Below are 55,682 nucleotides of genomic sequence, written 5' to 3'. Positions count from 1 at the left end.
CGACGCGCCGCAGCGCCGCGTCCGACGCCCCGCCCAGCAGCACCGGCGGGCCGGGCTGCTGCATCGGACGGAGGCCGATCAGGGAGTCCGGGATGTCCCAGCGCTCGCTCTGGTGCCCGGCGGGGTCCGCGGTCCACAGCGTCCGCAGCACCTTGACCAGCTCGGCCAGCCGCGCGCCGCGGTGCTCCCACGGCACGCCGGCTGCGGTGTACTCGTCACGAAGCCAGCTGAGCCCGAGGCCGACGTCGAGCCTGCCGCCGGACAGCAGATCCAGCGACGTCAGGGAGCGCGCCAGCAGCACCGGCGAGTAGAGCGGGCCGTTGAGGGTGCTCGACCCCAGCCGCGCGGTGTCCGTCGAGTTCGCCGCGATGGTGAGCGCCAGCAGCGGATCGACGAAGCGGACGAACTCCGGCGGGTACGGCCGTTCGGGTGTTCCGGACGGGTAATAGGTCTTGGGGGAGACCGGGGTCAGGACCCGGTCGCCGACCCACAGCGAGGCGAAGCCGATGCGCTCCGCCTCGGTGGCGAAGCCGGCGATGGCGGAGGGGTCGGCGAGCTTGCCGTACTGCGGCAAAGCGAGCCCAAGTCGTAAAGCAGTCACCGAGTCTCCTGTGTTGGATTGCCGCGACTTCGTCGCGGCGGCGAGATCGCCGGGGAGCCGATTTCTTCCCTCCCGATTCGCTCGGCCTGGGGGCCGAGCGAATCGCTCAGTCCAGAAATCGGCGCGATCTCGCGGTTCTGGTTGGGTTGTGGGGTAAAGAAGATCATCTTGGGGTGGGGTGGTCTTGGTTGTCTGGTGGGGGAAACGCGGGGGCGAATCGGTGATTTCGTTTGTTTGGCAGGGAATCCGGGGTGGTCGCGACGAGGGGTGGTCCGGCGGGTGGGTGAGGCCTGCCGTCGGCTTCGCGATTAATCGGATTTTGGTGCACGGGCTTATGTTGGCACGATCGGGTGATCTTCGCCGCGTGTTCCGGGGGGTGCTGTCAGTGGGGCTGGAGGGGGTGCCTCCGGGGGCCTCGGGGGCGTCGAGGGGGCTGGGTTGCAAGGCAACATCCGCCTTGCCGTAGACTTCGGAACTCGGAACGCACTACGGTCATCCCCGCCGGATGGTGGGGACGATGGAATGCGTCCTCCGGAGCCAGGGTGACCGGGCTCCACAGGGGTGTAGCTCAATTGGCAGAGCAGCGGTCTCCAAAACCGCAGGTTGCAGGTTCAAGTCCTGTCACCCCTGCGTATGGGAACTGGTGGAGCGGAGGAGTGGTCGTGAGCGACAGCGACGCCAGCGGCGAGCACGAGCAGGACGATTCGGGCAAGCAGTCCGGAGTCGAATCCCGCCCGGTGTCCGCCGCGGCTCGGCGCGAACGCCGCGCTTCCGCCCGACCGGCAGGCAAGTCCGAGGCACGGCCGGGCTCGACCCGTCCGTCCGGCAAGGCGGGCGACAAGGTCGCGAAGCCCGCCGACGCCAAGGGCACGCCGACCCCTAAGCGGGACCGGAAGGCGAAGAAGGCCTCGGTGTTCGCCCGGTTCACGCGGTTCATCCGCGAGGTCTGGGCCGAACTGCGCAAGGTCATCTGGCCCAACCGCAAGCAGATGGTCACCTACACCGCGGTCGTGCTGGTGTTCGTGGTGTTCATGGTGGCCCTCGTGAGCGGCCTCGATCTCGGCTTCAAGGAGCTGGTCGGGCTGGTCTTCGGCTGACGCCCGAAGGGCGCGCCACCGCGCTGGCCGGGCCCCGGTCCGGCCCGGCAAGCGATCAACTGAGAGGACGGAACGTGACCTCCGACAACGGCACCGAAGCCGGTCGCGACCTGACCGAGCTTTCCGACGAGCAGGTGCAGACGGCACCCGGCGACGAGGAGTCCGCCGAGTCCGTCGAGGTGCCCGTCGCCGAGGACGAGGTCGCCGCCGCCACCGACGAGTCCGACGTCTCCGAGGAATCGGACGACGACGTGACCGAGCCCGCCCCCGAGGCGGACGACCCGGTCGCCGCGCTGCGCGCCGAGCTCAAGGCCGCGCCGGGCGAGTGGTACGTCGTGCACTCGTACGCCGGTTACGAGAACAAGGTCAAGACCAACCTCGAGACGCGTACCCAGACCCTGGACGTCGAGGACTACATCTTCCAGATCGAGGTTCCGACCGAAGAGGTCACCGAGATCAAGAACGGCCAGCGCAAGCAGGTGCAGCGCAAGGTGCTGCCCGGCTACATCCTGGTCCGGATGGACCTCAACGACCAGTCGTGGAGCGCGGTCCGCAACACCCCGGGCGTCACCGGGTTCGTCGGAGCCACCTCGCGGCCGTCGCCGCTGACCGTGGACGAGGTGCTGAAGTTCCTCGCCCCGCAGGTCGAGAAGGAAGCCCCGGCCAAGGCAGCCAAGGGCGGCGAGTCCGCCTCGGCCGCCACGTCCGGCGGGACCACTGTCGAGGTCGACTTCGAGGTCGGCGAGTCGGTCACCGTCATGGACGGCCCGTTCGCCACGCTGCCCGCCACGATCTCCGAGGTCAACGTCGACGGGCAGAAGCTGAAGGTCCTGGTGTCGATCTTCGGCCGGGAGACCCCGGTCGAGCTCTCGTTCAGCCAGGTCTCCAAGATCTGACGGCCGGGCCATCCCGGTCGGCAGTCCCCGCGTACTGGCAGGTGTGCGGGGGACTCACGTCAGTAAGAAGGACACAAGGTAATGCCACCCAAGAAGAAGAAGCTTGCGGCGATCATCAAGCTGCAGATCAAGGCGGGTGCGGCCAACCCCGCGCCGCCGGTCGGCCCGGCGCTGGGTCAGCACGGCGTCAACATCATGGAGTTCTGCAAGGCCTACAACGCCGCGACCGAGTCGCAGCGCGGGGACGTCGTCCCGGTCGAGATCTCCGTGTACGAAGACCGGTCGTTCGACTTCAAGCTGAAGACGCCGCCGGCCGCCAAGCTGCTGCTCAAGGCCGCGGGCGTGGAGAAGGGCTCCGGCGAGCCGCACAAGACCAAGGTCGCCAAGGTCACCTGGGACCAGGTCCGCGAGATCGCGAAGACCAAGGAGACCGACCTCAACGCGCACGACATCGACCAGGCCGCGAAGATCATCGCCGGCACCGCCCGCTCGATGGGCATCACGGTCGAGTAATGCCGCCGCGACGGAGTCGCGGCAGTTGAGCACGAGTGGGAGAGCCGAGTGCTGGCTCTGCAAAACCACACTGATCCACTGACTTGCTAAGGACAGAAGCATGACCAAGCACAGCAAGGCCTACCGCCAGGCCAGCGAGCTGATCGACAAGGCGCGTCTCTACGCGCCGCTCGAGGCCGTGAAGCTGGCGAAGGAGACCTCCAAGACGAAGATGGACGCGACCGTCGAGGTCGCGATGCGTCTCGGGGTCGACCCGCGCAAGGCCGACCAGATGGTCCGCGGCACCGTGAACCTGCCGCACGGCACCGGTAAGACCGCCCGCGTCATCGTTTTCGCCGTCGGCGACAAGGCCGCTGAGGCCGAAGCCGCCGGCGCGGACGCGGTCGGCACCGACGAACTGATCGAGCGCATCCAGGGTGGCTGGCTCGACTTCGACGCCGCGATCGCGACGCCGGACCAGATGGCCAAGGTGGGCCGCATCGCCCGCATCCTCGGCCCGCGCGGCCTCATGCCGAACCCGAAGACCGGCACGGTGACCCCCGCGGTCGAGAAGGCCGTGAAGGACATCAAGGGCGGCAAGATCAACTTCCGCGTCGACAAGCAGGCCAACCTGCACCTGGTGATCGGCAAGGCGTCGTTCGACACCGAGAAGCTGGTGGAGAACTACGCGGCCGCGCTGGACGAGATCCTGCGCGCCAAGCCGTCGTCGGCCAAGGGCCGCTACGTCAAGAAGATCACCTTCACCACCACGATGGGCCCGGGCATCCCGGTCGACCCGGCGCGGACCCGCAATCTCCTCACCGAGGACGCGGCGGTCTGAGTCGCACATCACGCGAAAGGGTGGTCACGCTTCGTGCGTGACCACCCTTTTTTCGTGTCTCATGGACATATGCCAACGACGTTCCTCGCCCCCGACGGGCTCCAGCTGAGCTACACGGTCTGGGAGGGCGACGGACGGCACCGGCGTCCCGTCGTGCTGCACCACGGTTTCGCCGCCGATTCCCAGGTCAACTGGGTCAACCCCGGGGTCGTGGACGCGCTGGTCAAGGCGGGCTTCACGGTGATCGCGCTGGACGCGCGCGGGCACGGCGAGTCGGAGAAGCCGCACGATCCGGCGGCCTACGGCGAGGACATCATGGCCGCGGACCTGACCGCGCTGTTCGACGAACTCGGCCTGGAAGAGGTCTGCCTGGCGGGCTATTCGATGGGCGCGATCGTCTCGCTGCTGGTGGCTACGCGTGACCGGCGGGTCCGCTGCCTCGCGGTCGGCGGAGTCGGGGCGGGGATCGTGGACTTCGGCGGAGTGGACGCCCGGGTGGTCAACCGGAGCCAGATCGCGGCGGGACTGCTGGCCGAAGACCGCTCAGAGGTGCCCTCGGCGGCGCGCCCGTTCCGCCGGCTGGCCCGCCGGGCGGGCGCGGACGTCGAAGCGCTGGCCGCGGTGATGCACGCGACCCCCCACGGCCCGATGCGGCTGACGAACCTCTCGGCGGCGACGCTGATCCTGGCCGGGGAGTCGGACGAGCTGGCGACGCAGCCGGAACGCCTCGCGGCGGGAATCGCGGGCGCGCGGCTGGTGCGGGTTCCGGGGAACCACATGGAAGCGGTGGCACACCCGGCTTTCGCGGCGTCGTTGGTGGATTTCTTCGCGTACTCGGACACGGGGGAGACCCGGTTGCCGATCAGCTCGCCTGCCTGACGGTCAGCCTGGGGTAGAGGTCGCCGTCGGCGGCGCGCATTTGTCCGGTCCGCGTTGGTGCCCGACGATCAGCCACTGTCCTTTTTCGACCTGCTTGACGGTGAAGTCCCCGAGCGGCGGACCGCCGGTGATGGGGAAGTCGCACGACCTGACCGTCACGTCCTCGCCCGGCGGCCAGCCGGAACGCTTCGAGATCGACTCGGCGTAGGCGTCGATCGAACCGGGCGCGCGGTCGAGCCGGTCGTGCAGGCCTTGGACCGCGTTGGCGCAGTCGGTGAAGCCGAGATCGGTCGCGAACTTCAGCTGCGTGGCCTGGTCGAAGAGGCCGCAGACGTGGTCGACCATGCTCTTCTGTCCGGGACCGTGCTGCGCGATGCCGTCGTAGACGCGGCGGACCGATTCGTACGGCGAGGCGGTCGTGAGGATCTGGTTCGTGTGATAGGTCCCGCCGCCCTCGGCGGCGATCTGGGCTGAGGTTTTGCCGTCGTTGCTGGGGAAGATCTGGTGGTATCCCCAGTTGATCAGGATGCCCAGGATGACCAGGGCGATCACCCAGCCCAGGATTTTCCCGCCGAGCCGCTTCACCCAGCGCGGCACCGGGCGGCGGTTGCGCGGCGGTTCCTCGTACGCGGTCAGCGCGCCCGGCTGGTTCGGCGGCGCTGGCGGGTGACCACCGGCGAGCGGCTGCGGCTGACGGTTGCCCGCCGGGACCAGGCCCGCATCCGGTTGCGGAGCCGGTTCGGTGCCCTGCTGGGACTGGGTGAACCGCAGATACTCCTGGAATCGCTGGAATTCCTGGAACTGCCGCAGTTGCTCGGGATCCAGCTGCGGCTCGCCCGAACCGCTCGGCTGCGGGAGATTCGGCGCGGCAGGCTGCGGCTCGCTCGCGGCTGGCTGGGCGGGCGTCCGCGGCGCGACCTCGGCCCCGCCAGGCTGCGGAAGCGCGGGCGGCTGCGCCGAGGATCCGCCCGGACCGTCTTCCGGCTTTCCGTGATCACGCTGTTCCGCCACGTCACCAATGATGCCCGCTCCGCCGCGATTTCCCGAGACTGCCCCGGTTCTCGCAGCTCAGCCAGGGGGTGCCCGCGAGCGTCCGGGACCCCTCCCGTATGCTGGTCGACGGTTCTACCAAAGACCGCTGGTTTTCTCCGGATTCCCGGGGAACGAAGGTTCCGCAGTACGGCGGACGGCCTGCGCAGGAGGAACGAGGCTTTTACCCCGGTCGCGAGACCGGGCAACGCCCCGCGTCTGCTGCGCGTGGGCGTTTTTGTCGTTCAGGGGCGCCTCCACCCACGCCAGTGGTGACACTAGCCAAGAGAGGAGGCGACCATGGCGAAGCCCGACAAGGTGGCGGCCGTCGCCGAGATCGCGGAGAGCTTCCGCAGCAGCTCGGCCACCGTCGTTACCCAGTACACCGGCCTCTCCGTGACTCAGCTGTCCCAGCTGCGCCGCGCTCTCGGCACCAGTGCCAAGTACCGGGTCGCGAAGAACACCCTCGTCAAGCGTGCCGCTGAGGACGCTGGTCTCGAGGGCGTCGAGGACCTGTTCGTCGGCCCGACCGCGATCGCCTTCGTGCAGGGCGAGGCAGTCGACGCCGCGAAGGCACTTCGCGACTTCGCGAAGGACAACAACGCGCTTGTCATCAAGGGCGGCTACATGGACGGCCGCGCGCTGTCCGTGGACGAGATCTCCAAGATCGCTGATCTCGACAGCCGTGAGGTGCTGCTCTCCAAGGCGGCGGGCGCGTTCAAGGCGAAGCTTTCCCAGGCCGCGGCGCTGTTCCAGGCGCCGGCGTCCCAGGTTGCCCGCCTGGCTGCCGCGCTGGAGGAGAAGCAGCGCAACGCCACCGGTACCGAAGCAGCCGAAGCACCCGCCGAGAGCTGAACCACCCCACCCCGAACGTTTTAGTTCGTTTTTCTGAGAGGAAGCCATCATGGCGAAGCTGAGCACCGCCGAGCTGATCGACGCCTTCAAGGAGCTGACCCTCCTCGAGCTGTCGGACTTCGTGAAGGAGTTCGAAGAGGTCTTCGACGTCACCGCCGCCGCCCCGGCCGCCGTTGTCGCGGCCGCCCCGGGCGCCGCCCCGGCCGAGGCCGCCGCGGAGCAGGACGAGTTCGACGTCATCCTCGACTCGGCCGGCGACAAGAAGATCCAGGTCATCAAGGTCGTCCGCGAGGTCGTCTCCGGTCTGGGCCTGAAGGAGGCCAAGGAGCTGGTCGAGGCCGCTCCGAAGGCGCTCCTGGAGAAGGTCGACAAGGAGGCCGCCGAGGCCGCCAAGGAGAAGCTCGAGGCCGCTGGCGCCAAGATCTCCATCAAGTGATCCCGGGCGCGTGAGCGCCTGCACCACTTCGAAAGGGGCGGACACCCGACACGGGTGCCCGCCCCTTTTGCTGTCCGCGCCAAAAAGACGCACAGTCGTCGAACCGGATTGCGAGTGCCCTCGTTCAGGCGAACAAACCGTTCACCCGACGGGTCCGGGTCACCCCCTGTTTGCCGGGTTTCCGCCGGTTAACCCGTCAGGGTGAGTGCTGGTCGGCCATCTGGATCTGCGCCCGAACGTGACGTGCACTACCGTGCTGCCAGCGGTCGCCGTACTGGATCCCCGTCGCGTGAGGTGTGCACGGGGGCTGGCCAGAGAACAAAACTGGTGAGTAACCTGTTCGCGCTCAGCTCGTTGCACCTGGTTGAAGCGGAGTTCGCCGCGCGAGCTCCGCCGCCGCCAGCGGTGACGGGGCGGCGGTGCGCGACGACGCGGAACAGCTCCTGGAGGTGCGATGGGTGCCGAGGTGGTCATCGAAGGTCTGACGAAGTCCTTCGGAAAGCAGACCATCTGGCGGGACGTGACGCTGACCCTGCCTCCCGGCGAGGTCTCGGCGATGCTCGGCCCGTCCGGAACCGGCAAGTCCGTGTTCCTGAAGTCGATGATCGGCCTGCTCAAGCCGGACCGCGGACGGTGCGTCATCAACGGCGTCGACATCGTCACCTGCTCCGAGCACAAGCTGTACGAGATCCGGAAGCTCTTCGGCGTCCTGTTCCAGGACGGCGCGCTGTTCGGCTCGATGAACCTCTTCGACAACGTGGCCTTCCCGCTGCGGGAGCACACGAAGAAGTCCGAGACCGAGATCCGCCGGATCGTCCTCGACAAGCTGGAGATCACCGGTCTGGCCGGTGCGGACAAGAAGCTCCCCGGCGAGATCTCCGGCGGTATGCGCAAGCGCGCCGGCCTCGCCCGCGCCCTCGTGCTCGACCCGGAGATCATCCTGGTCGACGAGCCGGACTCGGGCCTCGACCCGGTCCGCACGACCTACATCTCGCAGCTCTTCCTGGACGTCAACGCCCAGATCGACGCGACGTTCCTGATCGTGTCGCACAACATCAACCTCGCCCGCACGGTGCCGGACAACCTCGGCATGCTGTTCCGCAAGGAACTCGTCATGTTCGGCCCGCGCGAGGTGCTGCTGACCAGCGACGAACCGGTGGTCGAGCAGTTCCTCAACGGCCGCAAGCTCGGTCCGATCGGCATGTCCGAGGAGAAGGACAGCGCCCAGATGGCCCGCGAGCAGGCCGAGGCCGAGGCGGGCCACGGCGACGTGCTCAACGAGGACGTGCGCGGCGTCGTGCCGCAGATGCAGGTCAGCCCGGGCGTGCCGGAGCGCGGCGGGGCCAAGCGCCGGATGGACCGCGTCATGCGGATCCTGCACACGCTCCCGGCGGCGGCGCAGGAGGGGATCATCGAATCCCTCACCCCCGAGCAGCAGCGGTATTACAACGTGCGGCCCAACCCTGGCGCGTTCCATCACCAGGCGGGGCCCGAAGAGACTCAGCAGCTGCCTCCGGTCAGCGCACCGGGTCCGGTGCCGAACCAGCACCAGGGACAGCTTCCCGCCGACCAGGTCGCGCGCATTCCGGGCGCGGACCGCCGGTCGCCCCGGCACGGGCAGGGTGGCGCGTGACCACCACCTCGGCCAAGATCCCCGGCTACGGAATGCTGCGGGAGACCGGGAACCTGTTCGCGCTCGGCCTCGACATCATCCGCGGCATTTTCCAGCGCCCGTTCCAGTTCCGCGAGTTCATCCAGCAGGCCTGGTTCGTCGCGAGCGTGACGATCCTGCCGACCGCGCTCGTCGCGATCCCGTTCGGCGCGGTCATCTCGCTGCAGTTCGGCGCGCTCGCCCGCCAGCTCGGCGCGCAGTCCTACACCGGTGCCGGGTCGGTGCTGGCGACCGTGCAGCAGGCCAGCCCGCTGGTCACCGCGCTGCTGGTGGCCGGCGCGGGCGGCAGCGCGGTCTGCGCTGATATCGGCGCGCGGACCATCCGCGAGGAGATCGACGCGATGGAGGTGCTGGGCGTCTCCGCGGTCCAGCGCCTGATCGTGCCCCGCACGCTCGCCATGATGCTCGTCGCGCTTCTGCTCAACGGCATGGTCAGCGTCATCGGCGTGCTCGGCGGCTACTTCTTCAACGTCGTGCTCCAGGGCGGCACCCCGGGCGCGTACCTGTCCAGCTTCTCCGCGCTCGCGCAGCTGCCCGACCTCTGGGTCGGCGAGATCAAGGCGCTGATCTTCGGCTTCATCGCCGCGGTCGTGGCGGCTTATCGCGGCCTGCACCCGAGCGGCGGCCCGAAGGGCGTCGGCGACGCGGTGAACCAGTCGGTGGTCATCACGTTCCTGCTGCTGTTCGTGGTGAACTTCGTGATCACGCTGATCTACCTGCAGCTCGTGCCCGGAAAGCTGGACTGACCATGACGTTCCTCTCGGGGGCGAAGCGGATCGCCAACCGCCCGCTGGAGACCCTGGACACGCTCGGCGACCAGATGTCGTTCTACGGCCGGGCTCTGCTGTGGACGCCGCGCACGCTGCGCCGCTACACCAAGGAAGTGCTGCGGCTGCTGGCCGAGGTGAGCTTCGGCTCCGGCTCGCTCGCGGTCATCGGCGGCACGGTCGGCGTGATGGTCGGCCTGACGCTGTTCACCGGTGTCCTCGTCGGCCTCCAGGGCTACTCGGCGCTGAACTCGATCGGCACCTCGGCCTTCACCGGCTTCCTCACCGCGTTCTTCAACACCCGCGAGATCGCGCCGCTGGTGGCGGGGCTGGCGCTGTCGGCGACGGTCGGCGCGGGCTTCACCGCGCAGCTCGGCGCGATGCGGATCTCCGAGGAGATCGACGCGCTCGAGGTCATGGGCGTGCCGAGCCTTCCGTACCTGGTGACGACGCGGATCATCGCCGGGTTCGTGGCCGTGATCCCGCTGTACGTGATCGGCTTGCTGAGCTCGTACCTCGCCTCGCGACTGGTCGTTATCTATATCTACGGACAATCCGCGGGTACCTACGACCATTACTTCGACCTGTTCCTACCACCGCAAGACGTGCTCTATTCGTTCATCAAGGTGCTGATCTTCAGCGTTTTGATCATTCTTTCGCACTGCTACTTCGGGTACCGGGCCACCGGCGGCCCGGCCGGGGTGGGCGTGGCCGTCGGCCGCGCGGTGCGGCTTTCCATCGTCACGGTTTCGGTCGTGAATTTCTTTATCGGTTTCGCGATTTGGGGAACCGACGTCACGGTGAGGATTGCGGGATGACCACACTACGGCGCAGGTTGCTCGGCCTGCTGCTGGTGGCGGTGCTCGTCGGCGGGATCGCGCTCAGCATCGCGCTGTACGACAAGGCGTTCAGCAAGTTCGTCACCGTGAAGCTCGACGCGGGCCACATCGGCAACCAGCTGCTCAAGCAGTCGGACGTGAAGGTCCGCGGTTTGATCGTCGGTTCGGTGCAGGACATCAAGGCCACCGAGAACGGCGCGGAACTGACACTGGCGATGGATCCGGAGTCGGTGAAGCTGATTCCGGAGAACGTGTCCGCGCGATTCCTTCCCAAGACGTTGTTCGGCGAACGCTATGTGTCGCTGCAGATTCCGCGGGACCCTTCGAGCAAGACGCTTTCCCAGGGCGACGTGATCACCCAGGACCGCACTTCCGGCGCGGTCGAACTGGACCAGGCGCTCGAACACCTGATGCCGGTGCTGCAGGCGGTGCAGCCGCAGAAGCTCTCCAGCACGCTCACCGCGATCTCGACCGCGCTGCAGGGCCGCGGCAAACCGCTCGGCGAGACGCTTTCGCAGCTCGGCCAGTACATCGGCGACCTGAACCCGCACGAGCCGGAACTGCAGCACAACCTGCAGGCGCTCGCGGAGTTCTCCGGCCACCTGAGCAACGCGACGCCGGATCTGGTGCAGAGCCTGGACAACCTGAGCACGACCACCCGCACCGTGGTGGCCGAGCAGGGGAACCTGTCGAGCCTGTACGGCAACCTCACCACGGCGTCGCAGGACCTGCAGTCGTTCCTGGAGGCGAACTCGCAGAACCTCATCAGCCTCGCCAGCACCGCGCGGCCGACCGCCGAACTGCTCGCCAAGTACTCGCCGGAATACCCGTGCGTGATGAAGCAGATGGCGAAGGTCGTCCCGGCCGCGGACGCGGCGCTGGGCAAGTACAACGGCAAACCCGGTCTGAACGCCACCATCGAGATCGTGGTGAACCGCGGGCCGTACAAGCCGGGCGAGGAGCCGAGGTTCGAGGACAAGCGCGGTCCGCGCTGCTACGACCTCAACCCCGCGCCGGACCCGTTCCCGCAGCAGCCGCCGGACGGTCCGTTCAAGGACGGCACCAAACAGGGCGCGGCTCCGAAGACCGTCGGCGAGGGCCTCAACCCGGCCAACTTCAAGGGAGACGCTGTGGGCATCAACGGCGGCGGGGCCGCCGGAGGCAACCCGGTCAACACCGCGGCTGAGAACAACTTCCTCGCCGCTCTGGTCAGCCCGGAGATGGGGATGTCGCAAAGCCAGTTCCCCGGCTGGGGTTCGCTGCTCGTCGGCCCGCTCTACCGGGGCACGGAGGTGACGGTCAAGTGAGGGGACTCGCCGCACCGCTGATCAAGCTGTCGATCTTCGTGGTCGTCACGGTCCTGTTCACGACCGTGCTCGGCATCAGCATCGCGAACATCAACACCACCAGCACCAGCGCCTACTCCGCGCGGTTCACCGACGCCACGCTCCTGCTGCCGAACGACGACGTGCGCATCGCGGGCGTCCGCGTCGGCCAGGTCAAGGACGTGAAGATCGTCGACAAGCGCCAGGCGCAGGTGGACTTCGAGGTCGACTCGGGACGCAAGCTTCCGGCGGGCGTCACCGCGCAGATCAAGTTCCGCAACCTGGTCGGCCAGCGCTACGTCTCGCTCGGCGAGGGAGACGACACGAGCGGCGCGACGCTCAAGCCGGGCGATTCCATCCCGCTCGAGCGCACCACGCCCGCGCTGGACCTGACCGAGCTGTTCAACGGCTTCAAGCCGCTGTTCACCGCGCTGAACCCGGCCGACGTGAACAAGCTGTCCTACGAGGTCATCCAGGTCCTGCAGGGCGAGGGCGGCACGGTGCAGAGCCTGCTGTCGCACACCGCCTCGCTGGCCACCACGATCGCGAACAAGGACCAGGTGATCGGCGAGGTCATCGACAACCTCAACTCGGTCCTCGACACGGTCAACCAGCACACCCCGCAGCTCAACGACCTGATCGTGAAGCTGCAGCAGCTGGTGTCCGGCCTCGCCGCGGACCGCAAGCCGATCGGCGACGCGATCGACGGGCTGGGCAACCTGGCCACCACGACCGCCGGGCTGCTGACCGACGCGCGGGCTCCGCTGAAGGACGACATCGCGGCGCTGGGCAAGCTCACCACGAACCTGAACCAGAACGAACCGCTCGTCGAGCACTTCATCCAGTTCATGCCGAAGAAGGTCAGCGCGCTCACCCGCACCGCCGACTACGGCTCGTGGTTCAACTTCTACGCGTGCGAGATGACGGGAACGGTCGGCGCGCCGCCGCTGCTGCCGAACACGAACTTCACGCTCTTGCCGACGAACCGGGACAGGTGCAAGGGATGAAGTCCTTCCAGAAACGCAACCCGATCCCGATCGCGCTGGTCGGCATCGCGGTCATGGCGCTCGGCCTCGTCGCCGCGATGAACTCCGAGGACCTGCCGGTGATCGGCGGCGGCACCACCTACAGCGCGGACTTCTCCGAAGCGGCCGGGCTGCAGAAGGACAACGACGTGCGGATCGCCGGCGTGAAGGTCGGCAAGGTGTCCGATATCAAGCTGGACGGCGCGTCGGTCAAGGTGTCGTTCAAGGTCAAGGACGCCTGGATGGGCGACAAGACCACGGCGGCGATCAAGATCAAGACGCTGCTCGGCCAGAAGTACCTCGCGCTCGACCCGCAGGGCAACGGCAACCTCGACCCCGGTTCCCCGATCCCGCGCGACCGCACGATGTCGCCGTACGACGTGCTCGACGCGTTCCGCGGCCTGTCGCAGACGGTCGACGCGATCGACACGAACCAGCTGTCGAAGAGCTTCGAGGCGATCACCCAGACGTTCTCGAACACCCCGCAGGACGTGAAGGGCGCGCTGTCCGGGCTGTCGAAGCTGTCGGACACGATCGCCAAGCGCGATTCGCAGCTGGCGAACCTGCTGGCCAACACGCGCCAGGTGTCGCAGACGCTGGTCGACCGCGACGCCGAGGTGCAGAAGCTGATCACCGACGGCAACCAGCTGCTGGATGAGATCGGCAAGCGCGAGCAGGCGATCAAGACGCTGCTGGAGGGGTCGAAGCAGCTGTCGACGCAGTTGCAGGGCCTGGTCGACGACAACGACGGCCAGCTGAACCCGGTGCTCACCCAGCTCGACCAGCTCACGTCGATGCTGCAGCGCAACCAGGACTCGCTGGCGCAGGGGATCCAGAAGTTCGCCCCGTTCATCCGGGTCTTCAACAACACGATCGGCACCGGGCACTGGTTCGACAACTACATCTGCGGCCTGGTGCTTCCCTCGGTCGGCCCGCTCAATCCGGAGGGGTGCAACTCCAAATGACCGACACCCGCTTCGGCCAGTCGCTCACCCGCGGCTTCACGATCGCGATCGTGCTCGCGCTCGTGGTCGCGGGCGCGCTCTGGTGGACCCTCAAGGACGCCGGCCGCAACCACCTGACCGCGTACTTCGCCGGCGCCGTCGGCCTCTACGAGGGCAACAGCGTCCGGATGCTCGGCGTGGACATGGGCACGGTGACCAAGATCCAGCCGATGGGCAACCAGGTCCGGGTCGAGCTCGAATACGACCGCTCGGTCGCGGTGCCCGCCGACGCGAAGGCGCTGATCGTGTCGCCGTCGCTGGTCAGCGACCGCTACATCCAGCTCGCCCCGGCCTACACCGGCGGCCCGCGGATCTCCGACGGCGCGACGATCGGCCTCGAGCGCACCGAGGTGCCGCTGGAGGTCGACCAGCTCGCCGCCAGCCTCGCCAAGGTCAGCGAGACGCTGGGACCCAACGGGGCCAACAAGAACGGCTCGCTCTCGGACCTGCTGAACACCGCGGCGAACAACCTCGACGGCAACGGCAAGGCGCTGCACGACACGATCACCAAGCTCGGGCAGGCCTCCGGCACGCTGGCGGGCAACAAGGACGACCTCTTCCAGACGGTGCAGAACCTCGGCAAATTCTCCCAGTCGCTCGCCAACAGCGACGGCCAGGTGCGCCAGTTCGAGAGCCAGCTCGCCGACGTGAGCGGATTCCTGGCCGGGGAGAAGGACAATCTCGCCCAGACCGTGCAGCAGCTCGGCACCACGCTGCAGTCGGTGCAGGGCTTCATCGAACGCAACCGCGGCCGGTTGAAGTCCAATGTGGACAAACTGGCCAGCGTGACCAAGGTGCTGGTGGACCAGCGCAGCTCGCTCGCCGAGATCCTCGACGTCGCGCCGGTCGCGCTGTCCAACATCGTCGGCGTCTACAACGGCTCGTCCGGCACGCTCGACGCGCGGCCGAACCTCAACGAGCTGACCCAGCCGCCGCTGGTGATGATCTGCAGCCTGCTCAAGCAGACCTCGGTGACCAAGCAGCTGCTCGGCAACGCCTGCGACGGCATCGCGAAGGTGGTCGACGGCGTGGTTCCGCTGCCGTCCACCGCGCAGGTGCTCCAGGCGATGCAGAACGGCCAGCTGCCGCCGCTGCCGCTCCCGCTGCAGGGCCAGGTCTACGGGACGCAGGGGAGCTGACGTGAAGCGACTGACGAAGTTCGCCGCGGGCGGGGCGCTCACCACGGTGACCGCGCTCGTGCTGAGCGGCTGCGCGTTCAACGGCGTCTACGACGTCCCGCTTCCCGGCGGGGCCGACCTCGGCAGCCACCCGTACACGCTGAAGATCCAGTTCAAGGACGTGCTCGACCTCGTCCCGCAGTCCGGGGTGAAGGTCAACGAGGTGCCGGTCGGGCAGGTCAAGGAGATCGGGCTGACGCCGGACGGCTGGCATGCCGAGGTGACCGTCGAGGTCAACGGCGACGTCAAGCTGCCCGCCAACGCGATGGCCAACGTGAAGCAGTCGAGCCTGCTCGGCGAGAAGTACGTGGAGCTGGCCTCGCCCGGCGGCACCGAGGCGACCGGGCAGCTGGCGAACGGGGCGACCATCCCGCTCGCGCGCACCGGCCGCGACGTCCAGGTCGAGGAGGTGCTCGGCGCGCTGTCCCTGCTGCTCAACGGCGGCGGCGTGGAGCAGCTCAACACGATCACCAAGGAGCTCAACAACGCCACCGCCGGCCGCGAGCCGGACATCAAGGCGCTGCTGTCCAACGCGAACGAGCTGGTCACCAACCTCGACAACCAGTCGGCCAACATCACCCGCGCGCTCGACGGGCTGAACCGGCTGTCCATGACCCTGCGGGACCAGAAGGACAAGCTGGTCGGCGCCGTCGACAACCTCGGGCCCGGGCTCGGGGTGCTGGAGCAGCAGCGCGGCCAGCTGGTGACCATGCTGAACGCGCTCAACAACCTCTCCGGCGTCGCGACCGACACGGTGAACAAGAGCAAGGCGGACCTGGTGGCCGACCTGAAGGCGCTCACGCCGACGCTGCAGAAGCTCGGCGAGGCGGGCAGCGATCTGCCGAAGGCGCTGGAGATCCTGCTGACCTATCCGTTCACCGACCAGGCCTACAACGACGTCAAGGGCGACTACTTCAACCTGTTCGCGAAGGTCGACCTGAACCTGAAGAACGTCATCGACAACCTCGGCCGCAGCAGGCAGAACGGGCTGAACGGCTTGCTCCCGGTTCCCGGGCTGACCGGCGGCGTCGAGGGCACGCCGTCGAACCAGCCGCCGCCGCTGTCGTTCCCGGGCAGCCAGCCCGCGCCGCAGCAGCAGGCTCCGTCCTCGACCGGCGGCCAGGGCGGCGGGCAGCCGTCGCAAGGCGGGTTGTCCGGCCTGTTCGGGGTGCTTTCCGGAGGTGCTGGCTGATGTTGCTGCGCAGGACGAAAATCCAGCTGGTGCTGTTCGCGATCATCTCGGTCGTGGCCATCGTGTACGCGCTGATCCGCTTCGCCGGCCTCGGCACCGTGTTCGGCAGCAGCGGGTACACGGTGAAGCTGCAGCTCAACGAATCCGGCGGGATCTTCACGAACGCCGAGGTGACCTACCGCGGCTTCAACGTCGGCCGGGTCGGGCAGCTGCGGCTGACCCAGACCGGGCTCGAAGCCGACCTGAACATCGACCCGTCGGCCCCGCGCGTGCCGTCCGACCTCGACGCGGTGATCGCCAACCGGTCCGCGGTCGGCGAGCAATACGTCGACCTGCGGCCGAAGAACGACCAGGGCCCCTACCTCGCGGGCGGTTCGGTGATCCCGGCCGCGCGCACGAGCACCCCGGTCAGCACCGACCGGCTGCTCGGCGACCTCGACTCGCTGTCTGCCTCGGTGCCCACCGACGCGCTGCGCAAGGTCGTCGACGAGTCCTACGACGCCTTCCGCGGCACCGGCGGCGACCTGCAGAAACTGATGGACACCGCGCGCAGCTTCACCACCACCGCGCAGCAGTACCTGCCGCAGACCGTGCAGCTGCTGCAGGCCGGCGGCAAGGTGCTGGACACGCAGAACGACGAGGCGTCGAACTTCGCGTCCTTCTCCAAGAGCCTCAACCAGCTCAGCGGGACGCTCAAGAACTCCGACGGCGACCTGCGCAAGCTGATCGGCGTCACCCCGCAGGTGGCGACTCAGATCAGCCAGGTGGTCAAGGAGACCGGGCCCGGCCTCGGCGCGCTGACCGCGAACCTGCTGACGACGGCCAACCTGACCGTGACCCGGCTGGACGGCCTCGAACAGGGCCTGGTGACCTATCCGGCGCTGGCGGCCGCCGCGCCGTCGGTGGCCCCCGGCGACGGGACCGCGCACCTCGGCCTGGTGCTGAACCTGTTCAACCCGCCGTCGTGCACGAAGGGCTATCTGCCCTACAGCCAGTACCGGCCCGGTTCGGACACCTCGTACCGGCCGGAGGCCGACAAGGCCTACTGTGCTGAGCCGAAGGGCAGTCCGATCAACGTCCGGGGCTCTCAGAACGCGCCGTACAACGGCGTGCCGGTGCAGCCCTCGCAGCAGGACATCGCGGCCAACCAGAACCGGCCCGCGCAGCAGCTGCAGGAGCAGCGCGACGCGCAGGTGCCGGGCGTGGTCGGCAGTCCCGGGGTGTCCCTGAACAGCATGGGCTCCCTGCTGGGGCTCGGCTGACCGGGATTTGATGACTGTTACCTACTCTGGAGTGTTATGAGTGCCGAGCACGCGGTCGCCGAGGAAGAGGTGACCGCTGATACGCCCGAACCGGCTTCGGCCGGTGCGGCGCAGGAAAAGTGGACGCTTCCCGGATCGCCGCGCGTCTGGCTGCTCGGGTCCGGGGCGTTCGCCCTCGCCGCGCTGGTGGTGGCGATCGTGTTCGGGATCATGTGGCTGGTCGCGGAGATGGACGGCGACCGGGATCTGGCTTCGGCGCGCGACGACGTGCTCAAGGACGGTTCCGCCGCGGTGCTGGCCTACACCCAGGTCGACTACCAGCATCTCGACGACTACTTCGCCAAGCAGAAGGACGTCTCCAGCGACGACATGGCGAAGCAGATCGCGCAGGCCCAGCCGAACTACTCGAAGGCGCTGACCGACCAGAAGGTCAAGGTCACCACCACGATCCAGGACATCGCGGTCGAGGAGCTCAACGACCACGACGGCAAGGCCAGCTTCCTGGCCGCGATCAGCACGGACACCTCGGCAGGCGGCAAGAACGCCACCAAGGCGCTGCGGCTCGAGGTCCAGATGACCCGGGTCGACGGCAAGTGGAAGCTGTCCGGGATCGACCAAGTGCCGCTCGTCGCCGCCGGCCAGTAGCTTCACCCGCAGATCGGAGTTCCGCAGTGCCCCCCTCCCGTCGCCAGCCACCGCGCAGCAGCAGCACGCCACCGGCCCGCAGGCCGAAGGTCGCCGGGCTGCGCAAGCCGTCGGACCCGGCGGCGCCGGCGGCTTCGCCCAAGCCGCGCCCCCGGCCGCGGCCGCTTCCCGACGCGGATCCGGCCGAGGTGACCCAGGAGCTGCGGATTCCCCGCGGCGGGCTGGTGCGCCCGGCCGAGACTGAGCCCGAGACTGAGCCTGCGGTCGAGGAAGACGTCGTTGAAGCCGCTGAGCCGGAAGCCGAGGTTTCCGGGCCCAGCAAGGACGCTCCGGCCGAAGAGGTCGACGCGCTCACCGGCGAAACGGTCGACGAAGAAGACACGGAAGACGCTGAACCGGCCCGGCCGAGCCCGCGGAGGAAGACGCGGGACACCGGTTCGGCGAAGCCCTCGGACGTCGAGGAAGCCGAGGCCAAGGCACGGGCCGACGACGACGCTGAGATCCCAGCTCAGCGGTCCGTCGTCAGCCGCAATACCGTGCGGGTCGCGCTGCTGCTGGTGGTCGGCCTCGCGCTGGTCGCCGCGGCGGTCATCTTCCAGGTCAAGGGCTCCGACGCGGCCGATTCGACGAGCAACCGCGCGGTGCTCGACGTGGCGAAGACCGCGCAGGTGAAGGACCAGGTCTCGAAGTCGATCGAGACGCTGTTCTCCTACGACTTCAACAACATCAAGAAGACCGAGGACGCGGCCAACCAGCTGCTCGCGACCGACCAGGTCAAGACGAGCTACAACGCGCTGATGGGCCAGGTCAAGAAGCTCGCGCCGCAGCAGAAGGTGGTCGTGACCTGCAAGGTCACCCGCAGCGCGGTGATCCGGCTGAACGGCGATCTCGCCAGGGTGATGCTGTTCATCGACCAGACGTCGACGCGCGCGGACACCAAGCAGACCGCCGCAGGCACGGCGCAGATGCACGTGGACGCCCAGCTGCAGGGCGACACCTGGAAGATCACCGACATGGACACCTACAAGGCCGCCGGACCGGCCGCCGGTGCGCCCGCGCCGTCGGTGCCCGCCTCAGCCCCGCCGTCCAAGTAAGACAGTCCTAGGCAGACGTCACGGCCCGTTCCCGGAAGCTCCGGGGGCGGGCCGTTGTCGTGTCAGAGTCCGGAAAGCCGTCCGGAGCGGCTCCTGCTTCAGCTCGTCCGGCGTTTCGGGCGGCGCGAGGGGTTCCGGGCCGGTCGCGGCCAGCCGGTCCAGCAGAGCGACTGTGAGGCCGTCCAGCTCGGCGCGCAGCACGGACAGGTCGGGTCCGCCGGTCGGGCGGTCGCCGGGATGCTCGGTCCAGTGCGCATAGAGGCTCTGCTGGACTTGCTTGCTGGCGGCGATCTGGTCGGCGAGCACTCTCGCGGCGAGGTCCGGGTTGAGGCCGATTTCGCGGGCCAGCGCCCGGACTCGAGCCAGCTCCCGCTGCTCCCGGACGGGATCGTCGACCGGCCGCCCGGCCCCGAACTTCGCGGCGGCGACCTGCTCGCTGATCGCCAGCCTGCGCAGGACCAGCTCGGGAAGCGAGGCGTTGGGTTCCGGCTTGGGTTCCGGCATCGTGCGCACCTCCGGGAGTTCGGCCCCGCCCAGTTGATCACCGGGACCGCGCCGCTGCCAACCGCCGTCTCCCGCCGCGCGCAACCCCTGCCCGGGGGACCCGGAATCCGGGTTCGAGCTGCCCGAAGTTCCCCTGCTCCGCCCTGACTCCCCGCGCGTGACCGCTCGCGGAATGTGATCCATCCCGCGCCTGCCGCGCCGCGCCGAAATCCACCGTCGCGGCCGCTCGGGAGCTGCCGACCTGCGCCTCGGCCGGGCCGACCTGCGCCGAGATCCCCGGGTACCCGGCGGTAACCTCGGCGGCGCCAGGATCGGTCACCCTGCGCTGTCCCGCTTCGACGCTGCGCCAACCGGCGGGACCGCCGCGCGGCATCTTGACTCAATCGCCGCGTGGGTTCACGCTTACTGCCAACGGTCACGGCCGGGGAACGCGAACCTTGCGGGAGGGGCGCGAAAACCCGGGCGAACCGGGAGCCGGAAGGTCGCAGTGAGGCTCAGGGAGAGCACTGCCCCAAGGTGACGCGATGCAGGCTGGGCCCCGTCGGGAGTGCCCCCTGGACAGACCGCGCCATCGGGGCTAGACTGCTTCTTTGCGCTGCCCTCTTTCAGGCTGCCCGGAGCCGGTAGTTAGGATAGTGGGCACACGGCACCCCTGACAGTCCGCGACAGCTGTTGCCATCGCGGCTGCTCACCGCTCATTGTCCCCGGAAGGACGCATCTTGGCAGTCTCTCCCGCGAACCAGGCCACTGCTGCGACCACCTCGGCTGAATCCCGCGCGCAGGCCACGGGAATCCCCGGAGCGCCCAAGCGGGTCTCCTTCGCGAAGATCCGCGAGCCACTCTCCACCCCGAACCTGCTTGACGTCCAGATCCAGTCGTTCCAGTGGTTCACCGGCAACGAGGCGTGGTTCGAGCGCCGCGTCAACGAAGGCGAAGAAAACCCGGTCGGCGGTCTGGAAGAGGTCCTCAACGAGATCTCGCCGATCGAGGACTTCTCGGGCTCGATGTCCCTGTCCTTCTCCGCTCCGCGCTTCGACGAGGTCAAGGCCTCGATCGAGGAGTGCAAGGACAAGGACATGACGTACGCGGCCCCGCTGTTCGTCACCGCCGAGTTCGTCAACAACAACACCGGCGAGATCAAGAGCCAGACGGTCTTCCTGGGCGACTTCCCGGTGATGACCGACAAGGGCACCTTCATCATCAACGGCACCGAGCGGGTCGTCGTGTCCCAGCTGGTGCGTTCTCCGGGCGTGTACTTCGACAGCAGTGTCGACAAGACGACCGACAAGGACGTCTTCAGCGTGCGCGTGATCCCGAGCCGCGGCGCGTGGCTCGAGTTCGACGTGGACAAGCGCGACACCGTCGGCGTCCGCATCGACCGCAAGCGCCGCCAGCCGGTCACCGTGCTGCTGAAGGCGCTGGGCTGGTCCACCGAGGCGATCCGCGAGCGCTTCTCGTTCTCCGAGACGCTGCTGGCCACCCTCGAGAAGGACCACACCGCCGGCACCGACGAGGCGCTGCTCGACATCTACCGCAAGCTGCGCCCGGGCGAACCGCCCACGAAGGAGAGCGCGCAGACGCTGCTGGAGAACCTGTTCTTCAAGCCGAAGCGCTACGACCTGGCCAAGGTCGGCCGCTACAAGGTCAACAAGAAGCTGGGCCTCGACACCCCGTACGAGACCGGCACGCTGACCGAAGAGGACATCGTCTCGGCCATCGAGTACCTGGTCCGGCTGCACGCCGGCGAGGACAAGATGACCAGTGTCGCCGGCGTCGAGGTGCCGGTCGAGACCGACGACATCGACCACTTCGGCAACCGCCGCCTGCGCACCGTCGGCGAGCTGATCCAGAACCAGATCCGGGTCGGCCTCTCCCGCACCGAGCGCGTCGTGCGCGAGCGCATGACGACGCAGGACGTCGAGGCGATCACGCCGCAGACCCTGATCAACATCCGCCCGATCGGCGCGGCGATCAAGGAGTTCTTCGGCACCTCGCAGCTGTCGCAGTTCATGGACCAGAACAACCCGCTGTCGGGCCTGACGCACAAGCGTCGTCTTTCGGCCCTCGGCCCGGGCGGTCTGTCCCGTGAGCGCGCCGGCATGGAGGTCCGCGACGTCCACCCGTCGCACTACGGCCGGATGTGCCCGATCGAGACGCCGGAAGGCCCGAACATCGGCCTGATCGGCTCGCTGTGCTCCTACGCGCGGGTCAACCCGTTCGGCTTCATCGAGACGCCGTACCGCAAGGTCGTCGAGGGCCAGGTCACCGACCAGGTCGACTACCTGACCGCGGACGAGGAAGACCGTTACGTCAAGGCGCAGGCGAACGCGCCGCTGACCGACGACGGGCACTTCGAAGAAGAGAAGGTCCTGGGTCGCCGCAAGGGCGGCGAGGTCGAGCTGATCGACCCGCTCGAGATCGACTACATGGACGTGTCGCCGCGGCAGATGGTCTCCGTCGCCACCGCGATGATCCCGTTCCTGGAGCACGACGACGCGAACCGCGCGCTGATGGGCGCGAACATGCAGCGGCAGGCTGTTCCGCTGCTGCGCAACCAGGCTCCGTACGTGGGCACTGGTGTGGAGCTGCGCGCCGCGGTCGACGCCGGGGACGTCCTGGTCGCCGAGCAGGCGGGCGTGGTCGAGGAGCTGTCCGCGGACATCATCACGATCATGCACGACGACGGCACGCGGAAGAGCTACGGACTGTACAAGTTCCGCCGCTCCAACCACGGCACGTGCTTCAACCACCGGCCGATCGTCAACGAGGGCGACCGGGTCGAGCAGGGCCAGGTCATCGCCGACGGCCCGTCCACCGAGAACGGTGAGATGGCGCTCGGCAAGAACCTCCTCGTCGCGGTCATGCCGTGGGAGGGCCACAACTACGAGGACGCGATCATCCTCTCCGAGCGCCTGGTGCAGGACGACGTGCTGACGTCGATCCACATCGAGGAGCACGAGATCGACGCCCGTGACACCAAGCTGGGCGCCGAGGAGATCACCCGGGACATCCCGAACGTCTCCGAGGAGGTCCTGGCCGACCTCGACGAGCGCGGCATCATCCGCATCGGCGCCGAGGTCCGCGACGGCGACATCCTGGTCGGCAAGGTCACGCCGAAGGGCGAGACCGAGCTGACCCCGGAGGAGCGCCTGCTCCGCGCGATCTTCGGCGAGAAGGCGCGCGAGGTCCGCGACACCTCGCTGAAGGTGCCGCACGGCGAGACCGGCAAGGTCATCGGCATCCGCGTGTTCTCGCGCGAGGACGACGACGAGCTGCCCCCGGGCGTCAACGAGCTGGTCCGCGTCTACGTGGCCCAGAAGCGCAAGATCCAGCCGGGCGACAAGCTCGCCGGCCGACACGGCAACAAGGGTGTCATCGGCAAGATCCTGCCGGTCGAGGACATGCCGTTCATGGAGGACGGCACCCCGGTCGACATCATCCTGAACACCCACGGTGTTCCGCGACGGATGAACATCGGCCAGATCCTCGAGCTGCACCTCGGCTGGCTGGCCTCGCAGGGCTGGACGATCGAGGGCAACCCGGACTGGGCGAAGAACCTGTCCGAGGAGCTCTACGACGTCGCGCCGAACACGAACACCGCCACCCCGGTGTTCGACGGCGCGAAGGAAGAGGAGCTCACCGGGCTGCTCGGGGCGACCAAGCCGAACCGCGACGGCGAGCGCATGGTCAAGGAGAACGGCAAGGCCACGCTGTTCGACGGCCGCTCCGGCGAGCCGTACCCGTACCCGGTGTCGGTCGGCTACATGTACATCCTGAAGCTGCACCACCTGGTCGACGACAAGATCCACGCCCGCTCCACCGGCCCGTACTCGATGATCACCCAGCAGCCGCTCGGTGGTAAGGCGCAGTTCGGCGGCCAGCGCTTCGGCGAGATGGAGTGCTGGGCGATGCAGGCCTACGGCGCGGCTTACACGCTGCAGGAACTGCTCACGATCAAGTCGGACGACGTGGTCGGCCGCGTCAAGGTGTACGAGGCGATCGTGAAGGGGGAGAACATCCCCGAGCCGGGCATCCCGGAGTCGTTCAAGGTGCTCCTCAAGGAGCTCCAGTCGCTGTGCCTCAACGTCGAGGTGCTCTCCAGCGACGGTGCGGCGATCGAGATGCGCGACTCCGACGACGAGGACCTCGAGCGCGCCGCGGCGAACCTCGGCATCAACCTGTCCCGCAACGAGTCGCCCTCGGTGGACGACGTCGTGCACTGATTCGGTGTCGAGCCGGGATCTGCCTCCCGCGGATCCCGGCTCCACCGCCGACCCCTCTCTAGCCGAAACAACCCCAAGGGGACTTAGACGTGCTGGACGTCAACTTCTTCGATGAGCTCCGGATTGGCCTCGCCACCGCCGACGACATCCGTCAGTGGTCCTTCGGCGAGGTCAAGAAGCCGGAGACCATCAACTACCGGACCCTCAAGCCGGAGAAGGACGGGCTCTTCTGCGAGAAGATCTTCGGCCCGACCCGGGACTGGGAGTGCTACTGCGGCAAGTACAAGCGCGTCCGGTTCAAGGGCATCATCTGCGAGCGCTGCGGCGTCGAGGTCACTCGCGCCAAGGTGCGTCGTGAGCGGATGGGCCACATCGAGCTGGCCGCGCCGGTCACGCACATCTGGTACTTCAAGGGCGTTCCGTCGCGCCTTGGCTACCTGCTTGACCTGGCGCCCAAGGACCTCGAGAAGATCATCTACTTCGCGGCTTACGTCATCACCGGCGTGAACACCGAGCTGCGGCACAACGACCTGCCGACCCTCGAGAACGAGATCGGCGTCGAGCGCAAGAACCTCGAGACGAAGCGCGACGCCGACATCGAGGCCCGCGCGCAGAAGCTGGAAGCCGACCTGGCCGAGCTGGAGGCGGAGGGCGCGAAGTCCGACGTGCGCCGCAAGGTCAAGGAGGGCGGCGAGCGCGAGATGCGCCAGCTGCGCGACCGCGCCGGCCGCGAGCTGGACCGTCTCGAGGAGGTCTGGACGACCTTCACGAAGCTCGAGCCGCGTCAGCTGATCGCAGACGAGCTGCTCTACCGCGAGCTGATCGACCGGTACGGCGAGTACTTCACCGGCGGCATGGGCGCCGAGGCGATCCAGAAGCTGGCGACCGAGTTCGACGTCGCCGCGGAGGCCGACAACCTGCGCGACACCATCCGCAACGGCAAGGGGCAGAAGAAGCTCCGCGCGCTGAAGCGGCTCAAGGTCGTCGCCGCGTTCCAGGCGACCGGCAACGACCCGCGCGGCATGGTGCTCGACGCCGTCCCGGTCATCCCGCCGGACCTGCGCCCGATGGTGCAGCTCGACGGTGGCCGCTTCGCCACGTCGGACCTGAACGACCTGTACCGCCGCGTGATCAACCGGAACAACCGGCTCAAGCGGCTGATCGACCTCGGCGCGCCCGAGATCATCGTCAACAACGAGAAGCGGATGCTGCAGGAGGCCGTCGACGCGCTGTTCGACAACGGCCGCCGCGGGCGTCCGGTCACCGGCCCGGGCAACCGGCCGCTGAAGTCGCTGTCCGACCTGCTCAAGGGCAAGCAGGGCCGGTTCCGTCAGAACCTGCTGGGCAAGCGTGTCGACTACTCCGGCCGTTCGGTCATCATCGTCGGCCCGCAGCTGAAGCTGCACCAGTGCGGTCTGCCGAAGGACATGGCGCTCGAGCTGTTCAAGCCGTTCGTCATGAAGCGGCTGGTCGACCTGAACCACGCGCAGAACATCAAGTCCGCCAAGCGGATGGTGGAGCGCTCGCGGCCGCAGGTGTGGGACGTGCTCGAAGAGGTCATCACCGGCCACCCGGTGATGCTGAACCGTGCGCCGACCCTGCACCGGCTGGGCATCCAGGCCTTCGAGCCGCAGCTGGTCGAGGGCAAGGCCATCCAGCTGCACCCGCTGGTCTGCGAAGCGTTCAACGCGGACTTCGACGGCGACCAGATGGCGGTGCACCTGCCGCTGTCGGCCGAGGCGCAGGCCGAGGCCCGGATCCTGATGCTGTCGGCGAACAACATCCTGTCGCCGGCGTCGGGCCGTCCGCTCGCCATGCCGCGTCTGGACATGGTCACCGGTCTGTTCCACCTGACCCGGCTCAACGAGAACGCCGAGGGCGCGGGCAACGCGTACTCCTCGCCCGCCGAGGCGATCATGGCGTTCGACCGCAAGGCGCTGAGCCTGCACGCCCCGGTCAAGATCCGCGTCACCGACCGTCAGCCGGCGAAGGCCGACGAGGCGGCGCTCGCGGAAAAGGGCTGGGAGCCGGGCAAGGCGTGGCTGGCCGAGACGACGCTGGGCCGCGTGCTGTTCAACGACCTGCTGCCGGCGGACTACCCGTTCATCAACGAGCCGATGCCGAAGAAGCGGCAGGCGGCCATCGTGAACGACCTCGCCGAGCGGTACTCGATGACGCAGGTCGCGCAGACGCTGGACAAGCTCAAGGACGCCGGTTTCTACTGGGCGACCCGCTCGGGCGTCACGGTCGCGATCTCGGACGTGCTGACCCCGGTCGGCAAGAAGGCCATTCTCGACGAGTACGAGGGCAAGGCCGACCAGGTCGAGAAGCGGTACCAGCGCGGTCAGCTGTCCCACGCCGAGCGCAACAACGAGCTCGTCAAGGTGTGGACGCAGGCGACCGAAGAGGTCCACAAGATCATGGAGACGGCGCTGCCGGACGACAACCCGATCGCCATGATCGTGAAGTCGGGCGCGGCGGGCAACATGACGCAGGTCCGTTCGCTGGCCGGTATGCGTGGTCTGGTGTCGAACCCGAAGGGCGAGTACATCCCGCGTCCGATCAAGGCGAACTTCCGTGAAGGCCTGTCGGTGGCGGAGTACTTCATCGCCACGCACGGCGCCCGGAAGGGCCTGGCGGACACGGCGCTGCGTACCGCGGACTCGGGTTACCTGACCCGTCGTCTGGTGGACGTTTCGCAGGACGTCATCGTCCGCGAGGTCGACTGCGGCACCACGCGCGGCATCATGATGCCGATCGGCGAGGACCTCGGCGACGGCAAGGTCGTGCGCGACCAGCACGTCGAGACCTCCGTGTACGCGCGGAACCTCGCGACGGACGCGGTGGACGCCAAGGGCAACGTCGTGCTGAACGCGGGCGACGACGTCGGCGACCCGGCGCTGGACAAGCTCATCTCCAGCGGCATCACCAAGGTGAAGGTCCGTTCGGTGCTGACCTGCGAGTCGGCCGTCGGTGTGTGCGCGACCTGCTACGGCCGTTCGATGGCGACGGGCGAGCTCGTCGACGTCGGCGAGGCGGTCGGCATTGTCGCCGCCCAGTCGATCGGTGAGCCGGGCACGCAGCTGACGATGCGTACGTTCCACCAGGGTGGTGTCGCCGGTGACGACATCACGACCGGTCTGCCCCGTGTCACCGAGCTTTTCGAGGCTCGCGTGCCGAAGGGCAAGGCTCCGATCGCGGACGTCGACGGCCGCGTGCGGATCGAGGAGAGCGAGCGGTTCTGGAAGATCACCCTGATCCCGGACGACGGGTCGGAGGAGATCGTCTTCGACAAGCTGTCCAAGCGGCAGCGGCTCGCGAACACCCCGAACGGCCCGCTGGGCGACGGCGACCACGTCAACGTCGGACAGCAGCTGCTCGAGGGCACGCCGGACCCGCACGAGGTCCTGCGCGTCATGGGCCCGCGCGAAGCGCAGATGCACCTCACGGACGAGGTCCAGAAGGTGTACCGGGCGCAGGGTGTGTCGATCCACGACAAGCACATCGAGGTCATCGTGCGGCAGATGCTGCGCCGCGTGACGATCATCGACTCCGGCGCCACGGACTTCCTGCCGGGCGAGCTGCCCGAGCGGACGAAGTTCGAGGCGACGAACCGGGCCGCGGTCGCCGAGGGCGGCGAGCCGGCTTCGGGCCGTCCGGTGCTGATGGGCATCACGAAGGCGTCGCTGACCACGGACTCGTGGCTGTCGGCGGCCTCGTTCCAGGAGACCACGCGAGTCCTGACCGACGCGGCCATCAACGGCCGCTCGGACAAGCTCGTGGGCCTCAAGGAGAACGTCATCATCGGTAAGCTCATCCCGGCCGGTACGGGCATCAACAAGTACCGGAACATCCAGGTGCAGCCGACCGAGGAGGCGCGGGTCGCGGCGTACGCGATCCCGTCCTACGACGACGGTTACTACACCCCGGACGTGTTCGGTTCGGGCACCGGCGCCGCGGTTCCGCTGGACGACTACGACTTCGGTCGCGACTTCCGCTGAACCAGCCGTAGCTGAACGAAAAGCCCCCGGTCCTCGTGACCGGGGGCTTTTTCGTCGCGGTGCGTAGCGGGTCCGGAGACGGTACTTGTACGGTCGTGTCTCGGCTTCCGGTGGCTTACATTCGCGCGCGTGGCTGATGTCGTGCCGTTCACGGACAACTTCTCGGATCTCTCCAACGCGCAGGGGTACCAGTTCGAGTTCCGTTGCGAGCGCTGCGGAAACGGGTACCGCTCGGCGTTCCAGCGGGACGCGATGGAAACCGGGCGCAGCATGTTGCGCGCGGTGGGCTCGTTCTTCGGCGGGACGCTGCAGCAGCTGAGCAGCTCGGCGGACCAGTGGAAATACGACCGCGCGACGAACTCGTCGGCGAAGGACCGAGCGCTGACCGCGGCGGTCGAGGAGATCACGCCGCGCTTCCGTCAGTGCCGCGGCTGCAGCGACTGGATGTGCGCGGATCAGTGCTGGAACGAGGAAATCGGCCAGTGCCTGCGCTGTTCGCCCATCGTGGCGGAGGAGATCTCGCGCGCGCAGGCGGCGGCGCAGCGGGACCAGATCTGGGACAAGGCGCGCGAGAAGAACTGGACCAAGGATCTGGATCTGGGCACCCGCGCGAAACTCACCTGCCCGGACTGCGGGCTGAAGGTGAACGGCGGGAAGTTCTGCACAGGGTGCGGGAGTTCACTGGCCCCGACTGTCCATTGTGGAGAGTGCGGTAAGGAATCCAAGGCGGGGGCGGTGTTCTGCGCGGATTGCGGGCACCGGCTCTGAGGGGTCAGACCTTGGCGAGGGTTTCGCGGGTCTTTCGGACCCGGCGGGGGACGCTCGGGAAGTAAGTGCGCTTGATCAGCAGGAGTCCTGGGAAGAGCCAGATCAGCGCGCCGAGCAGATCGACGGCCGCGAACACCGAGCCGACCTGGTATCCCGGATGTCCCCAGAACGGGCCGACCGCGACCTTGACGACGGTGCCCGGCGCGGGGAGCTCGTTCTTGATCCAGTCGGCGGTGATGGCGCGGATGCTGCCGTCTTGCTCGTAGGTTCCGTCGATCTCGGCCCGATCCTCAGTGCACGACATGCCGCCGCTGGTGGTCACGCAATGCCGGGTGCCGCCTTCGCTGACCCGGGAGACCGTCACTTGCACCTGCGGAGCCAGCCTCGTCAGCACGGCCAGCGAGTTGCCCGCCGGTGCCACGCCGATGATGATCATGGCGAGTGCGATGAGAGTCCGCGCGGTCAGCGAAACCGAGGTGACCGGTTGCCGGTCCCGGGCGTCGCGCCTGCGGTTCAGCGGAGTGCGGATGAACCCGCCGCGCTTGCCGATCCACGCGTCGTAGCGGGTGTCGGCGCTGGCCGCGACCGAACGGAATTGCCGGTCGCCTGCCCACTTCTCCCAGATCACCGAGGGAACGGCCGCGGCGAGCATCGCGAGCTTGCGGGAGTTGTCGAACATCCGGTCTTCGGTCAGCCCGCCGGTGTCGGTGGTCCAGAGCGCGTCCTCGCGGAAGGCGACCTGGTGAACGCGGAAGAACCGGTCGTTCAGGAGCAGCTCGCGGACCTCGCCGGTGAGCATTTCCCGGGCGAATTCCGGATCCGAGGTGTAGACGGAGAACCGGCGGTCGAATTCGGGATCGACCTCGAATTCGTGCAGCGTGGTGTCCGGACGCAGCCAGCCGAACTGGTTGCGGGTGATCCGCATGTCTTCCAGCGGAGTGAAGTGGTCCGGGGCGAAGGCTTTGGTCTTCGGCGCGATAGTCAGCGCGGGCACGTTCGGGATCCGCACCTCCACGACCGAGTAGATCGAACTGAGCGCTTCGGTCAGCTTCGACTTCCGGCGGAAGTTTTCGTCCCGGTACGGGGATTCGGTCGAATACTCGATGCCGAGCAGCCGGTGCCCACGATGGGTGAACTCGACCGTGGCCCGGCTCGGCCAGGGATCGGGATGATCCCGCGGGACGGCAAGCCCGTGGCGGGCAAGGAAACCGAAACTGGGCTCAGTGGTTGAATCGACGCGCTTGACCCAGTGCTGCTGGTGCCAGCCCCGCCAGGCAAACAGCGCTGCGACGACCGCCGGTACGCCGTACCAAGCCAGCGCGGGCACGGCTGCGCTGGCGGAGAACCAATACAGCGCCATGAAGGAAACCGTGATCCCGCAGAGGGTATGGAACACCGCTGCGAGGACCGCGCTGCGACGCTCGGCCCAGGCGGCGATCCAGAGCAGAACGAGGGCCAGCGCGCTGCCGCCGAACAAATACCCGGGGACAATCAGCTCGACCGCCATGCGGCGACCTTACATGTCGAGATTTTCGCGAGTGTCTTCCTCGGAGTGCGGTCCCGCTTTGTCGAGGGCTTCTCCTGACTTGTGGAAGTCGCGGGAATTGCTGATCGTCTTGTCGGCAATGTCGTAGATGCCCTTGCCGACGTAGGCGGAACCCTTCTTGAAGTCGGCCGGGTTCACCCCGAACGTTTGCTTGAAGATCTCGCCCGGCGCGTTCTTGAGCGTGCCGAGAGCTTCCTCGCCGGTCGCCTTCAGCCTGGTGCCGACGCTCTCGGACTTGCCGAGGATCCCCGTGATCGCCTTCTGCTCGCCCGGCTTGATCATCGTTCCGCCCGCGTTGAGCTTCGAGCCCTGCTTGATCATGTCGTCGGTCCACTTGCCGAGGAACGCGATGAACTTGTCGAGCAGTTTGCCGAGCTTGCCGAGGTGCTTGGTGACCTTGCCGATCACGCTGGCGACCTTCGCGACCGAGGCCGTCATCGCGGCGGCGACCGAGGAGCCGAGGCTGACGATCGACGCGGCGAGCGCGGGCAGCCAGAGGTAGATCAGCCAGCTGACCAGTTCGGAGATGATCGCCTTGACGACCTCTTCGATGACGGTCATCACCATCGACCACATCTGCAAGGTCTCGGCGACCGCGCCGGCGCTGGAGCCGATGCCCTTGATGCCTTCGGAGAACTGGGCCAGCGCCTTCTTCGCGGCCTCGCCGCCCTCGCCCTGCCAGTCCTTGAGCGATTCGTCGCCCTTCTTGACGAAGTCCTCGGCCAAGGTGACGAAGCCCTTGCCGATCTCGACGAAGTTGCCCGAGGCCTCCTTGAGCGCGGGACCGTCGCCGGTCACGAAGTGCAGCGCGTCCTGCAACGGCTGGATCAGTTCGATCAGCATGTTCAGCCCGTTGCTGACCAGCCAGCCGACCGGGTCGAGCGCGAAGCTCACCGCGTCCGCGGCCGCCCCGGCAACGAAACCCGCGCCCTCTTGCAACAGCTGTCCGCTGGCCGCGGCGACGTCGCCGACGTCCTCTGCTGTGCGGAAGTTCTTAGCGGCACCCGAGATAGTGCTGTAGCCCTTGCCGACGAACGGTGTCTTTTTGAACGCCTCTTCGACGTTGTGACCCAACCCGTCCTCGTGCTCGACCTTTACCTTGTCGGCGACGCTGTCCTGTCCCATGAGTTCCCCCTGCCGCTCAGAGCGGTCCGTCGATCTTCGCGTCGAACTTGCCGAAGGTCATGACGGCGTCCTTCTCGTGCCCGTCGTAGATCTCCGCGGCCTTGTCGAGCTTTCCCTGGAACGCCTCGACGCCGCTCTTCATGGCTTCGAGCAGCTGCTTCAGCTCGTCGAGCTTGCCGGTGTAGGTCTGCTTGGCGATCAGTCCGATCAGGCCCCACGACTTGTCGCCCACGTCGGCCTGGCCCACCAGATTGCCGAACTTGCCCGCTTCGCTCTTGTAGTGGTCGAGTTCGGTCGAGTACTTCGTGATGGCGGTGGTCACGACGCTGTGGGTCATCGGTGGTCCTCCTCGTCGTCGAACAAGTTCTTGAGGAACTGGTCGCCCGCCGACGCCGAGGGCGGCGGCGGAGGAGGCGCCTGGGCCGTCTTCTGTTCGTCGCGAAGCAGGTCGTTGTTCGCGAAGTCCTCGTCGTCCCGAGCCGGTGCCGCCTGGTGCGGCTGCTCCTCCGGCAGGTTGGACTCCAGTTCCTCGACCGTGGTTCCCAAGCCGGCCGCTTGGGCTTCGAGGACCTGTTCGGACACGTTCAGGCCGAAGGCGGTGCCCACGTGCTCGTCGACGATGCCCGCCTGCTTGCGCGCCGACTCGGCGACGGCCTGGTGCAGGGTCGTCAGGATCGAGGCGGCCAGCTGGTCCGGCTGCAGCCGGAGCGCGTCCGGGGTGAGCCGGAGATCCTTGACCGAGCCGCTCGGGCCCGCGACGACGGTGACCGAGCGATCCGCCGAGGTCACCGAGGCTTCGAGGGCCTCCAGCTCCTCCTGCATGTCGCCGACCTTCGCGAACTGCGCTTCGGCCTGTTTGATCCTCGTCTGGAACTTCTCGAACTCCGCGAGGAGCTGCTCCATCCCTGCCGACACGGCAGTCACCTCTTTCCTGCGCTTCACCTGATGTGCGGATTATGCCGGTTAGGTCTGTTTAATGCTGCGAAGTCGGCCGATCGGGGTGGTCAGGCCGAGGGTTGGCCGAGATCGATCTGCCGGGATTCCTGGATCCTGCGCAGGATGCGGACTCTTCGGGGTGTCCGCGGCCGGAAGACGGTCTTGAAGAACAGGAGCCCGAGAACCAAGGGGACCAGCGAGCCGAGGACCGTCATGACGATGGCGGTCGTGCTCTGGAACACCGTGTGCCACCAGATCGGGCCGATCCGAACGTCCACGATGTCGCCTCGGTTCGGCAGCTCGCCGATGCTCCAGCCGGTGACGACGTCGTGGATCCGGCCGTCGAGCTGGTAGGTCCCGCGCACCGCTGCCGACCGGCTGCCGCAGGTCTGGGTGCGGTTCGAGCCGCAGGAGTAGCCGGGATCGCCGGCCTGGGTGTCGACGACGGTGAGCTGGACTTCGGACCCGAGGCCCGCGGCGGTGGCCAGACCGTTGACGATCGGAATCAGGCCGCCCACCACCATGGCCGTGGCGAGCAGTGAACGCGTGAGCACCGTTGTCGGGGCGAGCGGTTGCCGGTCCATCGATTCGCGGTAGCGGTTGACCCGGTTCCGCACGAAACCGCGGCGCTGCCCGAACCACAGGTCGTAGCTCGTTTCCGCGCGGGCGGCCACGCGGCTGAACTCGGTGCCCGGCCACAGGTTCGGTGCGACGGCCGCGGCGAAGACGGCGAGGTGGCGGGCGCTGCCGAGCAGCCGGTCTTCGTTCAACCCGTCGGCCTCGGCGGTCCAGAGCGCGTCGCGGTCGAACACGACCTCGTGGACCCGGAACCACAGATCGGTGAGGAGGAGTTCGCGTACCTCGGGGGTGAGCACCCGGGCGGCGAACTCCGGATCCTCGGCGGTGACCTCGAAACGGCGGTCGAATTCAGCGTCCACCTCGAGCTTCCGCGGTTCTCCCGCGAAGAGCTGCGCAGACGGTTTCACCGAGGGCTTCGGGGTGCCGACCTGGATCCGGGTGATGCGGGCGTCCTCGAAGGGAGTGGCGTAGTCCGGCTCGAACGCTCCGACCTTGGGGGTGATCAGCAGGGCCGGACTGGAGGGGATCCGCAGCTCGATCATCGAGTAAATGCCGCCGACCCGGTCGGTGGCCCTGTCGGTGACCGAATCCGGTTCGGAGAGCGGGTACTCGACCCCCAGCACCCGGTGACCCTGGTGTTCGAATTCGAGGATCCGTCGCAGCGACGAGCGGTCCTGCTGGTCGAACGGCCACGTGCGGCCCCGCTTCGGCAGGACTCCGAAGGTCGCTTGGTCGGTGGTGCCGAGACGGCGGAGCGAAGCGCGTTGCCGGCCGGTCTGCCAGAGGATGACGGCGGCGAACGCCAGCGGCAGGACGATCCACACCGCCAGCGGGGCGCGGACCTCCATGCTCGCGGTGAACCAGGTCAACGTCGTGCCGATGAAGACCAGGCCGCAGGCGATGTTGCTGACCGCCGACGTGACGGTGCCGCCGCCTTCTGCCCGGCCCGCGATCCAGAGCAGGGCGAACGCGGCCAGGTAGCCGACGACGATGTACCAGGGAAGCGATTGGGTCATCGTTCATCCAGGCCGAGGCTGAGCGTTTCGTCTCCGGACTCCACGAAATCGAGGGCGACGAAGCCCTCGCTGTCCTGCCCCATGTCGTCCCCTCCCGCGGCCCAGCGTTCCCGGCGCGGATTATGCCGCTTCTGCGAGGTTTTCGCCCCCGGATTGAGAACCGGCCGACCGGCGCGAGAGGGAAAGTTCCCGGCATTCGATCACGAAAAGGTAACGAACATATCGGGCGAACAGCCCCTCCCCGGACGCCGAAGCGGCGAACATACTTTGGGCCGAACGGAGCATCGCAGGTCAGCGCGGCGGCCTCGGCCGGTCGCGGCAGGAGCGGCGGGCAACTCGGCCCAGTTCGTGGGATATTCACCCCTTCGGTCGATGTTCCCACGATTGATCACCGCATTGACAGTGCGTGCGGTTCGCCAGAGTATTTCGCGCATGTCCTTTCCGGTTGCCCTGGTGTGGCGTCTGCACGTGGATCTGCGCCAGCAGGCCAGTGCGCTGTGTAGGGATTCCTGACCTTTTCTCCCGGCCGCGTCCGGCTGGCTTATTTCTCTTGCCCCGCAACGGGTTTCTCTGACCCGAGGGGAAAAACGCTTTCTCTGTTCGGCGTGGGTTTCGCGCGGGTTTCGTGCTGCCTCGAGAACGGGGAAAGAAGTGCCTTCGCGGGCGCTTCACGGGAACACAAACAGGGAGACACAATGCGATTCAGCTCCTCCTCGGGCGCCCCGCCCCGATGGCGGAAAGCGCTGACCGTCGCCGGCGCGGTCGCGCTCGCGATCGGTGCGGTGACCTACACCGGGTCCAGCACCAGCGCTTACGCCGACGTCCAAGTGGTCACCGACGCCAAAACCGCGTCTGACGGCAAGCAGTACTGGGTGCAGAACCATCTGGTGAGCAAAGACCTTGCCGCGCAAGCGCGTTCCGCCGACGGCACGCCGAAGAAGTGGCTGCTGGTCTGGGCGGGCGACGAGAACATCGCCGACACCGCGGTGAAGGACGTCAAAAACCTGCCGGGCTCGCTCGGCGGCGGCCTCGGCAAGGTCAAGAATGCCTTGCCTGGACCTGATTTCCTCGCGGTGATCGACGCGACGCAGGGCTCGCCGACGTACGGCAAGGTGGTGAACACCGCGACCGTCGGGCCGCTCGTCGAGAACGAGCCGCACCACATGCAGTACGTGTGGCACAAGGGCGACACGATCTACGCCGGCGCGTTGTTCGCCGCGGCGACGTACGCGTTCGACGTCAGTGCGTTGCCCCAGCTCAAACTCAAGGGCATCAGCCTGCCGACGCAGACGCTCGGCGGTTCCGTGCCCGACGCGTATTGGGTGCTGAAGGACGGCACCGCGTACGGCACGTACATGGGCGGCCCGGTCGTGCCCGGCCCGTACGCGTATCAGGACGGTTCCACGCAGATCGGCAACGGCTTCGCCGGCAGCCCCGGTGAGGTCGTGCGCTTCGACCAGAACGCGCAGGTGCTGTCGCAGAGTCCGGCGGCGACCCCGCAGGGCGACAACGCGAAGCTGTGCGACAACCTGCCACAGCTGGGCAAACCGTCCTGCGCGAACCCGCACGGCGTCCAGGCGCGCGAGGATCTCAACACCCTCGTCACCAGTGACTACGCCGAACCGCGCAACATCATTCTCGACCCGGTGAAGCAGCCGTCGCCGTATCTGCGCCGTCCGACGATCCGCACCTGGGACATCTCCGACCGCAACCACCCGAAGCTGAAGGCGGTGTCCTACCTGCAAGACGGCCCGCGGGCGAACCCGGCGGATCCGCTGCACTCGGAAAGCCGCGCGGTCATGGAGACCACGGTGACGAACAAGCCCGGCCACAAGGGCGCGTTCGCCGAGACGATGCAGGGCGGCGCGATCTTCTACACGCCGGACATCACGGCGAAGGATCCGCACTGGATCGAGGTGTTCGACGACGGCACCGCGGGCAAGCCGATCTACTCGCAGAACGACTCGAACGGCGCCAGCTCCAACGGCGGCTGGCTGCAGACCAGCCCGGACGACCGGTTCCTGTACCACGCGGTGCAGGGCAGGCAGAAGGGCGCGCTCGGCCCGGACGACCCCGGCACCACCGGCGGCGTATACGTGCTCGACATCCAGAAGCTGGTCGCGGCCGGCGACAAGGTCGAGGACATCAAGGGCCGCGTCGACACCAAGGAAAAGGCGCAGCAGGGCGGCGGGGGAGACCTGCCGACCGTCGTCGGCTCCGCGCCGATCAACCCGGGAGTGCCCGGGGCCGGTCCGCACTGGGGCGCGTACGACAACTTCGCGCTCGGCCAGGACGGTTTCTACCACGAAACCACGCAGCCGCAGCACATCGCGGTGTCGAACTACTTCGTCGCCCGGTCCGGTTTGGACGGTGACCACAAGGTCAACCTGCTGAACCTGTCGCCGGACGGGAAGGTCGCGGTCGATCAGAACTTCCGCGACGAGTTCACCGGGCAGGTCGGCCTCAACTTCAACCGGAAGTCGTGGCCGCACGGGGACTTCGGCAACGCCAAGCCGCACTCCGAGCTGTTCGTGGTCGCCGACCAGAACGTGAAGTAACTCCCTCCCGGCGCGCGGGCGTCCGTCCGCGCGCCGGGATCCTCTCCTGGAAGGTCTCCATGGATCACCACGTCACTCCGGTCGTCACCGGATCGTCCGGTGTGGACAGTGCCGCGCTGGTGCTGCGGCTGATACTGCTGCTGGCGACGGCATTCCTCGCCGGTACCGGGATTCTGCGCCCGCTCGTCGGTCCGCTGCCGCGCAAGCTGTGGCTCACCACCGGCGTGCTGGGCGTCGGTTCGGCGGTGCTGGCCGCGGTGTCGGCGGCGACGGTCGACGTCAATCTCGTCGCGCTGATCGTCCACGTCGTGCTCGCGCTGGCGGTGCCGGTGCTGCTGCGGTGGCCGTCGGTGGGCCGTTGGGCTTCGCTCGCACTGGTCGTGCTCGTGGTGCTGGAAACCTCCGTCGACGGCTCTGGGATCTCCTTCGCCATCGACACCGTGTACGTCGCCGCGGCCGCGCTGTGGTTCGGCGTGACGCTGCTGTCGGCGTGGGTGCCGGTGGAGGAGTGGCGGTCGACGCCATTGCGCGTCGGTCCGCTTTCGGTCAGCCTCGCCGGACTGCTAACGCTCGCGGGCGTCGTGCAACTCGGCGTCTCCGGGGTCGCCTTCGACCGACGGTTGTACGAAACGCTCTTCGGTATCTCGCTCATCGTGGTGGTCCTGCTGCCCGCTGCAGTCACCGTGGTGTCCGCAATCTTGTTGTCTCGCAACGCTTCCATTCGTGGTTACCGCTACGGCGTCGCTGGCGTCGCGCTCGGTTTCGTCGCGTGGAGCGCGCTTGCCGCGGTACCGCAGCCAGCTCCGTTGCCCGTCCCCGGAGTGCCGGTGCTGGCCGACGCGACGGTCGGCGGTGCGACGGTCCCGGTGCTGGTCAGCCCGCACCGACCCGGGCGCAATCTCGTGCACTTCCCTTCGAGCGCGGGTGCGGACCTGTCCGCTGGCGTCGAGGGCGGGATCGTGACCACCGCGGCGGCCCGGGCCGGTGCGGAAGGCAGCTGGGCCGAGGTCGAACTTCCGGCTGGACGCAGCACTCTCGTGGTGCGCAAGGGCGACGCGACCACCACGGTCGACGTCGACGCGGGCACCGAGGCAGGCCCGGCGGTGTCAGACGCGGACGCACCCGAGTGCGCGGAAGCCGCACTCGGCGGTCTGGTGGCGCAGAAACGCGACGTGCTCGCCAGCTGTCCGGCAGAGGCGTTGTCGCCGGAGGACCGCGGTTCGCTGGTGAAGCTGGTCGAATTCCTTGCCTCGCGGAAGCCGTCGGCGATCACGCTGGTCGAAGACAAGTCGCCGCGCGGGGTGCAGGCCGCGCAGCTCGTCCGCGAGACCGCTGCCCGCACCGGTCTGCCGGTGCGTCCGGACGCGGCGGCGGACACCGCGCTGGTGGTCGTCTCCGGCTGGAGCGACGGGTACCTCGCGATGAGCCGCGCCGCCGAATCTCAGCGGCTCAAACCGACGCACCAGTTCGGCCTTTACCTCGCTCCGTGGCTGCTCAACGGACCCATCGTCAACACCGTGGCCAGCGCGGCCATGCCGCTGCGCTTCGACCCGCGCGACCAGCTCGCGGTGAGCTACGCGGTGGCCGTCGGCAACAGCTTCGGCGGAGAAAGCCCGTCGCTAGGCGGTTTCCGGACCTGGCTCGGTCCACAGTGGACAGCGGTGAACGGCGAGGTGCAGCTGTTCGCGGCCGCGCAGGTCAACGCGATGCCGATGTACCCCAACGAACCGCACGCGCCCGGCATGCAGGCCGCGCGCGACTACGCCGGGCAGTGGATCCCCGACGGAACCATCGTCCCGATCAGCGGCGCGCTCCGCTGACCGCAGTTCCCTCTCCGAAGAAAACCCAAGAACCCCGAAGAAAGGAAACCCTGATGAAACGCATTGCCGCCCGGATCCTGCTGCCGCTCGCCGCGGCCGGGGCGTTCGCCGGATTCGCCGGGGGAGCGGCCGATGCCGCCACCCCGGAGACGTCCGCAGCCGGTCAGCCCGCCGCGGGACAGTCCGCTGCCGGTCTGCCCGCTGGGCTGCCTTCGTTGCCGACCGGCGGCCTGCCGTCCTTGCCGACCGGCGGCCTGCCCTCGTTGCCGACCGGCGGCCTGCCATCCCTGCCGACCGGCGGCCTGCCCTCGTTGCCGACCGGCGGCCTGCCGTCTCTGCCCTCCCTGCCGAACCTGCCCGCCCCGGGCCTGCCCGGCGTCCCCGGCGCACCGACCGGCGGCGGACCGTCGGTCTGGGTCGTCCCCGGCCTCGACGCGGGCAGCCTCCTCGGCCCGACCGCCCAAGCCCCGGCCCAGCTCCTCGCGCCGGTGTTCCACCTCGTCACCGCCGTTTCCTGAGCCGCCGTTTCCTGAGCACAGAAGGAGAAACCCGTGAAAAAGACCGTCATCCGAGCCGTCGCCGCCACCGCGCTCGCCGGAGCCGCCGTCCTCGGCGCCGCCGCGCCCGCGCTGGCCGCCACGCAGGACCAGCCCGGTGTCACCGTCGTCGACGAACCGGACACGTCGAACCTGAACAACATCTGGACGTTCGCCCCGCTGGGCGTCCCGGTGCTGGGCCTGATCCAGTCGCTGAACGGCGTCCCCGGCCGGATCCTGCCCGGCTGACCCCGCCTCCGCCGGTGGTTCCCCTCGTCCCCGGGAACCACCGGCGGTCCCGGAAAGAAGGACCATGGACAGACAACTGATCGGCCGGCTCGCGATCGCCGGGATCGCAGTCGCCGCCGTCGCCGCGACGGTAGTGATCCTCGGCGACGACCCAGCGCCCGCTCCAGCCGCCGTGTCCGCGCCCACGACCGCCCCAGTGCCGCAGCGCGCCCCAGACCGCACAGTGACCCGCACCTTGGCCCCGACGACGTCCACCGGGCCGGTCGCGCCGGTTCCGTCCAGCTGGCAGATCACCTACGAACTCGCGGGCTCCGGCACCGCCACCGTGGTTTACGACGACAACGGCCTCGGCCTGGTGCACCAGGAGCTGTCTGTGCCGTTGCCCTGGAGCAAGACCCTGACCTGGCCGAAGACCGCCGTCCCGCCGACGGTGCAGCTGATGGGCCAGTCGAGCGGCCCGGTCGAATGCCGGATCTCGGTGAACGGCGTGCCGGCGCGGTCCGCGAAAGCCTCCAGCGGCGAGGTGGCCAGCTGCGCGGGACGGCTCAGCTGAGGTCTTTCGAGAACCAGTGCTCGGCGTACTGGTCGTCGTTGAACGCCTCGACCTCGGCGTAGCCCATCGACGCGTACAGCGCGCGTGCTTCCACCAGATCGTCCCGGGTGTCGAGCCGCATCCGGGACGAGCCCAGCCGCTTGGCCGCCTCTTCAGCCGCCGCGACGATCAGCTTCCCGCCGCCGTGCCCGCGATGCTCCGGGCGCACGTACACCTTCGTCAACGCGCTCAGCCCCGGCTCCACCATCCGGACTCCGACACAACCGGCCGGCTTCCCCTCGCGGTGGGCCAAAAGGAACGCTCCGGTCGGCGCGACGAGGCCGTCGCTGGGCTCGTCGGCCAGCGCCTCGTCCACCTCGGCGGGCGTGGCGGGGCGGCCGTAATACCGCGACGCAAGCTCGTCCATGTACTCGCGCAGGATCGCCGTCGCGTCGGGGTGTTCGGCCGGGATTTCGCTGATCTTCCAGTCCACGTCCCTCATCTTGGGGAGCCCGTCCACCGATTTCCCCGGCAGGTACCGTGCAGACCGGCAGGGGAACCGAACGAGGAGGCGACATGGACGGCAGCGAGAACGTCGACCAGCCGGGGGGCAAGAAGACCGGCGGCAGCCATGCCGCGCCGGAGGGGGCTGGAGTGCACCCGCTGATCGATCTGTCGCGCGACCCCAACCCGGGCAAGCCCGACCACGCGAAGCCCGACGAGGACTGACCCGCGGCCCGGCCCGGCGGGTGCACACCGCCGGGCCGGGTTTCGCGGGTCCGCCCAGCCCTGAGGCGGGCACCGTCTCCGGTGAGGTGATTGTCACCCCGGGCGCGGTCCATTGTGGAACATCCGGCGGCTCTTCTTCTTGCCGCCGAAGAATTTCTCTCGCGTTCTTAACGCCGCCGCGAGCCTCGCCCGGCACGCCGAATGCCGCATTGGGGCTTTGGCTTGCCCGATGGGCCTGGGCGCGGTGCCGGAGGTCCTCGCGGACGTTCCGCGGGAGTGGAGAGCACGCGGCCTCTTCGTCCAAGCAGAGTGGATTCCGGAGGCCGGACTCGCTGCCCACGGCACCGTTGAGATGCACCCCACTTGGGGGTACTGAGGCACCCAATGTGGCGGCCGGTGCGCCCCTCGCGCCCAATGCCGCATCGGGGCGGACCGGGCGGGTCCATCTGATGGTCGCCCCGTCCCGGCATGCGAACCCGAGTGCGCTCTGACCGCGGGAACCGGTCCGGGAATAGCGTCCCGGCGCTCGGCGTTCTGCATCCCGGGAAGTCCCGCGCGGTGCCGTCCCAAGGCCCCGATCTGGGGTTACGATGACCGGTCGGCGACCGTAGCGACCCCCCGCCCGGACCGCTCCGCGAGTGGACGGGTATCTTTGGAGACCGTGCCCGGCAGGCGTCGGGCCGCTCCGCGTGCCGTTGGGCATGAGCGGGGTGCTTTTGCACCCGGTTCACCAGCCTCGCCACGTGGGGTTCCGACGGAAAATCCCTCCGGGAAGTTACCGGTCGCGAGACCGTGACGCGGGCCGACACGCCCGACCGCGGGGACCGGTGAAGACACGAAGAAGCAAGATCACGACAGGAAGCTGGTCCATTGCCCACGATCCAGCAGCTGGTCCGCAAGGGCCGCCAGGACAAGGCTGCCAAGCAGAAGACCGCGGCCCTCAAGGGGAGCCCGCAGCGTCGTGGCGTGTGCACCCGCGTGTACACCACGACTCCCAAGAAGCCGAACTCGGCCTTGCGCAAGGTTGCTCGTGTGAAGCTGACCAGCGGTATCGAGGTCACCGCGTACATCCCGGGCGAAGGCCACAACCTCCAGGAGCACTCGATGGTGCTCGTGCGCGGTGGCCGGGTCAAGGACCTGCCGGGTGTTCGCTACAAGATCATCCGCGGTTCGCTCGACACCCAGGGTGTGAAGAACCGTAAGCAGGCGCGCAGCCGGTACGGCGCGAAGAAGGAGAAGAGCTAATGCCTCGCAAGGGTCCGGCGCCGAAGCGGCCGCTGATCTCCGACCCCGTCTACGCCTCCCCGCTGGTCACCCAGCTGGTGAACAAGGTGCTGAAGGACGGCAAGCGGTCCCTGGCCGAGCGCATTGTCTACGGCGCTCTCGAAGGCGCTCGCGAGAAGACGGGCACCGACCCGGTCGTCACGCTGAAGCGCGCGCTCGACAACGTGAAGCCCACCATCGAGGTGAAGAGCCGCCGCGTCGGCGGTGCCACCTACCAGGTGCCGATCGAGGTCAAGCCCGGCCGCTCCACCACGCTGGCGCTGCGCTGGCTGGTCTCCTTCTCGCAGGCCCGCCGCGAGAAGACGATGATCGAGCGGCTGCAGAACGAGCTGCTGGACGCGAGCAACGGCCTTGGCGCCAGCGTCAAGCGTCGCGAAGACACGCACAAGATGGCCGAGTCGAACAAGGCCTTCGCGCACTACCGCTGGTGATGACCGCCCGGCTGCCGATAGAAGCCATGCCGGGCCCCACGTTCGAGACAGGGGAACATTCTCGTGGCACGTGAAGTGCTGACCGACCTCAACAAGGTCCGCAACATCGGCATCATGGCGCACATCGACGCCGGTAAGACCACCACCACCGAGCGGATCCTGTTCTACACCGGGATCAACTACAAGCTCGGCGAAGTCCACGACGGCGCCGCCACCATGGACTGGATGGAGGAGGAGCAGAAGCGGGGCATCACCATCACCTCGGCTGCGACCACCACCTTCTGGAACGACTACCAGATCAACCTGATCGACACCCCCGGGCACGTCGACTTCACCGTCGAGGTGGAGCGCAACCTGCGGGTGCTCGACGGCGCGGTCGCCGTCTTCGACGGCAAGGAAGGCGTCGAGCCGCAGTCCGAGCAGGTCTGGCGGCAGGCGGACAAGTACGAAGTCCCGCGCATCTGCTTCGTCAACAAGATGGACAAGCTGGGCGCGGACTTCTACTACACCCTGCAGACCATCTCGGACCGTCTCGGCGTCCGGCCGCTGGCCATCCAGCTGCCGATCGGCGCGGAGAACGACTTCGAGGGCGTCATCGACCTGGTCCGGATGAAGGCCCTGGTCTGGCGCGGCGAGGTGCAGAAGGGCGACGACTACTCCGTCGAGGAGATCCCGGCCGAGCTGGCCGACCGCGCCGCCGAGTACCGCGAGAAGCTGATCGAGGCCGTCGCCGAGACCGACGACGCGCTGATGGAGAAGTTCCTCGAGGGCGAAGAGCTGACGCAGGACGAGATCAAGGGCGGCATCCGCAAGCTGGTCGTCACCCGCGAGGCGTTCCCGGTCCTGGCCGGCTCCGCGTTCAAGAACAAGGGCGTGCAGCCGATGCTGGACGCGGTCATCGACTACCTGCCGTCGCCGCTCGAGGTCCCGGCCGTCGAAGGCCTGCTGGCCGACGGCGAGACCGTGGTCACCCGCAAGCCGTCGGTGGACGAGCCGTTCGCCGCGCTCGCGTTCAAGATCGCCGCGCACCCGTTCTTCGGCAAGCTGACCTACATCCGGGTCTACTCGGGCAAGGTCGCCGCCGGTGCTCAGGTCGTCAACGCGACCAAGGAGCGCAAGGAGCGCATCGGGAAGATCTTCCAGATGCACTCCAACAAGGAGAACCCGGTCGAAGAGGCCCTCGCCGGCCACATCTACGCGGTGATCGGCCTGAAGGACACCACCACCGGTGACACCCTGGCGGACTCGCAGAACCCGGTCGTCCTCGAGTCGATGACGTTCCCCGAGCCGGTCATCCGGGTCGCGATCGAGCCGAAGACGAAGGCCGACCAGGAGAAGCTCTCCCTGGCGATCCAGAAGCTGGCCGAAGAAGACCCGACGTTCCAGGTCAAGCTGGACGAGGAGACCGGTCAGACGATCATCGCCGGCATGGGCGAGCTCCACCTCGAGGTGCTCGTCAACCGGATGAAGTCCGACTACAAGGTCGAGGCGAACATCGGCAAGCCGCAGGTCGCCTACCGCGAGACCATCAAGAAGACCGTGGACAAGCTCGACTACGTCCACAAGAAGCAGACCGGTGGTTCCGGCCAGTTCGCGAAGGTCATCGTGAAGCTGGAGCCGCTCGAGCGCACCGACGGTGCTCTCTACGAGTTCGACAACAAGGTCACCGGTGGCCGCGTGCCGCGGGAGTACATCCCGTCGGTCGACGCGGGCGCACAGGACGCCATGCAGTACGGCGTGCTGGCCGGCTACCCGCTCGTCGGGTTGAAGTTCACCTTGTTGGATGGCGCGTACCACGAGGTCGACTCTTCCGAAATGGCGTTCAAGATCGCCGGTTCCATGGCGATGAAGGAAGCCGCGAAGAAGGCCGGCCCGGTCATCCTCGAGCCGATGATGGCCGTCGAGGTCACGACTCCCGAGGACTACATGGGTGACGTGATCGGCGACCTCAACTCCCGCCGTGGCCAGATCCAGGCCATGGAGGAGCGCGCCGGTACCCGTGTCGTGAAGGCACTGGTCCCGCTGTCGGAGATGTTCGGCTACGTCGGCGACCTGCGGTCCCGTACCCAGGGCCGGGCGAACTACTCCATGGTGTTCGACTCCTACGCCGAGGTTCCCGCGAACGTCGCGAAGGAAATCATCGCGAAGGCGACGGGGGAGTAACTCCCCCACCGCGCGCGGGCATTAAGGAACTCTCCTGAACGTCCGCAGCAACGACGAAGGAACATTCGTGGGGCAGCAGCCACGCTGCCCCACGAGCACAACGCGAAATCAGTCCAGGAGGACATTCCAGTGGCGAAGGCGAAGTTCGAGCGGAGCAAGCCGCACGTCAACATCGGCACCATCGGTCACGTCGACCACGGCAAGACCACGCTGACCGCGGCGATCACCAAGGTTCTGCACGACGCGTACCCGGAGCTGAACGAGGCCCGTGCGTTCGACCAGATCGACAACGCGCCGGAAGAGAAGCAGCGCGGCATCACGATCAACATCTCGCACGTCGAGTACCAGACCGAGAAGCGTCACTACGCGCACGTCGACGCCCCCGGTCACGCCGACTACATCAAGAACATGATCACCGGTGCCGCGCAGATGGACGGCGCGATCCTGGTGGTCGCGGCGACCGACGGCCCGATGCCGCAGACCCGCGAGCACGTGCTGCTGGCCCGCCAGGTCGGCGTGCCCTACATCGTCGTGGCGCTGAACAAGGCCGACATGGTCGACGACGAGGAAATCCTCGAGCTCGTCGAGCTGGAGGTCCGCGAGCTGCTGTCCTCGCAGGAGTTCCCGGGCGACGACGCGCCGGTCGTGCGCGTCTCCGGCCTCAAGGCTCTCGAGGGCGACCAGAAGTGGGCCGACGCCGTGCTCGAGCTGATGCACGCCGTCGACGACAACGTGCCGGACCCGGTGCGCGAGCTCGAGAAGCCCTTCCTGATGCCGATCGAGGACGTCTTCACGATCACCGGCCGCGGCACCGTCGTGACCGGTCGCGTGGAGCGCGGCCAGGTCAACGTCAACGAAGAGGTCGAGATCGTGGGTATCCGCGAGAAGTCGACCAAGACCACCGTCACCGGTGTCGAGATGTTCCGCAAGCTGCTCGACTCGGGCCAGGCGGGCGACAACGTCGGCCTCCTGCTGCGCGGCATCAAGCGCGAGGACGTCGAGCGCGGCCAGGTCGTCGTGAAGCCGGGCACCACCACCCCGCACACCGAGTTCGAGGGCCGGGTCTACATCCTGTCCAAGGACGAGGGCGGACGGCACACCCCGTTCTTCAACAACTACCGCCCGCAGTTCTACTTCCGCACCACGGACGTGACCGGCGTCGTGACCCTCCCCGAGGGCACCGAGATGGTCATGCCGGGCGACAACACGGACATCAGCGTCGTGCTGATCCAGCCGGTCGCCATGGACGAGGGTCTGCGCTTCGCCATCCGCGAGGGTGGCCGGACCGTCGGCGCGGGCCAGGTTACCAAGATCAACAAGTGACGTCGGCGCCCTGAATTCGGGTCAATACACCCCCGAGTTCAGGGCGTCAACTCACGTGTGCGACACTATTCAGGTTGCTCGTCCTGGGGCGGCCGAATCCTTATCGGTTTTCAATCGACTGGGTTCCGGCCGCCCTGGTATGAGCGGCCACGGTCCGTGGAGCTCTTCCTTCGGGTGAGGCTAGCGGGCAAAGGCCAGTAGGGACGACCGCGGTGCTTGTGCAGACCAGGTCGGCCCGCGGCCTCCTCACGTAAGAGGAAGACCAGGCAAGACGACGATCCTTAGGGATCCGTCTGTGCGGCGGGCGCGACACGCCCGACCGCGTGGACCGGGGACAGGGCCGTTGAACTGCTGAAACCCGGGCTCCGGCCCAGGTTGACGAGACAAAGCGGCACGAGACGACAAGGAACGCAGCCACCATGGCGGGACAGAAGATCCGCATCCGGCTCAAGGCCTACGACCACGAGGCGATCGACACCTCGGCGCGCAAGATCGTGGAAACGGTCACGCGCACCGGCGCCCGTGTTGTCGGGCCGGTGCCGCTGCCTACCGAGAAGAACGTTTACTGCGTCATCCGCTCGCCGCACAAGTACAAGGACTCGCGCGAGCACTTCGAGATGCGCACGCACAAGCGTCTGATCGACATCCTCGACCCGACGCCGAAGACGGTCGACGCGCTCATGCGCATCGACCTCCCGGCGAGCGTCGACGTCAACATCCAGTAAGCGTTGGGCGAGCGGCGGAGATAAGAACTCATGTCTGACAGGCAAATGAAGGGCATCCTGGGCACCAAGCTCGGCATGACCCAGGTCTTCGACGACCAGAACCGGGTCATCCCGGTCACTGTCGTCAAGGCCGGTCCGAACGTGGTGACCCAGGTCCGGACCACCGACAAAGACGGCTACGCGGCCGTGCAGCTGGCGTTCGGCGCGGTCGACCCGCGCAAGGTGAACAAGCCGCGCACCGGCCACTTCGACAAGGCGGGCGTGACGCCGCGCCGGCACCTCGCCGAGCTGCGCACCACCGACGCCGAGACCTACGAGGTCGGCCAGGAGATCACCGCCGAGGTGTTCGAGGCCGGCACTTCGGTCGACGTGACCGGTACCAGCAAGGGCAAGGGCTACGCGGGCGTCATGAAGCGCCACGGCTTCAAGGGCCAGGGCGCGAGCCACGGCGCCCAGGCCGTGCACCGCAAGCCGGGTTCCATCGGCGGCTGCGCCACGCCCGGCCGCGTGTTCAAGGGCCTGCGGATGGCGGGCCGGATGGGTAGCGACCGGGTCACCACGCAGGGCCTGACCGTGCACGCGGTGCGTGCCGAGGACGGCCTGCTGCTGATCAAGGGCGCGGTGCCCGGTCCCAAGGGCGGCCTGCTGTTCGTGCGCAGTGCCGCGAAGGGTGGAAACTGACGATGACGAACGTCGAGCTGAAGACTCCGGCCGGTAAAGCCGACGGCACCGTCGAGCTCCCCGGGGAGATCTTCGACGTGCAGGCCAACGTCGCGCTGATGCACCAGGTCGTGGTGGGCCAGCTGGCCGCCGCGCGCCAGGGCACGCACGACACGAAGACCCGCGGTGAGGTCTCCGGTGGCGGCAAGAAGCCGTACCGGCAGAAGGGCACCGGTCGCGCCCGCCAGGGTTCGACCCGCGCGCCGCAGTTCGCCGGCGGTGGCGTCGTGCACGGCCCCACGCCGCGCGACTACACCCAGCGCACCCCGAAGAAGATGAAGGCCGCCGCTCTGCGTGGCGCCCTCTCCGACCGGGCGCGCGCCGGCCAGCTGCACGTCCTGACGGAACTGGTCTCCGGCGAGAAGCCGTCGACCAAGACCGCCAAGACGGCGATCGCCGCCGCGACCCAGGCCAAGCGCGTTCTCGTGGTCCTGCACCGCGACGAGGAGCTCGCCTGGGTGTCCGCGCGGAACCTGCCGTACGTGCACCTGATCTGGGCTGACCAGCTCAACACCTACGACGTCCTGGTCAACGACGACGTCGTGTTCACCAAGGCCGCTTACGACGCGTTCGTGGCAGGCCCCGTCCGCGGGAAGGTCGTCAAGGCCCTCGCGCGTTCGAGCGAGGTTTCGGAAGGGAGTGACGAGAAGTGAGCTCGGTCGCCATTCCGGACCCCCGCGACATCCTGCTCGCGCCGGTGATCTCCGAGAAGTCCTACGGACTGCTCGAGGACCACAAGTACACGTTCATCGTCCGTCCGGACGCCAACAAGACCCAGATCAAGATCGCGGTCGAGAAGGTGTTCGGCGTGAAGGTCGTCAGCGTCAACACGGCCAACCGCCAGGGCAAGCGGAAGCGGACTCGTACCGGCTTCGGCAAGCGCAAGGACACCAAGCGCGCCATCGTGACTCTTTCGCCTGAGAGCAAGGCGATCGAGATCTTCGGCGGACCCACCGCGTAAAGGACTGAGCTGACAATGGGCATCCGCAAGTACAAGCCGACGACCCCGGGTCGTCGCGGTTCGAGCGTCTCGGACTTCGCCGAGATCACCCGGTCCACGCCGGAGAAGTCGCTGCTTCGTCCGCTGAGCAAGACCGGCGGCCGCAACGCCTCGGGCAAGATCACCACCCGGCACAAGGGCGGTGGCCACAAGCGCGCCTACCGCGTGATCGACTTCCGTCGTCACGACAAGGACGGCGTGCCGGCCAAGGTCGCGCACATCGAGTACGACCCCAACCGCACCGCGCGCATCGCGCTGCTGCACTACGCCGACGGCGAGAAGCGCTACATCATCGCGCCGGAGAAGCTGAAGCAGGGCGACACGGTTGAGAACGGCCCCCGCGCCGACATCAAGCCGGGCAACAACCTGCCGCTGCGCAACATCCCGGTCGGCACCGTGATCCACGCGATCGAGCTCCGCCCCGGCGGCGGCGCGAAGATGGCCCGGTCCGCCGGCGCCCGCGTGCAGCTCGTCGCCAAGGACGGTCCTTACGCCCAGCTGCGTCTCCCCTCGGGCGAGATCCGCAACGTGGACGTGCGCAACCGCGCGACCGTCGGCGAGGTCGGCAACTCGGAGCACTCGAACATCAACTGGGGCAAGGCGGGCCGCAACCGCTGGCGCGGCAAGCGCCCGACTGTCCGTGGTGTCGTGATGAACCCGGTCGACCACCCGCACGGCGGTGGCGAGGGCAAGACGTCCGGTGGTCGCCACCCGGTGAACCCGAACGGCAAGCCCGAAGGCCGCACTCGCAAGAGCAAGCCGTCCGACAAATTGATCGTCCGCCGCCGGCGTACCGGCAAGAAGCGCTGAGCAGGGAGGTAGAAGCACATGCCACGCAGCCTTAAGAAGGGCCCGTTCGTGGACGACCACCTGCTCAAGAAGGTGGACGCTCTCAACGAATCGGGCAAGAAGACCGTGATCAAGACGTGGTCGCGGCGCTCCACGATCATCCCGGACTTCCTGGGTCACACGATCGCGGTGCACGACGGCCGCAAGCACGTCCCGGTGTTCGTCACCGAGGCGATGGTGGGTCACAAGCTGGGCGAGTTCGCCCCGACGCGGACCTTCAAGGGCCACATCAAGGACGACCGCAAGTCGCGCCGCCGCTGAGCGGGCCAGAGAAAGTTAAGGGAAGCAGATGAACGCCCAGTCAAACGCCACGGCCACGGCAGAAGAGCTGCCCACGGCCGTCGCGCGGGCTCGCTTTGTCCGGGACGCGCCGATGAAGGTGCGCCGGGTGATCGAGCTCGTCAAGGGTCGTAGCGTCAGCGAGGCCTTGGCCGTGCTCCGGTTCGCGCCGCAGGCTGCCAGCACGCAGCTCGCGAAGGTCATCGCCAGCGCGGCGGCCAACGCCGAGAACAACCTCCAGCTGGACCCGGAGACGCTCTGGATCAAGTCCGCGACCGCCGACGAGGGCCCGACCCTCAAGCGCATCCGTCCGCGTGCCCAGGGCCGTGCGTACCGGATCCGCAAGCGCACCAGCCACATCACCGTGGTGGTCGAGTCGCGGCCTGCGGAGAAGAAGAGCAACAAGAAGGCAGGTGGCCGGTAGTGGGCCAGAAGATCAACCCGCACGGCTTCCGCCTGGGTATCACCACTGACTGGAAGTCGCGCTGGTACGCCGACAAGCAGTACGCGGAGTACGTGGCCGAGGACGTCAAGATCCGCAAGCTGCTCTCCACCGGCATGGAGCGCGCCGGCATCTCCAAGGTCGAGATCGAGCGCACCCGTGACCGCGTCCGCGTCGACATCCACACCGCCCGGCCGGGCATCGTCATCGGCCGCCGCGGCGCGGAGGCCGACCGGATCCGCGGCGCGCTGGAGAAGCTGACCAAGAAGCAGGTCCAGCTGAACATCCTCGAGGTGAAGAACCCCGAGGCCGACGCGCAGCTGGTCGCCCAGGGTGTCGCGGAGCAGCTGAGCAACCGCGTGGCGTTCCGCCGCGCGATGCGCAAGGCGATCCAGACCTCCATGCGCTCGCCGCAGGTCAAGGGCATCCGCGTGCAGTGCGGCGGTCGTCTCGGCGGTGCCGAGATGTCCCGTTCCGAGCACTACCGCGACGGCCGGGTCCCGCTGCACACGCTGCGCGCCGACATCGACTACGGCTTCTTCGAGGCCAAGACGACGTTCGGTCGCATCGGCGTGAAGGTGTGGATCTACAAGGGCGAGCTGGTCGGCGGCCTGAAGGCTCGCGCCGAGCGCGACGCCGCCGCGTCGGCCGCGGACCGCGCGCCGCGCCGCGACCGTGGCGACCGGCCGTCCCGTCCGCGCCGTTCCGGCGCCTCGGGCACGACCCCGACCTCGACCGAGGCCGGCCGCGCCGCCGCTGCCGCGAAGAGCGACACCGCGACTGAGGCGGCTCCGGCCACCGAGACCGCAGAAAAGACGGAGGGCTGAGACGTGCTCATCCCGCGCAGGGTCAAGCACCGCAAGCAGCACTCCCCGAAGCGCCACGGCGCCGCCAAGGGCGGTACCAAGGTCAACTTCGGCGAGTACGGCATCCAGGCGCTTGAGCACAGCTACGTGACGAACCGGCAGATCGAGTCCGCTCGTATCGCCATGACCCGTCACATCAAGCGCGGCGGCAAGGTGTGGACCACGATCTACCCGGACCGCCCGCTGACCAAGAAGCCGGCGGAAACCCGCATGGGTTCCGGCAAGGGTTCGCCCGAGTGGTGGATCGCCAACGTGAAGCCGGGTCGCGTGATGTTCGAGATCAGCTTCCCGAACGAGGAGACCGCCCGCGAGGCGCTCCGCCGTGCGATCCACAAGCTGCCCATGAAGTGCCGCATCGTGACCCGGGAAGGTGAGTTCTGATGGCTAACGGAGCCGCACAGGCATCCGAGCTGCGTGAGCTCACCGCCGAAGAGCTCGTGCTGCGTCTGAAGGAATACAAGGAGGAGCTCTTCAACCTCCGCTTCCAGATGGCGACCGGGCAGCTGGACAACAACCGTCGGCTGCGCACCGTCCGCACGGACATCGCGCGGATCTACACGGTCATGCGCGAGCGCGAGCTCGGCCTGTCCGTGGCGCCCGACGCCGAAAGTGAAGGTGCCGCATGAGCGAGGCTGCCACCGAGAAGACCGCCCGGAACTACCGCAAGGTCCGCGAGGGTTACGTCGTCTCGGACAAGATGGACAAGACGATCGTGGTCGAGCTCGAGGACCGCAAGAAGCACCCGCGCTACTCGAAGGTTCTCCGCAGCACCACCAAGGTCAAGGTGCACGACGAGAACAACGAGGCCGGCGTGGGCGACCGGGTCACGCTGATGGAGACCCGGCCGCTGTCGGCGACCAAGCGCTGGCGTCTGGTGCAGGTCGTGGAGAAGGCCAAGTAAGCAGGGCTCTTTTGGGAGTCCTTGGTTCCGCAAGGCTCGCGACAGCGAGAACCAGCGCGACATACAGGAGTTGACGTGATCCAGCAGGAGTCGCGGCTTCGGGTTGCCGACAACACGGGCGCGAAGGAAATCCTTTGCATCCGCGTGCTCGGCGGCTCCGGGCGGCGCTACGCCGGCATCGGCGACATCATCGTCGCCACCGTGAAGGACGCCATCCCGGCTGCCGGGGTGAAGAAGGGCGATGTCGTCAAGGCTGTCATCGTCCGCACGGTGAAGGAGCGCCGTCGTCCGGACGGTTCCTACATCCGGTTCGACGAGAACGCCGCCGTGCTCATCAAGAACGACAACGAGCCCCGGGGCACCCGCATCTTCGGCCCGGTGGGCCGCGAGCTGCGCGACCGAAAGTTCATGAAGATCATTTCGCTCGCGCCGGAGGTGCTGTGATGAAGGTGAAGAAGGGCGACACGGTCGTCGTCATCGCCGGCAAGGACAAGGGCGCGAAGGGCAAGGTCATTCAGGCCTACCCCGAGCGGGAGCGCGTGCTGGTCGAGGGTGTCAACCGGATCAAGAAGCACACCCGGATCACCCAGACCCAGCGCGGGGCGCAGTCCGGCGGCATCGTGACGCAGGAAGCGCCCATCCACGTGTCGAACGTGATGGTCGTGGACTCGGACGGCAAGCCGACCCGGGTGGGCTACCGCATCGGCGAGGACGGCAAGAAGGTCCGGGTCTCGCGCCGGAACGGCAAGGACATCTGACATGACCACCGCAGAGAAGATCGTGCCGCGTCTGAAGACCCGGTACCGCGAAGAGATCAAGGGCGAGCTCCAGAAGGAGTTCTCCATCCCCAACGTGCACCAGATTCCCGGCGTCGTGAAGATCGTCGTGAACATGGGTGTCGGGGACGCCGCCCGGGACAGCAAGCTGATCGACGGCGCGGTCCGCGACCTCGCCCTGATCACCGGGCAGAAGCCGGAAATCCGGAAGGCCCGCAAGTCCATCGCGCAGTTCAAGCTCCGCGAGGGACAGCCGATCGGTGCGCGCGTCACGCTGCGCGGCGACCGGATGTGGGAGTTCCTCGACCGGCTGCTGACCATCGCGCTGCCCCGTATCCGCGACTTCCGCGGGCTTTCGCCCAAGCAGTTCGACGGCAACGGCAACTACACGTTCGGTCTCAACGAGCAGTCGATGTTCCACGAGATCAACCCGGACGACATCGACCGCCCGCGCGGCATGGACGTCACCGTCGTCACGACCGCCACCACCGACGACGAGGGCCGGGCGCTGCTGCGCAAGCTCGGTTTCCCGTTCAAGGAGAACTGAGCCGATGGCCAAGAAAGCGCTAGTCAGCAAGGCTTCGAAGAAGCCGAAGTTCGCGGTGCGTGCCTACACCCGTTGCAACCGGTGCGGGCGTCCGCACTCGGTTTACCGCAAGTTCGGCCTGTGCCGGATCTGCCTCCGGGAGATGGCGCACGCGGGCGAACTGCCCGGTGTCCACAAGTCCAGCTGGTAAGGCTCGAAACTCTATTCCCAGTTCGCCACAGGCCCCGCCGCCCCGGCCGGAGACCTCTCCGGCCGGGCGAGGCGGGGAACCAGGCGAGAAAGGTTGACAGGTCACCATGACGATGACCGACCCGATCGCAGACTTCTTGACCCGTCTGCGCAACGCGAACTCGGCGTACCACGACGAGGTCGTGCTTCCGCACTCGAAGATCAAGGCGAACATCGCCGAGATCCTCAAGCGCGAGGGCTACATCGCGAGCTACCGCGACGAGCCGGGCGAGAAGCACAAGAACCTCATCGTCGAGCTGAAGTACGGCCCCAACCGCGAGCGGAGCATCGCCGGCCTTCGCCGCGTCTCCAAGCCGGGTCTGCGGGTCTACGCAAAATCGACCGAACTGCCGTCCGTTCTGGGTGGCCTCGGCGTCGCGATCATCTCGACGTCCGGCGGCCTGCAGACCGACCGTCAGGCCAAGCGCAACAACGTGGGCGGCGAAGTCCTCGCCTACGTCTGGTAAGGAAGGGGGCACAGACATGTCACGCATCGGAAAGCTGCCGGTCGCCGTCCCCTCCGGGGTCGAGGTGACCATCGACGGCCAGAACGTCAAGGTCAAGGGTCCGAAGGGCACCCTGGAGCACACCGTCGCCGAGCCGATCTTCGTCGAGCGCGGCGAGGACGGCACGCTCCTGGTGAAGCGTCCGGACGACGAGCGCACGAGCCGTGCCCTGCACGGTCTCACCCGCACGCTGGTGAACAACCTCGTGGTGGGCGTGACCGCGGGCTACGAGAAGAAGCTTGAGATCCACGGCGTCGGTTACCGCGTGCAGGCCAAGGGATCGGACCTCGAGTTCGCCCTCGGCTACAGCCACCCGGTCAAGATCGAGGCCCCGGAAGGCATCACCTTCAAGGTGGAGTCGCCGACCCGGTTCTCGGTTTCGGGCATCGACAAGCAGAAGGTCGGGCAGACCGCCGCGGTCATCCGCAAGCTGCGCCGCCCGGACCCGTACAAGGGCAAGGGCCTGCGCTACGAGGGTGAGAAGATCCGCCGCAAGGTCGGAAAGACGGGTAAGTGATGAGCGACACGACTACCACGAAGCGCAAGCCGGTCGGCAAGGACATCTCGACCCGCCGCCGCGTCGCCAAGACCCGTCGGCACTTCCGCCTCCGCAAGAAGATCAGCGGCACGCCGGTGCGTCCGCGCATGGTCGTCAAGCGGTCCTCGCGGCACATCACCGTGCAGGTGATCGACGACCTCGCCGGTCACACGCTGGCGTCGGCGTCCACCCTCGAGACCGACCTCCGGTCGTTCGAGGGCGACAAGAAGGCCAAGGCGGCGAAGGTCGGCGAACTGGTGGCTTCGCGCGCCAAGGACGCCGGCATCGAAGCCGTGGTGTTCGACCGTGGCGGCAACGCCTACCACGGCCGCATCGCCGCGCTTGCCGACGCCGCCCGTGAGGCGGGGTTGAAGTTCTGATGCACATGCTCGTGAATGGAAGGAAAGCCTGATGCCGGGACGTACACGGCAATTCGGCGGCGGCCAGGGCGGACCGGGCGGTCAGGGCGGCAACGACCGCAACGACCGCCGCGGTGGCGGCCGGGACCGGCGCGACGGCGGCCGTGGCGGGGCCGGCCAGGACAAGACCCCGCACCTTGAGAAGGTCGTGACGATCAACCGCGTCGCCAAGGTCGTCAAGGGCGGTCGTCGCTTCAGCTTCACCGCCCTGGTGGTCGTCGGCGACGGCGACGGTCAGGTCGGCGTCGGCTACGGCAAGGCCAAGGAAGTTCCCGCGGCCATCGCCAAGGGCGTCGAGGAAGCGAAGAAGAACTTCTTCCGCGTTCCGCGCGTCGCCGGCACCATTCCGCACCCGATCCAGGGTGAGGAAGCCGCCGGTGTCGTGCTGCTCCGTCCCGCCTCCGCTGGTACCGGTGTTATCGCCGGCGGCCCGGTGCGCGCGGTGCTGGAGTGCGCGGGCGTCCACGACGTGCTGTCGAAGTCGCTCGGCTCCGACAACGCCATCAACATCGTGCACGCGACCGTGGCGGCCCTGAAGGGGCTGCAGCGTCCGGAGGAGGTGGCCGCTCGCCGCGGTCTGCCGCTCGAGGACGTCGCCCCGGCCCGGATGCTGCGTCAGCGTGCCGGCCAGGGGGTCTGACATGGCTCAGCTCAAGGTCACTCAGGTCAAGAGCAAGATCGGCACGAAGCACGCTCACCGCGAGTCGCTGCGCACCCTCGGGCTGCGCAAGATCCGCCAGAGCGTCGTGCGTGAGGACACCCCCCAGGTGCGCGGCCTGATCCACACCGTCCGCCACCTGGTGGAGGTCGAGGAGGTCCAGGCATGACCGCCATCAAGATCCACCACCTTCGTCCGGCTCCTGGCGCCAAGCGCGACAAGATCCGCGTCGGCCGTGGTGAGGGTTCGAAGGGCAAGACCGCGGGTCGCGGCACGAAGGGCACCAAGGCCCGGAAGAACGTGCCCGCCGGTTTCGAGGGTGGGCAGATGCCCATCCACATGCGGCTGCCGAAGCTGCGTGGGTTCAAGAACCGGTTCCGCACCGAGTACCAGCCGGTGAACGTGGGCGACATCGCCCGCGTGTTCGCCGACGGTGGCAAGGTCGGGCCGGAGGAGTTGGCTGCCAACGGTCTTGTGCGCAAGGGCAAGCTCGTGAAGGTGCTCGGCAACGGGGACCTGAATGGGGTCAAGCTCGAGCTGACCGCGCATGCGTTCTCTGGTTCCGCCAAGGAGAAGATCGAGGCTGCTGGTGGTTCGGCCACCGTTAGCTGATCTGATTGCGTTTTAGAACGGGCCCGTCCGGCTTTTGCCGGGCGGGTCCGTTTTGTTTGTGGGGGTGGTGGGGCGGCTCGTCGCCTGGCGGCGACGTTGCGCCCGGGGTGGTTGCGTGGGGCACCCCGAAGCTTGATTGTGCTGACGGTTCGGGGGTGCTTGTC

General features: G+C 67.8%; 61 protein-coding genes and 1 tRNA gene (1 of these 62 running past the window's edge). 53 read left to right on the top strand and 9 right to left on the bottom strand.

What is annotated here, in order from left to right; genetic code table 11:
• Positions 1-601: the 5' portion of a TIGR03619 family F420-dependent LLM class oxidoreductase gene (locus ACZ7OI_RS42685; RefSeq protein WP_470269799.1), read on the bottom strand. The gene continues 302 nt to the left of window position 1, outside the view; 601 of the gene's 903 nt are visible here — the first part of the coding sequence; its start codon is at positions 599-601; its stop codon lies beyond the left edge, outside the window.
• Between the two features lie 557 nt (positions 602-1,158).
• On the opposite strand from ACZ7OI_RS42685, the gene ACZ7OI_RS42680 reads away from it, so the two are divergent.
• From ACZ7OI_RS42680 to ACZ7OI_RS42655, 6 genes are all read left to right on the top strand, one after another.
• Positions 1,159-1,231 (top strand) — tRNA-Trp (locus ACZ7OI_RS42680).
• Between the two features lie 32 nt (positions 1,232-1,263).
• Positions 1,264-1,698 carry a preprotein translocase subunit SecE gene (gene secE, locus ACZ7OI_RS42675; protein ID WP_470269798.1) on the top strand — a complete coding sequence of 145 codons (435 nt, stop codon included), beginning with the start codon at positions 1,264-1,266 and terminating at the stop codon, positions 1,696-1,698.
• Between the two features lie 74 nt (positions 1,699-1,772).
• Complete coding sequence (gene nusG / locus ACZ7OI_RS42670; RefSeq protein WP_470269797.1) at positions 1,773-2,594, top strand: transcription termination/antitermination protein NusG; 822 nt, start codon at positions 1,773-1,775, stop codon at positions 2,592-2,594.
• A gap of 81 nt (positions 2,595-2,675) precedes the next feature.
• Entirely contained in the window at positions 2,676-3,107 is a 432-nt protein-coding gene (gene rplK / locus ACZ7OI_RS42665; protein WP_037360170.1) for a 50S ribosomal protein L11, read from the top strand.
• A gap of 100 nt (positions 3,108-3,207) precedes the next feature.
• Positions 3,208-3,927, top strand: a complete 720-nt coding sequence (gene rplA / locus ACZ7OI_RS42660) for a 50S ribosomal protein L1 (protein WP_370932227.1) — start codon at positions 3,208-3,210, stop codon at positions 3,925-3,927.
• A gap of 69 nt (positions 3,928-3,996) precedes the next feature.
• Entirely contained in the window at positions 3,997-4,806 is an 810-nt protein-coding gene (locus ACZ7OI_RS42655; protein WP_470232685.1) for an alpha/beta fold hydrolase, read from the top strand.
• A 3-nt stretch (positions 4,807-4,809) separates the two neighbouring features.
• Here the strand turns inward: ACZ7OI_RS42655 and ACZ7OI_RS42650 are convergent, their stop codons facing one another.
• The gene (locus tag ACZ7OI_RS42650; RefSeq protein WP_470269796.1) at positions 4,810-5,817 is read right to left on the bottom strand and encodes a hypothetical protein; all 1,008 of its coding nucleotides are present in this window, start codon (positions 5,815-5,817) and stop codon (positions 4,810-4,812) included.
• Positions 5,818-6,135: 318 nt separating this feature from the next.
• Between ACZ7OI_RS42650 and rplJ the strand changes: the two genes are divergently transcribed.
• From rplJ to ACZ7OI_RS42585, 13 genes are all read left to right on the top strand, one after another.
• Entirely contained in the window at positions 6,136-6,690 is a 555-nt protein-coding gene (gene rplJ, locus ACZ7OI_RS42645) for a 50S ribosomal protein L10 (protein ID WP_116200926.1), read from the top strand.
• A 49-nt stretch (positions 6,691-6,739) separates the two neighbouring features.
• Positions 6,740-7,126, top strand: coding sequence for a 50S ribosomal protein L7/L12 (gene rplL, locus ACZ7OI_RS42640; RefSeq protein WP_344270019.1), 387 nt, complete (start codon positions 6,740-6,742; stop codon positions 7,124-7,126).
• 454 nt (positions 7,127-7,580) lie between these two features.
• The gene (locus ACZ7OI_RS42635) at positions 7,581-8,759 is read left to right on the top strand and encodes an ABC transporter ATP-binding protein (protein ID WP_470269795.1); all 1,179 of its coding nucleotides are present in this window, start codon (positions 7,581-7,583) and stop codon (positions 8,757-8,759) included.
• 32 nt (positions 8,760-8,791) lie between these two features.
• The gene (locus ACZ7OI_RS42630) at positions 8,792-9,544 is read left to right on the top strand and encodes an MlaE family ABC transporter permease (RefSeq protein ID WP_051165981.1); all 753 of its coding nucleotides are present in this window, start codon (positions 8,792-8,794) and stop codon (positions 9,542-9,544) included.
• Between the two features lie 2 nt (positions 9,545-9,546).
• Positions 9,547-10,383 (top strand): MlaE family ABC transporter permease, encoded by an 837-nt coding sequence (locus ACZ7OI_RS42625; protein ID WP_470269794.1) that lies wholly within the window; start codon positions 9,547-9,549, stop codon positions 10,381-10,383.
• Positions 10,380-11,711 (top strand): MCE family protein, encoded by a 1,332-nt coding sequence (locus ACZ7OI_RS42620; protein ID WP_470269793.1) that lies wholly within the window; start codon positions 10,380-10,382, stop codon positions 11,709-11,711. Before ACZ7OI_RS42625 ends, ACZ7OI_RS42620 begins: the two co-directional genes overlap by 4 nt.
• Positions 11,708-12,736 (top strand): MCE family protein, encoded by a 1,029-nt coding sequence (locus ACZ7OI_RS42615; RefSeq protein WP_470269792.1) that lies wholly within the window; start codon positions 11,708-11,710, stop codon positions 12,734-12,736. The genes ACZ7OI_RS42620 and ACZ7OI_RS42615 overlap by 4 nt, the downstream gene beginning before the upstream one ends.
• On the top strand, positions 12,733-13,719 hold the full coding sequence (locus tag ACZ7OI_RS42610; protein ID WP_470269791.1) for an MCE family protein: 987 nt from the start codon (positions 12,733-12,735) through the stop codon (positions 13,717-13,719). Before ACZ7OI_RS42615 ends, ACZ7OI_RS42610 begins: the two co-directional genes overlap by 4 nt.
• Positions 13,716-14,897, top strand: coding sequence for an MCE family protein (locus ACZ7OI_RS42605; RefSeq protein WP_470269790.1), 1,182 nt, complete (start codon positions 13,716-13,718; stop codon positions 14,895-14,897). Before ACZ7OI_RS42610 ends, ACZ7OI_RS42605 begins: the two co-directional genes overlap by 4 nt.
• A gap of 1 nt (position 14,898) precedes the next feature.
• Positions 14,899-16,128: an MCE family protein gene (locus ACZ7OI_RS42600; RefSeq protein WP_470269789.1), complete on the top strand. Its 1,230-nt coding sequence runs from the start codon at positions 14,899-14,901 to the stop codon at positions 16,126-16,128.
• A complete protein-coding gene (locus ACZ7OI_RS42595; protein WP_470269788.1) occupies positions 16,128-17,390 on the top strand; it encodes an MCE family protein in 1,263 nt (420 codons plus the stop codon). Before ACZ7OI_RS42600 ends, ACZ7OI_RS42595 begins: the two co-directional genes overlap by 1 nt.
• Positions 17,391-17,426: 36 nt before the next feature.
• The gene (locus ACZ7OI_RS42590) at positions 17,427-18,035 is read left to right on the top strand and encodes a hypothetical protein (RefSeq protein WP_344270046.1); all 609 of its coding nucleotides are present in this window, start codon (positions 17,427-17,429) and stop codon (positions 18,033-18,035) included.
• Between the two features lie 26 nt (positions 18,036-18,061).
• Positions 18,062-19,129: a hypothetical protein gene (locus ACZ7OI_RS42585; RefSeq protein WP_470269787.1), complete on the top strand. Its 1,068-nt coding sequence runs from the start codon at positions 18,062-18,064 to the stop codon at positions 19,127-19,129.
• Positions 19,130-19,147: 18 nt separating this feature from the next.
• Here ACZ7OI_RS42585 and aroQ read toward each other — a convergent pair whose 3' ends face one another.
• Entirely contained in the window at positions 19,148-19,633 is a 486-nt protein-coding gene (gene aroQ, locus ACZ7OI_RS42580) for a gamma subclass chorismate mutase AroQ (RefSeq protein ID WP_470269786.1), read from the bottom strand.
• Between the two features lie 719 nt (positions 19,634-20,352).
• Here aroQ and rpoB point away from each other — a divergent pair.
• From rpoB to ACZ7OI_RS42565, 3 genes are all read left to right on the top strand, one after another.
• Entirely contained in the window at positions 20,353-23,856 is a 3,504-nt protein-coding gene (gene rpoB / locus ACZ7OI_RS42575) for a DNA-directed RNA polymerase subunit beta (protein WP_470269785.1), read from the top strand.
• 89 nt (positions 23,857-23,945) lie between these two features.
• The gene (locus ACZ7OI_RS42570) at positions 23,946-27,857 is read left to right on the top strand and encodes a DNA-directed RNA polymerase subunit beta' (protein ID WP_470269784.1); all 3,912 of its coding nucleotides are present in this window, start codon (positions 23,946-23,948) and stop codon (positions 27,855-27,857) included.
• Between the two features lie 129 nt (positions 27,858-27,986).
• Entirely contained in the window at positions 27,987-28,625 is a 639-nt protein-coding gene (locus ACZ7OI_RS42565; protein WP_470269783.1) for a double zinc ribbon domain-containing protein, read from the top strand.
• Between the two features lie 4 nt (positions 28,626-28,629).
• On the opposite strand, the gene ACZ7OI_RS42560 is transcribed toward ACZ7OI_RS42565, so the two are convergent.
• From ACZ7OI_RS42560 to ACZ7OI_RS42540, 5 genes are all read right to left on the bottom strand, one after another.
• Complete coding sequence (locus tag ACZ7OI_RS42560; protein WP_470269782.1) at positions 28,630-30,132, bottom strand: hypothetical protein; 1,503 nt, start codon at positions 30,130-30,132, stop codon at positions 28,630-28,632.
• A 9-nt stretch (positions 30,133-30,141) separates the two neighbouring features.
• Positions 30,142-31,296 carry a hypothetical protein gene (locus ACZ7OI_RS42555; RefSeq protein WP_470269781.1) on the bottom strand — a complete coding sequence of 385 codons (1,155 nt, stop codon included), beginning with the start codon at positions 31,294-31,296 and terminating at the stop codon, positions 30,142-30,144.
• A 16-nt stretch (positions 31,297-31,312) separates the two neighbouring features.
• Complete coding sequence (locus ACZ7OI_RS42550; RefSeq protein WP_470269780.1) at positions 31,313-31,633, bottom strand: hypothetical protein; 321 nt, start codon at positions 31,631-31,633, stop codon at positions 31,313-31,315.
• Complete coding sequence (locus ACZ7OI_RS42545) at positions 31,630-32,211, bottom strand: YbaB/EbfC family nucleoid-associated protein (RefSeq protein WP_470269779.1); 582 nt, start codon at positions 32,209-32,211, stop codon at positions 31,630-31,632. The genes ACZ7OI_RS42550 and ACZ7OI_RS42545 overlap by 4 nt, the downstream gene beginning before the upstream one ends.
• An 89-nt stretch (positions 32,212-32,300) precedes the next feature.
• A complete protein-coding gene (locus ACZ7OI_RS42540) occupies positions 32,301-33,827 on the bottom strand; it encodes a hypothetical protein (RefSeq protein WP_470269778.1) in 1,527 nt (508 codons plus the stop codon).
• A gap of 695 nt (positions 33,828-34,522) precedes the next feature.
• On the opposite strand from ACZ7OI_RS42540, the gene ACZ7OI_RS42535 reads away from it, so the two are divergent.
• The 5 genes from ACZ7OI_RS42535 to ACZ7OI_RS42515 all read left to right on the top strand — a co-directional run bounded on the left by ACZ7OI_RS42535 (position 34,523) and on the right by ACZ7OI_RS42515 (position 39,543).
• On the top strand, positions 34,523-36,385 hold the full coding sequence (locus ACZ7OI_RS42535) for a hypothetical protein (protein ID WP_470269777.1): 1,863 nt from the start codon (positions 34,523-34,525) through the stop codon (positions 36,383-36,385).
• A 59-nt stretch (positions 36,386-36,444) separates the two neighbouring features.
• Complete coding sequence (locus ACZ7OI_RS42530) at positions 36,445-38,205, top strand: hypothetical protein (protein ID WP_470269776.1); 1,761 nt, start codon at positions 36,445-36,447, stop codon at positions 38,203-38,205.
• 53 nt (positions 38,206-38,258) lie between these two features.
• Positions 38,259-38,723: a hypothetical protein gene (locus tag ACZ7OI_RS42525; protein WP_470269775.1), complete on the top strand. Its 465-nt coding sequence runs from the start codon at positions 38,259-38,261 to the stop codon at positions 38,721-38,723.
• 33 nt (positions 38,724-38,756) lie between these two features.
• Positions 38,757-38,990, top strand: coding sequence for a hypothetical protein (locus ACZ7OI_RS42520; RefSeq protein ID WP_470269774.1), 234 nt, complete (start codon positions 38,757-38,759; stop codon positions 38,988-38,990).
• A 64-nt stretch (positions 38,991-39,054) separates the two neighbouring features.
• On the top strand, positions 39,055-39,543 hold the full coding sequence (locus ACZ7OI_RS42515) for an MmpS family transport accessory protein (RefSeq protein WP_470269773.1): 489 nt from the start codon (positions 39,055-39,057) through the stop codon (positions 39,541-39,543).
• On the opposite strand, the gene ACZ7OI_RS42510 is transcribed toward ACZ7OI_RS42515, so the two are convergent.
• Positions 39,536-40,015, bottom strand: coding sequence for a GNAT family N-acetyltransferase (locus ACZ7OI_RS42510; RefSeq protein WP_470269772.1), 480 nt, complete (start codon positions 40,013-40,015; stop codon positions 39,536-39,538). The two genes, ACZ7OI_RS42515 and ACZ7OI_RS42510, sit on opposite strands and share 8 nt — an antisense overlap.
• An 83-nt stretch (positions 40,016-40,098) precedes the next feature.
• Between ACZ7OI_RS42510 and ACZ7OI_RS42505 the strand changes: the two genes are divergently transcribed.
• From ACZ7OI_RS42505 to rplO, 26 genes are all read left to right on the top strand, one after another.
• Positions 40,099-40,251: a hypothetical protein gene (locus tag ACZ7OI_RS42505; RefSeq protein WP_470269771.1), complete on the top strand. Its 153-nt coding sequence runs from the start codon at positions 40,099-40,101 to the stop codon at positions 40,249-40,251.
• 870 nt (positions 40,252-41,121) lie between these two features.
• A complete protein-coding gene (gene rpsL, locus ACZ7OI_RS42500) occupies positions 41,122-41,496 on the top strand; it encodes a 30S ribosomal protein S12 (protein WP_003102113.1) in 375 nt (124 codons plus the stop codon).
• Positions 41,496-41,966: a 30S ribosomal protein S7 gene (gene rpsG / locus ACZ7OI_RS42495; RefSeq protein WP_007031033.1), complete on the top strand. Its 471-nt coding sequence runs from the start codon at positions 41,496-41,498 to the stop codon at positions 41,964-41,966. The genes rpsL and rpsG overlap by 1 nt, the downstream gene beginning before the upstream one ends.
• 63 nt (positions 41,967-42,029) lie before the next feature.
• Positions 42,030-44,129: an elongation factor G gene (fusA, locus tag ACZ7OI_RS42490; RefSeq protein ID WP_470269770.1), complete on the top strand. Its 2,100-nt coding sequence runs from the start codon at positions 42,030-42,032 to the stop codon at positions 44,127-44,129.
• A gap of 129 nt (positions 44,130-44,258) precedes the next feature.
• A complete protein-coding gene (gene tuf / locus ACZ7OI_RS42485; RefSeq protein ID WP_037816270.1) occupies positions 44,259-45,452 on the top strand; it encodes an elongation factor Tu in 1,194 nt (397 codons plus the stop codon).
• Between the two features lie 419 nt (positions 45,453-45,871).
• A complete protein-coding gene (rpsJ, locus tag ACZ7OI_RS42480) occupies positions 45,872-46,177 on the top strand; it encodes a 30S ribosomal protein S10 (protein ID WP_003102098.1) in 306 nt (101 codons plus the stop codon).
• Between the two features lie 30 nt (positions 46,178-46,207).
• Positions 46,208-46,858 carry a 50S ribosomal protein L3 gene (rplC, locus tag ACZ7OI_RS42475; RefSeq protein ID WP_470269769.1) on the top strand — a complete coding sequence of 217 codons (651 nt, stop codon included), beginning with the start codon at positions 46,208-46,210 and terminating at the stop codon, positions 46,856-46,858.
• A 2-nt stretch (positions 46,859-46,860) separates the two neighbouring features.
• Positions 46,861-47,550 (top strand): 50S ribosomal protein L4, encoded by a 690-nt coding sequence (gene rplD / locus ACZ7OI_RS42470; RefSeq protein ID WP_344270155.1) that lies wholly within the window; start codon positions 46,861-46,863, stop codon positions 47,548-47,550.
• Positions 47,547-47,858: a 50S ribosomal protein L23 gene (rplW, locus tag ACZ7OI_RS42465; protein WP_009072304.1), complete on the top strand. Its 312-nt coding sequence runs from the start codon at positions 47,547-47,549 to the stop codon at positions 47,856-47,858. The genes rplD and rplW overlap by 4 nt, the downstream gene beginning before the upstream one ends.
• Before the next feature lie 15 nt (positions 47,859-47,873).
• Entirely contained in the window at positions 47,874-48,707 is an 834-nt protein-coding gene (rplB, locus tag ACZ7OI_RS42460; protein ID WP_037816266.1) for a 50S ribosomal protein L2, read from the top strand.
• Positions 48,708-48,725: 18 nt separating this feature from the next.
• On the top strand, positions 48,726-49,007 hold the full coding sequence (rpsS, locus tag ACZ7OI_RS42455) for a 30S ribosomal protein S19 (RefSeq protein WP_003102083.1): 282 nt from the start codon (positions 48,726-48,728) through the stop codon (positions 49,005-49,007).
• A gap of 28 nt (positions 49,008-49,035) precedes the next feature.
• On the top strand, positions 49,036-49,449 hold the full coding sequence (gene rplV / locus ACZ7OI_RS42450; protein WP_344270166.1) for a 50S ribosomal protein L22: 414 nt from the start codon (positions 49,036-49,038) through the stop codon (positions 49,447-49,449).
• The gene (rpsC, locus tag ACZ7OI_RS42445; protein WP_370932196.1) at positions 49,449-50,294 is read left to right on the top strand and encodes a 30S ribosomal protein S3; all 846 of its coding nucleotides are present in this window, start codon (positions 49,449-49,451) and stop codon (positions 50,292-50,294) included. Before rplV ends, rpsC begins: the two co-directional genes overlap by 1 nt.
• Positions 50,295-50,297: 3 nt before the next feature.
• A complete protein-coding gene (gene rplP, locus ACZ7OI_RS42440) occupies positions 50,298-50,714 on the top strand; it encodes a 50S ribosomal protein L16 (protein ID WP_009072313.1) in 417 nt (138 codons plus the stop codon).
• Positions 50,714-50,959, top strand: a complete 246-nt coding sequence (rpmC, locus tag ACZ7OI_RS42435) for a 50S ribosomal protein L29 (protein ID WP_009072314.1) — start codon at positions 50,714-50,716, stop codon at positions 50,957-50,959. Before rplP ends, rpmC begins: the two co-directional genes overlap by 1 nt.
• A complete protein-coding gene (gene rpsQ, locus ACZ7OI_RS42430) occupies positions 50,956-51,234 on the top strand; it encodes a 30S ribosomal protein S17 (RefSeq protein WP_116204582.1) in 279 nt (92 codons plus the stop codon). The genes rpmC and rpsQ overlap by 4 nt, the downstream gene beginning before the upstream one ends.
• Positions 51,235-51,309: 75 nt before the next feature.
• Entirely contained in the window at positions 51,310-51,678 is a 369-nt protein-coding gene (gene rplN / locus ACZ7OI_RS42425; RefSeq protein WP_004558867.1) for a 50S ribosomal protein L14, read from the top strand.
• On the top strand, positions 51,678-51,992 hold the full coding sequence (rplX, locus tag ACZ7OI_RS42420; RefSeq protein ID WP_033291190.1) for a 50S ribosomal protein L24: 315 nt from the start codon (positions 51,678-51,680) through the stop codon (positions 51,990-51,992). Before rplN ends, rplX begins: the two co-directional genes overlap by 1 nt.
• Before the next feature lies 1 nt (position 51,993).
• Positions 51,994-52,557 (top strand): 50S ribosomal protein L5, encoded by a 564-nt coding sequence (gene rplE, locus ACZ7OI_RS42415; RefSeq protein WP_037816262.1) that lies wholly within the window; start codon positions 51,994-51,996, stop codon positions 52,555-52,557.
• 4 nt (positions 52,558-52,561) lie between these two features.
• Entirely contained in the window at positions 52,562-52,747 is a 186-nt protein-coding gene (locus ACZ7OI_RS42410) for a type Z 30S ribosomal protein S14 (protein WP_020662790.1), read from the top strand.
• A gap of 106 nt (positions 52,748-52,853) precedes the next feature.
• On the top strand, positions 52,854-53,252 hold the full coding sequence (gene rpsH, locus ACZ7OI_RS42405) for a 30S ribosomal protein S8 (RefSeq protein ID WP_116204586.1): 399 nt from the start codon (positions 52,854-52,856) through the stop codon (positions 53,250-53,252).
• 16 nt (positions 53,253-53,268) lie between these two features.
• Positions 53,269-53,808, top strand: coding sequence for a 50S ribosomal protein L6 (gene rplF, locus ACZ7OI_RS42400; RefSeq protein ID WP_344270191.1), 540 nt, complete (start codon positions 53,269-53,271; stop codon positions 53,806-53,808).
• Entirely contained in the window at positions 53,808-54,209 is a 402-nt protein-coding gene (gene rplR, locus ACZ7OI_RS42395; RefSeq protein WP_116204588.1) for a 50S ribosomal protein L18, read from the top strand. The genes rplF and rplR overlap by 1 nt, the downstream gene beginning before the upstream one ends.
• 31 nt (positions 54,210-54,240) lie before the next feature.
• Complete coding sequence (gene rpsE / locus ACZ7OI_RS42390; protein WP_067583695.1) at positions 54,241-54,888, top strand: 30S ribosomal protein S5; 648 nt, start codon at positions 54,241-54,243, stop codon at positions 54,886-54,888.
• A gap of 1 nt (position 54,889) precedes the next feature.
• Complete coding sequence (rpmD, locus tag ACZ7OI_RS42385) at positions 54,890-55,075, top strand: 50S ribosomal protein L30 (RefSeq protein WP_004558875.1); 186 nt, start codon at positions 54,890-54,892, stop codon at positions 55,073-55,075.
• Positions 55,072-55,518 (top strand): 50S ribosomal protein L15, encoded by a 447-nt coding sequence (gene rplO, locus ACZ7OI_RS42380; RefSeq protein WP_009072329.1) that lies wholly within the window; start codon positions 55,072-55,074, stop codon positions 55,516-55,518. Before rpmD ends, rplO begins: the two co-directional genes overlap by 4 nt.
• Positions 55,519-55,682 lie beyond the last annotated feature (164 nt).

The sequence above is a fragment of the Amycolatopsis sp. NPDC114503 genome, assembly GCF_055633655.1.
Note: the sequence above shows the minus strand (reverse complement) of the source record. Positions and strands in the feature narration are given on the sequence as shown.

Coding starts and splice junctions, on each gene's coding strand:
- rplK (WP_037360170.1), top strand. CDS start 2,676: ATGCCACCCAAGAAGAAGAAGCTTGCGGCGATCATCAAGCTGCAGATC.
- rplA (WP_370932227.1), top strand. CDS start 3,208: ATGACCAAGCACAGCAAGGCCTACCGCCAGGCCAGCGAGCTGATCGAC.
- ACZ7OI_RS42655 (WP_470232685.1), top strand. CDS start 3,997: ATGCCAACGACGTTCCTCGCCCCCGACGGGCTCCAGCTGAGCTACACG.
- rplJ (WP_116200926.1), top strand. CDS start 6,136: ATGGCGAAGCCCGACAAGGTGGCGGCCGTCGCCGAGATCGCGGAGAGC.
- rplL (WP_344270019.1), top strand. CDS start 6,740: ATGGCGAAGCTGAGCACCGCCGAGCTGATCGACGCCTTCAAGGAGCTG.
- ACZ7OI_RS42635 (WP_470269795.1), top strand. CDS start 7,581: ATGGGTGCCGAGGTGGTCATCGAAGGTCTGACGAAGTCCTTCGGAAAG.
- ACZ7OI_RS42630 (WP_051165981.1), top strand. CDS start 8,792: ATGCTGCGGGAGACCGGGAACCTGTTCGCGCTCGGCCTCGACATCATC.
- ACZ7OI_RS42625 (WP_470269794.1), top strand. CDS start 9,547: ATGACGTTCCTCTCGGGGGCGAAGCGGATCGCCAACCGCCCGCTGGAG.
- ACZ7OI_RS42620 (WP_470269793.1), top strand. CDS start 10,380: ATGACCACACTACGGCGCAGGTTGCTCGGCCTGCTGCTGGTGGCGGTG.
- ACZ7OI_RS42610 (WP_470269791.1), top strand. CDS start 12,733: ATGAAGTCCTTCCAGAAACGCAACCCGATCCCGATCGCGCTGGTCGGC.
- ACZ7OI_RS42605 (WP_470269790.1), top strand. CDS start 13,716: ATGACCGACACCCGCTTCGGCCAGTCGCTCACCCGCGGCTTCACGATC.
- ACZ7OI_RS42595 (WP_470269788.1), top strand. CDS start 16,128: ATGTTGCTGCGCAGGACGAAAATCCAGCTGGTGCTGTTCGCGATCATC.
- ACZ7OI_RS42590 (WP_344270046.1), top strand. CDS start 17,427: ATGAGTGCCGAGCACGCGGTCGCCGAGGAAGAGGTGACCGCTGATACG.
- aroQ (WP_470269786.1), bottom strand. CDS start 19,633: ATGCCGGAACCCAAGCCGGAACCCAACGCCTCGCTTCCCGAGCTGGTC.
- ACZ7OI_RS42560 (WP_470269782.1), bottom strand. CDS start 30,132: ATGGCGGTCGAGCTGATTGTCCCCGGGTATTTGTTCGGCGGCAGCGCG.
- ACZ7OI_RS42555 (WP_470269781.1), bottom strand. CDS start 31,296: ATGGGACAGGACAGCGTCGCCGACAAGGTAAAGGTCGAGCACGAGGAC.
- ACZ7OI_RS42550 (WP_470269780.1), bottom strand. CDS start 31,633: ATGACCCACAGCGTCGTGACCACCGCCATCACGAAGTACTCGACCGAA.
- ACZ7OI_RS42540 (WP_470269778.1), bottom strand. CDS start 33,827: ATGACCCAATCGCTTCCCTGGTACATCGTCGTCGGCTACCTGGCCGCG.
- ACZ7OI_RS42535 (WP_470269777.1), top strand. CDS start 34,523: ATGCGATTCAGCTCCTCCTCGGGCGCCCCGCCCCGATGGCGGAAAGCG.
- ACZ7OI_RS42530 (WP_470269776.1), top strand. CDS start 36,445: ATGGATCACCACGTCACTCCGGTCGTCACCGGATCGTCCGGTGTGGAC.
- ACZ7OI_RS42525 (WP_470269775.1), top strand. CDS start 38,259: ATGAAACGCATTGCCGCCCGGATCCTGCTGCCGCTCGCCGCGGCCGGG.
- ACZ7OI_RS42515 (WP_470269773.1), top strand. CDS start 39,055: ATGGACAGACAACTGATCGGCCGGCTCGCGATCGCCGGGATCGCAGTC.
- ACZ7OI_RS42505 (WP_470269771.1), top strand. CDS start 40,099: ATGGACGGCAGCGAGAACGTCGACCAGCCGGGGGGCAAGAAGACCGGC.
- rpsG (WP_007031033.1), top strand. CDS start 41,496: ATGCCTCGCAAGGGTCCGGCGCCGAAGCGGCCGCTGATCTCCGACCCC.
- rpsJ (WP_003102098.1), top strand. CDS start 45,872: ATGGCGGGACAGAAGATCCGCATCCGGCTCAAGGCCTACGACCACGAG.
- rplC (WP_470269769.1), top strand. CDS start 46,208: ATGTCTGACAGGCAAATGAAGGGCATCCTGGGCACCAAGCTCGGCATG.
- rplD (WP_344270155.1), top strand. CDS start 46,861: ATGACGAACGTCGAGCTGAAGACTCCGGCCGGTAAAGCCGACGGCACC.
- rplB (WP_037816266.1), top strand. CDS start 47,874: ATGGGCATCCGCAAGTACAAGCCGACGACCCCGGGTCGTCGCGGTTCG.
- rpsS (WP_003102083.1), top strand. CDS start 48,726: ATGCCACGCAGCCTTAAGAAGGGCCCGTTCGTGGACGACCACCTGCTC.
- rplV (WP_344270166.1), top strand. CDS start 49,036: ATGAACGCCCAGTCAAACGCCACGGCCACGGCAGAAGAGCTGCCCACG.
- rpmC (WP_009072314.1), top strand. CDS start 50,714: ATGGCTAACGGAGCCGCACAGGCATCCGAGCTGCGTGAGCTCACCGCC.
- rpsQ (WP_116204582.1), top strand. CDS start 50,956: ATGAGCGAGGCTGCCACCGAGAAGACCGCCCGGAACTACCGCAAGGTC.
- rplX (WP_033291190.1), top strand. CDS start 51,678: ATGAAGGTGAAGAAGGGCGACACGGTCGTCGTCATCGCCGGCAAGGAC.
- rplE (WP_037816262.1), top strand. CDS start 51,994: ATGACCACCGCAGAGAAGATCGTGCCGCGTCTGAAGACCCGGTACCGC.
- ACZ7OI_RS42410 (WP_020662790.1), top strand. CDS start 52,562: ATGGCCAAGAAAGCGCTAGTCAGCAAGGCTTCGAAGAAGCCGAAGTTC.
- rpsH (WP_116204586.1), top strand. CDS start 52,854: ATGACGATGACCGACCCGATCGCAGACTTCTTGACCCGTCTGCGCAAC.
- rplF (WP_344270191.1), top strand. CDS start 53,269: ATGTCACGCATCGGAAAGCTGCCGGTCGCCGTCCCCTCCGGGGTCGAG.
- rplR (WP_116204588.1), top strand. CDS start 53,808: ATGAGCGACACGACTACCACGAAGCGCAAGCCGGTCGGCAAGGACATC.
- rpsE (WP_067583695.1), top strand. CDS start 54,241: ATGCCGGGACGTACACGGCAATTCGGCGGCGGCCAGGGCGGACCGGGC.
- rpmD (WP_004558875.1), top strand. CDS start 54,890: ATGGCTCAGCTCAAGGTCACTCAGGTCAAGAGCAAGATCGGCACGAAG.
- rplO (WP_009072329.1), top strand. CDS start 55,072: ATGACCGCCATCAAGATCCACCACCTTCGTCCGGCTCCTGGCGCCAAG.